This is a genomic window from Streptomyces sp. NPDC001617 (genome assembly GCF_053596855.1).
Window position 1 is genome coordinate 1 of the sequence record NZ_JBSFHA010000097.1, and the last position, 40,485, is coordinate 40,485.

At 70.3% G+C, this 40,485-nt stretch carries 28 protein-coding genes, 1 pseudogene and 1 riboswitch; of the genes and pseudogenes, 13 read left to right on the plus strand and 16 right to left on the minus strand.

Annotated features, from left to right (window positions below):
* From ACWC09_RS44045 to ACWC09_RS44060, 4 genes are all read right to left on the minus strand, one after another.
* Positions 1 to 269 (minus strand): phosphoadenosine phosphosulfate reductase domain-containing protein (locus ACWC09_RS44045; protein ID WP_450856893.1); only part of this gene is annotated, 269 nt, incomplete at its 3' end.
* On the minus strand, positions 266 to 841 hold the full coding sequence (cysC, locus tag ACWC09_RS44050) for an adenylyl-sulfate kinase (protein WP_450856895.1): 576 nt from the start codon (positions 839 to 841) through the stop codon (positions 266 to 268). The genes ACWC09_RS44045 and cysC, both read right to left, overlap by 4 nt.
* A 68-nt stretch (positions 842 to 909) precedes the next feature.
* Positions 910 to 1,734: a PaaX family transcriptional regulator gene (locus ACWC09_RS44055; protein ID WP_450856897.1), complete on the minus strand. Its 825-nt coding sequence runs from the start codon at positions 1,732 to 1,734 to the stop codon at positions 910 to 912.
* 15 nt (positions 1,735 to 1,749) lie between these two features.
* Positions 1,750 to 3,342: an AMP-binding protein gene (locus ACWC09_RS44060; RefSeq protein ID WP_450856899.1), complete on the minus strand. Its 1,593-nt coding sequence runs from the start codon at positions 3,340 to 3,342 to the stop codon at positions 1,750 to 1,752.
* Between the two features lie 126 nt (positions 3,343 to 3,468).
* Here ACWC09_RS44060 and ACWC09_RS44065 point away from each other — a divergent pair, with 126 nt between their 5' ends.
* Together ACWC09_RS44065 and ACWC09_RS44070 are read left to right on the plus strand one after the other, a co-directional pair.
* Entirely contained in the window at positions 3,469 to 4,821 is a 1,353-nt protein-coding gene (locus ACWC09_RS44065) for an acyl-CoA dehydrogenase family protein (RefSeq protein ID WP_450856901.1), read from the plus strand.
* Positions 4,818 to 5,216 carry a RidA family protein gene (locus ACWC09_RS44070; protein WP_450856903.1) on the plus strand — a complete coding sequence of 133 codons (399 nt, stop codon included), beginning with the start codon at positions 4,818 to 4,820 and terminating at the stop codon, positions 5,214 to 5,216. Before ACWC09_RS44065 ends, ACWC09_RS44070 begins: the two co-directional genes overlap by 4 nt.
* A gap of 220 nt (positions 5,217 to 5,436) precedes the next feature.
* On the opposite strand, the gene ACWC09_RS44075 is transcribed toward ACWC09_RS44070, so the two are convergent.
* Positions 5,437 to 5,631: a DUF5999 family protein gene (locus tag ACWC09_RS44075; RefSeq protein ID WP_450856905.1), complete on the minus strand. Its 195-nt coding sequence runs from the start codon at positions 5,629 to 5,631 to the stop codon at positions 5,437 to 5,439.
* Between the two features lie 228 nt (positions 5,632 to 5,859).
* On the opposite strand from ACWC09_RS44075, the gene ACWC09_RS44080 reads away from it, so the two are divergent.
* Entirely contained in the window at positions 5,860 to 6,297 is a 438-nt protein-coding gene (locus tag ACWC09_RS44080) for a DUF6299 family protein (RefSeq protein WP_450856907.1), read from the plus strand.
* A 77-nt stretch (positions 6,298 to 6,374) separates the two neighbouring features.
* On the opposite strand, the gene ACWC09_RS44085 is transcribed toward ACWC09_RS44080, so the two are convergent.
* Positions 6,375 to 6,716 (minus strand): hypothetical protein, encoded by a 342-nt coding sequence (locus ACWC09_RS44085; protein WP_450856909.1) that lies wholly within the window; start codon positions 6,714 to 6,716, stop codon positions 6,375 to 6,377.
* Between the two features lie 124 nt (positions 6,717 to 6,840).
* On the opposite strand from ACWC09_RS44085, the gene ACWC09_RS44090 reads away from it, so the two are divergent.
* Positions 6,841 to 7,686, plus strand: a complete 846-nt coding sequence (locus tag ACWC09_RS44090; protein WP_450856911.1) for a PaaX family transcriptional regulator — start codon at positions 6,841 to 6,843, stop codon at positions 7,684 to 7,686.
* A gap of 18 nt (positions 7,687 to 7,704) precedes the next feature.
* On the opposite strand, the gene ACWC09_RS44095 is transcribed toward ACWC09_RS44090, so the two are convergent.
* The 5 genes from ACWC09_RS44095 to ACWC09_RS44115 form a co-directional block, all read right to left on the minus strand.
* Entirely contained in the window at positions 7,705 to 8,562 is an 858-nt protein-coding gene (locus tag ACWC09_RS44095; RefSeq protein ID WP_450856913.1) for an amidohydrolase family protein, read from the minus strand.
* A complete protein-coding gene (locus ACWC09_RS44100) occupies positions 8,559 to 10,085 on the minus strand; it encodes a benzoate-CoA ligase family protein (RefSeq protein ID WP_450856915.1) in 1,527 nt (508 codons plus the stop codon). The genes ACWC09_RS44095 and ACWC09_RS44100 overlap by 4 nt, the downstream gene beginning before the upstream one ends.
* Positions 10,086 to 10,095: 10 nt before the next feature.
* A complete protein-coding gene (boxB, locus tag ACWC09_RS44105) occupies positions 10,096 to 11,517 on the minus strand; it encodes a benzoyl-CoA 2,3-epoxidase subunit BoxB (protein WP_450856917.1) in 1,422 nt (473 codons plus the stop codon).
* A gap of 4 nt (positions 11,518 to 11,521) precedes the next feature.
* Entirely contained in the window at positions 11,522 to 13,150 is a 1,629-nt protein-coding gene (gene boxC, locus ACWC09_RS44110; protein WP_450856919.1) for a 2,3-epoxybenzoyl-CoA dihydrolase, read from the minus strand.
* 182 nt (positions 13,151 to 13,332) lie between these two features.
* Positions 13,333 to 19,464, minus strand: a complete 6,132-nt coding sequence (locus tag ACWC09_RS44115; protein WP_450856921.1) for a LamG-like jellyroll fold domain-containing protein — start codon at positions 19,462 to 19,464, stop codon at positions 13,333 to 13,335.
* A gap of 363 nt (positions 19,465 to 19,827) precedes the next feature.
* Here ACWC09_RS44115 and ACWC09_RS44120 point away from each other — a divergent pair, with 363 nt between their 5' ends.
* The 3 genes from ACWC09_RS44120 to ACWC09_RS44130 all read left to right on the plus strand — a co-directional run bounded on the left by ACWC09_RS44120 (position 19,828) and on the right by ACWC09_RS44130 (position 27,997).
* A complete protein-coding gene (locus tag ACWC09_RS44120; RefSeq protein ID WP_450856922.1) occupies positions 19,828 to 26,943 on the plus strand; it encodes a polymorphic toxin-type HINT domain-containing protein in 7,116 nt (2,371 codons plus the stop codon).
* A gap of 6 nt (positions 26,944 to 26,949) precedes the next feature.
* Positions 26,950 to 27,258, plus strand: a complete 309-nt coding sequence (locus ACWC09_RS44125; RefSeq protein ID WP_450856923.1) for a hypothetical protein — start codon at positions 26,950 to 26,952, stop codon at positions 27,256 to 27,258.
* Between the two features lie 82 nt (positions 27,259 to 27,340).
* Positions 27,341 to 27,997 (plus strand): TOPRIM nucleotidyl transferase/hydrolase domain-containing protein, encoded by a 657-nt coding sequence (locus ACWC09_RS44130; RefSeq protein WP_450856925.1) that lies wholly within the window; start codon positions 27,341 to 27,343, stop codon positions 27,995 to 27,997.
* 81 nt (positions 27,998 to 28,078) lie between these two features.
* Here ACWC09_RS44130 and ACWC09_RS44135 read toward each other — a convergent pair whose 3' ends face one another.
* Positions 28,079 to 28,438 (minus strand): ArsR/SmtB family transcription factor, encoded by a 360-nt coding sequence (locus ACWC09_RS44135; protein ID WP_450856926.1) that lies wholly within the window; start codon positions 28,436 to 28,438, stop codon positions 28,079 to 28,081.
* Between the two features lie 78 nt (positions 28,439 to 28,516).
* A riboswitch (cobalamin riboswitch) is annotated at positions 28,517 to 28,699 on the plus strand.
* 28 nt (positions 28,700 to 28,727) lie between these two features.
* Here ACWC09_RS44135 and ACWC09_RS44140 point away from each other — a divergent pair.
* The 5 genes from ACWC09_RS44140 to ACWC09_RS44160 all read left to right on the plus strand — a co-directional run bounded on the left by ACWC09_RS44140 (position 28,728) and on the right by ACWC09_RS44160 (position 34,949).
* Positions 28,728 to 29,816, plus strand: coding sequence for a HoxN/HupN/NixA family nickel/cobalt transporter (locus tag ACWC09_RS44140; RefSeq protein WP_450856928.1), 1,089 nt, complete (start codon positions 28,728 to 28,730; stop codon positions 29,814 to 29,816).
* A 331-nt stretch (positions 29,817 to 30,147) separates the two neighbouring features.
* A complete protein-coding gene (locus ACWC09_RS44145) occupies positions 30,148 to 30,987 on the plus strand; it encodes an SDR family oxidoreductase (protein ID WP_450856929.1) in 840 nt (279 codons plus the stop codon).
* Positions 30,988 to 30,993: 6 nt separating this feature from the next.
* Complete coding sequence (locus ACWC09_RS44150; protein WP_450856930.1) at positions 30,994 to 32,331, plus strand: NAD(P)/FAD-dependent oxidoreductase; 1,338 nt, start codon at positions 30,994 to 30,996, stop codon at positions 32,329 to 32,331.
* A 90-nt stretch (positions 32,332 to 32,421) separates the two neighbouring features.
* Positions 32,422 to 33,909: a cytochrome ubiquinol oxidase subunit I gene (locus ACWC09_RS44155; RefSeq protein WP_450856931.1), complete on the plus strand. Its 1,488-nt coding sequence runs from the start codon at positions 32,422 to 32,424 to the stop codon at positions 33,907 to 33,909.
* Positions 33,909 to 34,949, plus strand: coding sequence for a cytochrome d ubiquinol oxidase subunit II (locus ACWC09_RS44160; RefSeq protein WP_450856932.1), 1,041 nt, complete (start codon positions 33,909 to 33,911; stop codon positions 34,947 to 34,949). The genes ACWC09_RS44155 and ACWC09_RS44160 overlap by 1 nt, the downstream gene beginning before the upstream one ends.
* Before the next feature lie 37 nt (positions 34,950 to 34,986).
* On the opposite strand, the gene ACWC09_RS44165 is transcribed toward ACWC09_RS44160, so the two are convergent.
* From ACWC09_RS44165 to ACWC09_RS44180, 4 genes are all read right to left on the minus strand, one after another.
* Positions 34,987 to 36,567 carry a GMC oxidoreductase gene (locus ACWC09_RS44165; protein ID WP_450856933.1) on the minus strand — a complete coding sequence of 527 codons (1,581 nt, stop codon included), beginning with the start codon at positions 36,565 to 36,567 and terminating at the stop codon, positions 34,987 to 34,989.
* A gap of 173 nt (positions 36,568 to 36,740) precedes the next feature.
* A complete protein-coding gene (locus ACWC09_RS44170; RefSeq protein WP_450856934.1) occupies positions 36,741 to 37,256 on the minus strand; it encodes a gluconokinase in 516 nt (171 codons plus the stop codon).
* Positions 37,253 to 38,197 carry a cyclase family protein gene (locus ACWC09_RS44175; protein WP_450856935.1) on the minus strand — a complete coding sequence of 315 codons (945 nt, stop codon included), beginning with the start codon at positions 38,195 to 38,197 and terminating at the stop codon, positions 37,253 to 37,255. The genes ACWC09_RS44170 and ACWC09_RS44175 overlap by 4 nt, the downstream gene beginning before the upstream one ends.
* Positions 38,198 to 38,200: 3 nt before the next feature.
* Positions 38,201 to 40,027 (minus strand): glycoside hydrolase family 15 protein, encoded by a 1,827-nt coding sequence (locus tag ACWC09_RS44180; protein ID WP_450856937.1) that lies wholly within the window; start codon positions 40,025 to 40,027, stop codon positions 38,201 to 38,203.
* Positions 40,028 to 40,267: 240 nt separating this feature from the next.
* Here ACWC09_RS44180 and ACWC09_RS44185 point away from each other — a divergent pair.
* Positions 40,268 to 40,485, plus strand: a pseudogene (locus tag ACWC09_RS44185) (DUF389 domain-containing protein); the annotation flags it as partial.

A 40,485-nucleotide genomic window follows, 5' to 3' on the forward strand; every position in this document is an offset into this window, starting at 1 on the left:
CGCAGCCCATGCTTGGCCACCGCGCGGTCCCGGTACTCCAGGACCTCGGGGAAGTTGTGCCCGGTGTCCACGTGGAGCAGCGAGAACGGCACCGCCGCCGGGGCGAAGGCCTTCAGCGCCAGGTGCAGCATGACGATGGAGTCCTTGCCGCCGGAGAAGAGGATCACCGGCCGCTCGAACTCACCCGCCACCTCGCGGACGATGTGGACGGCCTCGGACTCCAGCGCGTCCAGGTGGGAGAGGGAGAATCCCTTGCCGGTCGTGTTCACACCAGCCCCCGCTCCGCCAGCACCGCGTACACCGCGTCCGCCGACTCCTCGGGCGTCTGCACCTGTGTCGGCAGCACCAGATCCGGGTCGACCGGCGGCTCGTACGGGTCGTCGATCCCGGTCAGCCCCTTGAGCTGACCCGCGGCCTGGCGGGCGTACAGCCCCTTCACGTCGCGCTCGCTGCACACCTCGACCGGCGTGGCGACATGCACCTCGATGTACGGCGTCGAGCTGGCCGCATGCCGCCCCCGGACGGCCTCGCGGCTGTCGGCGTAGGGGGCGATCACGGGGACGACGGACAGCACGCCGTTGCGGGCGAGGACCTCGGAGACCAGGCCGATGCGCTGCACGTTCGTGTTGCGGTCCGCGCGGGAGAAGCCGAGGCCCGCGGAGAGGAAGCGGCGTATCTCGTCGCCGTCCAGAACCTCCACGCGGTGACCCTCGGCCCTGAGCCGGTCGCCGAGACGGCGGGCGATGGTCGTCTTCCCCGCGCTCGGCAGGCCCGTCAGCCAGACCGTGGCCCCTTGGCTTCTCGGCGTGCTGGTCATGCGCAACAGTCCTCTTTCCTCCACCCGGCGTACGACCCGCTGAACAGTAGGTAAGAAGTCTGAGAGGAGGTGTTAAGGAACCTGAGGTTTGGCTAAGTGACTGCAGGTACTCCTGCGAACACGGCCCCCGCGTCCCTGAGCCGGTCGTGCAGCTCCCGGAACACCCCGGCCGACCGCACCCCTGGCCAGTCCTCCGGGAGGAGCCGCGCCGGGAGCCCCGGGTCGACGTAGGGGAGGTGGCGCCATCCGTCGAGGGCGAGGAGGTAGTCGCGGTAGGCCTCCTCGGGAGGGGTGTCCGCCCTGTTGCGCCAGTCGTGCAGCACGGGCGCGTGGCGGTCGAGGAAGGCCTCGTACTCCTTGGCGATCGCGGCCAGGTCCCACCAGCGGGCGACCGCCTCGACGGTGGCGGCGAAGCCGAGGTGCTCGCCGCGGAACAGGTCGACGTACGGGTCGAGGTGCAGGCGTCGCAGGACGTGGCGCGTCTCCTCGTAGAGCCGCGCGGGCGCGATCCACACGCCGGGTGCCGCCGTCCCGAAGCCCAGCCCGGCCAGCCGGGAGCGCAGCACGTGCCGCTTCTGCCGCTCCGACTCCGGCACGGAGAAGACCGCGAGCACCCAGCCCTCCTCCTCGGGAGCGGCGGTGGCGTAGATGCGCCGGTCGCCGTCGTCGAGCAACTGGCGGGCGTCCGGCGACAGTTCGTACCCGGCGGCGCCCTGCGCGGTGCGGGCCGGCAGCAGCAGGCCGCGGCGTTTGAGGCGGGACACCGAGGAGCGTACGGACGGCGCGTCCACGCCGACCGCGGCGAGGAGCCGGATCAGTTCCGCGACCGGGACCGGGCCCGGTACGAAACGGCCGTAGGCGCCGTAGAGCGTGACGATGAGAGACCGCGGTGCATGCTGGTCGGACACGTTGATCATCTTAGGTCGTTGTCATCACTGCTGGTCACCATCGGTGCGTAGTTTGAATCTCTGAAGCTTTCCGGTCGCCGTGCGCGGCAGTGCGTCCGCGAAGTGGATCTCGCGCGGACATTTGTAGGGCGCCAGTTCGGACTTGACGAAGGTGCGCAGGGCTTCCGGGTCCCGGACCGTGCCCTCCTTCACCACCACATGGGCCACGACCACATGTCCGCGGGCCTCGTCGGGCCGGCCCACGACCGCCGCCTCGACCACGTCCGGGTGGCGCAGCAGCGCGTCCTCGACCTCCGGTCCCGCGATGTTGTACCCGGCCGAGATGATCATGTCGTCGGCGCGGGCGACGTAACGGAAGTAGCCGTCGCTCTCGCGGACGTAGGTGTCGCCCGTGATGTTCCAGCCGCCGCGGACGTACGTGCGCTGCCGTGGGTCGGCGAGATAACGGCAGCCGACCGGCCCGCGCACCGCGAGCAGCCCCGGCTCCCCGTCGGGCACCGGCTCCCCGTTCTCGTCCTGCACGCGCGCGTGCCAGCCGGGTACGGGCAGTCCGGTCGTCCCGGGCCGGATGTGCTCGTCGGCCGCGGAGATGAAGATGTGCAGCAGCTCGGTCGCACCGATGCCGTTGATGATGCGCAGCCCGGTGCGCTCCCGCCAGGTCTGCCAGGTGGCGGCGGGCAGGTTCTCGCCGGCGGAGACGCAGCGGCGCAGGGAGGAGATGTCGTGGGCGTCGATCTCGTCGAGCAGGGCGCGGTAGGCGGTCGGGGCGGTGAACAGGACCGAGACGCGGTGTTCGGGGACGGCCGCCAACAGCTGCTGGGGATGGGCCTGTTCGAGGAGGAGCGAGCTGGCGCCGGCGCGCATCGGGAAGACCACGAGGCCGCCGAGGCCGAAGGTGAAGCCGAGAGGAGGGCTGCCGGCGAAGACATCGTCCCCATGGGGGCGCAGCACATGCTTGGAGAAGGTGTCCGCTGTGGCGAGCACATCCCGGTGGAAATGCATGCACCCTTTCGGGCGACCGGTGGTGCCCGAGGTGAACGCGATCAGGGCGACGTCGTCGGCGGCGGTGGCGACGGGCGGGTACGGGGTGTCGGGCGCCGGGCGGCGGAGAAGGTCGTCGGAGGCGTCGCCGCCGAAGGTGCTGATCCGCAGGCCCGGTATCTCGGCCTTGACGAGGTCGTCGACGGACCGTACGTCGCAGAGGGCGTGTCGGACCTGTGCTATGTCACATATCACTGCCAGCTCGTGCGGCCGCTGCTGCGCCAGCACGGTCACCGCGACCCCGCCCGCCTTCAGTACCGCCAGCCAGCACGCGGCCAGCCACGGCGTGGTCGGGCCGCGCAGCAGGACTCGGTTGCCCGGGACCACGCCGAGGTCGGCGGTGAGGACGTGCGCGAGCCGGTCGACGCGGGCGCGCAGGTCGCCGTACGTCCACGAGGGGCCGGCGGGAGTGTGGAAGACCGGGCGGTCGGGGGCGGGGCCGGTCAGCAGCTCGGCGGCACAGTTCAGCCGATCGGGGTACTGGAGCTCCGGCAGGTCGAAGCGGAGCTCGGGCCATTCCTCGCGCGGCGGGAGGTGGTCGCGGGCGAAGGTGTCGACGTGGGCCGAGACGTTCATGGCGGTGCGCCCCCTTTGCCGTGTGGGCGTCCTGGTGGGCTCGCGCAACGAGCGTATCGTGTTGGTGACGACAGTCAACGGTACGCGATACGGTCGACGGGAGACGCAGCGGAGAGGGGACCGGCGATGCCCGTATTCTCGCTCGAACCGGTACAGATCGCCTGGTGTGGCGAGCTGCGCACCACGGCGGCGGAACGACTGCGCCCGCTGGCCGAGAAGGGCGAACCGGGCCATGTGAACCGCCCGCTCGTCGCCGAACTCGGTCAACTGGGGCTGCTGCGAAGGCTGTTCACGTCAGGGGCCCTCGATCTCTGCCTGATGCGGGAGTCCCTCGCCTACGCCTGTACGGAGGCGGAGACGGCCCTCGCCCTCCAGGGCCTGGGCGCCCATCCGGTTCACGCCCATGGCACCCCCGCCCAGCGGGACCGCTGGCTGCCCGCGGTGACCGAGGGCGCGGCGGTGGCGGCGTTCGCACTGAGCGAGCCGGGGGCGGGGTCGGACGCGGCGGCGCTGGCGCTGCGGGCGGAGCGGGAGGGAGCGGAGGAGCCGGGGGAGGGCGGCTCGGGGGCCGCGCCGGCTGCCGCCCCTGCCGGAGCGGGCCTCGCCGCACCGTCCGTGGGCGTCGGGCGCGAGCCCTCGCAGGTCGGCGCCGCGCCGGATGCCGGGAGCGAGGCTCCGCAACCCGCCGCTCCCCTCACCGCAACCCTCGACGGTCACGCCGGCTGGCGTCTGACCGGCGAGAAGTGCTGGATCTCCAACGCCCCCGAGGCCGACTTCTACACCGTCTTCGCGCGGACCACCCCCGGCGCCGGTGCCCGCGGAGTGACCGCCTTCCTGGTCCCCGCCGACCGGCCCGGTCTCACCGGCACGCCCCTCGACATGCTCTCGCCGCATCCGATCGGCGCCCTCGACTTCGACGCCGTGCCCGTCACCGCGGACGACGTGCTGGGCGAGGTCGGCCAGGGCTTCCGGGTCGCCATGGGCACCCTCAACCTCTTCCGGCCCAGCGTCGGTGCCTTCGCCGTCGGCATGGCGCAGGCCGCACTGGACGCCACGCTCGCCCACACGTCCCGACGGGACGCCTTCGGCGGCAAGTTGAGGGACCTGCAGGCCGTCGGTCACCAGGTCGCCGAGATGGCCCTGCGCACCGAGGCGGCCCGTCTCCTGGTGTACGCGGCGGCGACGGCGTACGACGAAGGCGCCCCGGACGTGCCCAAGCGTGCGGCGATGGCGAAGCTGCTCGCCACCGAGACCGCGCAGTATGTCGTCGACAGCGCCGTCCAGTTGCACGGCGCCCGTGCCCTGCGCCGCGGGCACCTCCTCGAACACCTCTACCGCGAGGTCCGCGCCCCGCGTATCTACGAGGGCGCGAGCGAGGTCCAACGGGGCATCATCGCCAAGGAGTTGTACAAGGAGTTGTACAAGGAGTTGGACAACGAGCGGCGCGTGGATCCGTCTTCCGGCCGGGAGGTCCAGTGAGCACCGAGCGTGTCAACCCGCCCGCCCTCTCCCCGCCGACCGGCTTCTCCCACGCGGTCGTCGCCACCGGCACCCGCGTCGTCTTCCTGGCCGGCCAGACCGCCCTCGACACCGACGGCAAGGTCACCGGCGACACGCTTCCCGCCCAGTTCGAGAAGGCCCTGACTAACCTGCTCACCGCGCTGACGGCGGCGGGAGGTACCGCGGCGGACCTGGCCCGCGTCACCGTCTACACCACGGACGTCGCCGCGTACCGGACGCACGCCCCCGAACTGGGCCGCATCTGGCGGCAGTCGGCAGGCCGCGACTACCCGGCGATGGCGGTCCTGGAAGTCGTCCGCCTCTGGGACGAACAGGCACTCGTGGAGATCGACGGCTTCGCGGTGCTGCCCTAGGAGGGCCTCAGGCCGCCCTGGAAGGGAATCAGGGCCGCCCTGGAAGGGTCTTGGGGCCGCCCTGGAAGTGGGGGACCGCTCCGTCCGGCGGTCGCAGGAAGCGGCGCTCGTCACTGCGGACGCACTTGGTCCGCCGGGCCGGCTCCCGCGCCTCCTGGCGCTCGGGGTCCCGCATGCTGTCCGCGCGGTGCCGCTGCCCGAGGGCGGCAACGCCCGCTAGTCAGGCGGCGATCGCCAGTTGCTCGGCCGGTACCCGGAGCGGAGCGACCACGCGGCCGTCAGCGGTCAGTTCGCCCGTGTCGTCGAAGACGATCGCGCCGTCGCACCGCAGGCTCCAACCCTGCTCGGGGTGGGCCGCGACGGTGTGCGGGGCGAGGCTGTCGGAGGAAGGGCACGAGGCCTGGCAGGAACACATGGCGCACCTCCACGTCGGGTCGGGACCGTCCGTCCGGTCCCGATGGACAGACCATCCTCCCGGCGCGAACTCATCGGAACGGCCCGGCGGGAAACGTGACAACTTGCGGACAACACCCGGACGGTTCCACGACCGTCGGTGCGGACTCGCCACCGAAGGAGTGACGATCACGGTCCTGGGCCCGCCCGCCCGGTACCCAGTGGAAGCCCCACCTTCAGGAGGTTTCCGATGTCCATCCGCCCCGCTCCGGGCCTCGCGGCCGGTGCCGCGCTGTTCCTGCTCGCCGCCCCCGCCACCCCCGCCGCGTCGGCCACCGCGGACCCGTACGAGACCGTGACCGTCGACCCGACCGGGCACATCGCGTCGGACGGCACCGTGACCCTCTCCGGCACCTACCGCTGCCTCGGCAACACCGGCCCGGCCGTCGTCAGCTCCTCCGTCGGCCAGGACGACCCGAACGTCCGCCAGGGCATCGGCGGCACCAGCGCGCTCTGCGACGGCCAGGAGCACCGCTGGGAGAACTCGGGCAAGCCGTCGACGAAGGCCCTGGACGCAGGCACCGCGAGCGCCGAGGCCACGGTCGTGGAGCTGCACCCCCAGGGCGGCCTGCCCCTGCCCCGCTTCCACGCGGTCGACCGCCGGGACATCACCCTGACCCGGGGCTGAGCCCGGCCGACGGCCGCATCGAGGCCACCGGGCGTTCCGCGCGGACCCGGTGGCGTCGCACCGCCGCTCCCGACCTCCTAGGTCCCCGGCCGGCGCACCACGATCTGGAAGCCGCGCCCGGCCAGCGGAGGCGCCGCCATCGCGGCCGTCGGGCCCCGGCGGCCGTACGGCGTCCGGATCAGCGCGGTCGGCAGGGCGGGGTCGGCGTCGCGCGGTGCCCAGCGGTCGGCCAGCAGTACGGTCCCGTCGGGCATCGGGACTTGTATGTTCCGCTGGACCACGATGTCCCGGGTGGCCGGCGGCTGGAGGTGCAGCATCCGCTGGATCAGGCGGCCGCTCCAGCGGGGCGCCCGCCTGGCCGTCGGCAGCGGCGCCACCAACTCCTGCGCGTCTTGGCCGGGTTCGTCGAGGTCGGCCATGCTGTTCGCTCCTCACGAGGGCCGTCGCCGTGCGACCGGGGATGACACTCTACTGATATGTCGCGCGACGACAAGATATTGTGTAAGTAAAGGAAGGCCGCTGACCACGAGGGAAGTGACGGGCATGGCGAACGACGCGTCCACGCGGCCGGTGGTCAGCCGGCGCCGGGAGGTCGGCGACACCAGCGCGCGGTCGCTGCTGATGACCATGCTCGGCGAGTACGTCCTGCCGCGCGGCCGCCCGGTGTGGACGTCGGCGCTGGTCGAGGCGCTGGCGCTGTTCGGCGTCGAGGAGAAGTCGGCCCGCCAGTCGCTGGCCCGGACCGCGGCGGAGGGCTGGCTCGCCTCCGAGCGGGTGGGCCGCCGCACGCGCTGGGCGCTCACCCCGCCCGGCCGGCGGCTGCTGACCGAGGGCGCACAGCGCATCTACGACTTCGGCAGCGGTGAGCGCACCTGGGACGGCACCTGGCTGGTCGTCCTGGTCTCGGTGCCGGAGTCCAAGCGCGAGCTGCGCCACCGCGTCCGCACCCGCCTCAGCTGGGCCGGCTTCGGCTCCCCGGAACCCGGCGTTTGGATCACCCCGCACGCCGACCGCGAGCCCGAGGCGCTCGGTGTCCTCAAGGAGCTCCAACTCGCCGACGGGGCAATGTCGTTCACCGCCACCTACGGCGCCCTCGGCAGCGAGGCGGCCATGGTGGCCCGCGCCTGGGACCTCAGCGAGGTGGAGGACCGCTACGAGGCGTTCATCGACGAGTTCACCGGCCTGCACCCGGCCGACGGCGACGGCGGCCTGCACGCCCTCACCCTCCTCGTCCACGAGTGGCGCCGCTTCCCCTTCCTCGACCCCCGCCTCCCGACCGAACTCCTCCCGCCCGGCTGGAGCGGCGCCAAGGCCACCGCCCTCTTCCACGGCAAACACGCCGAGTGGAGTACGGCGGCACAGCGGCGGTGGGAGGAGCTGAACGGCTAGGTCCTGGTGGGCCGTGCTTCAGACGTCCAGCCCGGGAAACACCTTGGCCGCGTTCCCCGACAGCACACCCCTCAACGTCTCCTCGGGCAGGCCCAGTTCGCGCAGCGCCCGCACATTGCGGTCCGTCCCCGGCACGCCCGGCCAGTCCGTCCCGAAGATCCATCGTCCGGCCAGCCTCGCGAGGTCGAACCGGGCGTAGTACTCGGGCAGTCTGCGCGGCGGCAGCCCCGCGAGGTCCAGCCAGACCTTCGGCTTCGCGAGCGCCAGGAAGGCGGCGGTGTCGTACCACCACCCCCGCCCGCCGTGCGCGAACACGAACTGCACGTCAGGGAAGTCCTCCACGGCGTCCAGCAGCAACTGCGGATCCCCGAACCGCGCCCGCGCACCCGGGAAACTCGACGTCCCCGAGTGCACGACCACCGGGACTCCGCGCTCGGCGCAGAGGGCGTACAGCGGATACAGCTCCTTGTCGGCCGGGTCGAAACCGCCGTGCACGGGATGGAGTTTGACGGCGACCGCCCCCAACTCCAGCTGGCGTTCGGCCTCCGCCGCGACCGGGTGGTGGAGGTGCGGGTTGACGTTGGCGACCAGCCGGAAGCGGACCGGGTTGTGCGCGACGATCGGCAGCAGGTCCTCGATCGGCTGGATGCCGGTGGCGCGCGGGCTGTACTCGCAGAACAGCAGCGCGCGGTCCACGCCCTCCAACTCCAGGAGCGCGTCGAGGCGGTCGGGCACGGGGTCGCCCCGTTCGTCGTAGGCGTCCCGCCACGGATGGCCGCGGCCGAAGGTCTGCGCCCACTCGAACCAGGCCGGCTTCAGCGTGGACAGCCTCGGCACATGGACATGCGCGTCGACCACGGTCTCGCCGTCGATCACGGCTGCTCCTCCTCGCCGCGGACCAGGTCACGCAGCACATTGCGCCGTATCTTCCCGGTCGGCGTACGCGGCAGCTCAGTCAGCCCGATGACCGCCCGCGGCCGCTTGAACGCGGCCAGCCCCTCCCGGCACCAGGCCACCAGCGCCTCCGCGTCCACCGCACTCCCGGCTCTCGGCACCACGCACGCCACGGGCTTGTCGAGCCCGTCCGCGTCCCGCGCCCCGACCACCGCCACCTCGGCCACGTCCGGATGCGCCAGCAGCCGTTCCTCCACCTCGGCCGGGGAGACGTAGATCCCGCCCGCCTTCAGCAGGTCGTTGGTACGCCCCATACAGGTGTAAGTCCCGTCGGCATTACGGACATACGTGTCCCCGGTCCGCACCCAGTCCCCGAGGAACACCTGCCGACTCGTCTCCGCCCGGCACCAGTACCCGACGGCCGCCGACTCCCCGCGCACATACAACTCGCCGGGCACGCCCGCGCCGTCCACCGTCCGTCCGGCCGCGTCCCGCAGCTCCACGGCGTACCCCGGAACCGGCTCGCCGGACGAGCCCGGATGCACCCGCCCCTGCCGGTTGGACATGAAGATGTGCAGCAGCTCGGTCGATCCGATCCCGTCGAGCACCGCCACCCCGAACCGTTCGAGCACCCCTTGATATATTCGCGCCGGAAGCGCCTCACCAGCGGAGACACCGAGGCGTACGGTCGCGAAGGCGTCGTCGGGAATGTCGAGACCCGCGAGCAGCGCGCCGAGGAACCCGGGCACGCCGAAGAGGATCGTGGCCCGGTCGGCGGCTGCCCGCTTGGCGAAGAGCGCGGGCGTGGGCCGGGCGGGCTCCAGCAGGGCGGTGCCGCCCACGGCCAGCGGGAAGAACATCGAGTTGCCGAGCCCGTACGCGAAGAACAGCTTGGCGACGGACAGACAGCGGTCCTCCGGCCCGACCCCGAGTACCTGCCGACCGTATGTCTCCGCCACGAACCGGATGTCGGTGTGCCGGTGCATCGCCGCCTTGGGCGTGCCCGTGGTGCCGGAGGTGTAGAGCCAGAGGGCGGGGGAGTCGGGCCAGGTGGGGTACGGCGTCCCGTCGGCACCGGCGGCCGTCGACTGCCGCCAGTCGTCGCCCAGTACGAGGTGCTCGACCTCGGGTGCCTGCGCCGCGGCAGCCCGCACCACCGGGGCGAACTCCTCCGAACCCAGCACCACGCGGCTACGGCAGTCGGCCACCAGCCTGCCCAGTTCACCGCCGGTGAGCATGGTCGAGGCGGGCACCGCCACCGCGCCGATGCGGAACGCGGCGAGGATGCCGGTGAACAGCTCGATGTCGTCGGCCATGCAGAACAGGACGCGTTCCTCGGGTCGTACGCCGAGGGACCGCAACCAGGCGGCCACCGTGCGGACTTCGTCGGCCAGCTCCTCGTAGGTCAGGGACCGGGTGGGCGTCACGACGGCCGTACGACCGCCGTCGCCCTCTCTCACATGCCGGTCGACCAGCCAGTCCGCCGCGTTGAACAGCTCGGGCATCGAGGCCGCCTCACACCAGTCGGACGTACTCGTAGTCGAACGGCTTGCCGTTGATCCCGTTGACCGGCGGCGCGACCCAGCTCGCGATCTTCCCGCGCTCGTACACCGGCTGCATCAACGACCGTACGAACACCAGGTCTTCGGCCGTCGGCAGCCAGCGCCGGCGGCTCGCCTCCCAGGTCTCCTCGTCGACGATCGTGCCGTCCGGGGTGACCCGGTGACCGGCGGCGAGACCGACCTGGCGGTTGAAGGCGGGGTGGGGGAGCGCGAGGCGGAAGTCGATGCCGTACTCGTCGAGGATGCGGTTCCAGCGCTTGACGCCGGTCTGGCAGTCGGCGATGTACTCGTCGCGCAGGTCGAGGTTGAGGGCGAGCAGGGCGGGGACCTCCTCCTCGGACCAACTGCCGTCCTGCACCGGCTTGTTGAGCAGTACGCCGTCCTCGGTGAGCTGGTGGTCGTCGCTCCGCCGTTCCTCCTGCCAGCGGCCCTTGAGCCCGGCGGTGTAGTAGTTGGCCGCGTTGGTCGAGGTCTCGCTGCCGAACAGGTCCAGGGAGACCGTGTAGTGGAAGTTGATGTACTTCTGGATGATGTCGAGCGGGATGCCACCGCAGGCGGCGATGTCCAACGTGTCGTGCTCACGGACGAGTTGGGCGCTGCGCGTCACCACGCGGTCGACGCCGGTCGTCCCGACCATCATGTGGTGGGCCTCCTCCTTCAGCATGAAGGTGCAGGTCCGCGACAGCGGGTCGAAGGCGCTCTCCTTCAGCGAGCCGAGCTGGTACTTGCCGTCCCGGTCGGTGAAGTAGGTGAACATGTAGAAGGCCAGCCAGTCGGCGGTCTCCTCGTTGAACGCGCCCAGGATGCGCGGCGAGTCCGGGCTGCCGGAGTTGCGGTACAGCAGCGCCTCGGCCTCCTCGCGGCCCTCCCGCCCGAAGTAGGCGTGCAGCAGATACACCATCGCCCACAGGTGGCGCCCCTCCTCGACGTTGACCTGGAAGAGGTTGCGCAGGTCGTAGAGGCTGGGTGCGGTCAGCCCGAGCAGCCGTTGCTGCTCCACCGACGCCGGCTCGGTGTCGCCCTGGATGACGATCAGCCGTTGCAGATCGGCGCGGTACTCGCCCGGGATCTGCTGCCACACCGGCTCGCCCCGGTGCTCGCCGAAGGCGATACGCCGGTCGGGAGTGGGCTCGGCCAGGAAGATGCCCCAGCGGTAGTCGGGCACGTTGACATGGCCGAAGTGGGCCCAGCCGTCCCGGCCGACCGAGACCGCGGTGCGCAGATAGACGCCGTGGTTCTCCAGCGCCGGGCCCATCTCGCCCCACCAGCCGAGGAACTTGGGCTGCCAGCCCTCCAGCGCGCGCTGCAGCCGGCGGTCGTCGGCGAGACCGACGTTGTTGGGGATCTTGGCGTCGTAGTCGATGGCCGTGGGCATCGGGTCACACTCGCTTCCGGTCGTAGACCGCCCGCTGCCCGGTGCCGTAACGGCGCAACGCGCCTTCCGGACCTGCGGCGTTGGGCCGTACGAAGATCCAGTTCTGCCAGGCGCTGAGCCGACCGAAGATCTTGGTCTCCATGGTCTCCGGGCCGACGAACCGGTGGTTGGCCTCCATGCCGGTCAGTGCGTCGGGGCTGAGCGCCGCCCGGTTCTCCAGGACGAGACGGACCTCGTCCTCCCAGTCGATGTCGTCCGGCGCGTCGGTGACCAGACCGAGCTCGCGGGCCTGGGCGGGGGTCAGGGGGTGCCCGGTCTCTCGGTGCAGCCAGTCGAGGTGGTCGTCGTGACCGTAGAAGCGGGACTGGAGCCGGGACAGGCCGTTGCCCATCGGGAAGAGTCCGAAGTTGGCCTCGGAGAGGGCGAGTCGGGCCCGCTCCTCGCTGTCCGGGTCCTCGATGGGCGGCCCGTCGAGCATGTACTGCACATCGCAGGCCAGGGCGAGCTCCAGGAGCAGCCCGGCGAAGCAACTGCCCGGCTCGATCAGCGCGACGAGGCTGCGGCTGGTGACGTCCAGGCGCTTCAGGGTGCGCTTGTAGTAGTGCAGGACCTCGTTCGACAGCCAGTCGTCCTGCGTGTCGACCAGCCGCTGCTCCTGGGCGAGTACGAGCGCGGGGTCGCCCTCGGTGCGCAGCACCCAGGTGCCCAGCTCGGGCTCGTTGGTCCTCAACCGCAGGATCAGGTCGTCGAGTTCACGGGTGAGCGCGAGCAGCCAGCCGTCCTCGCCGGCGTCCTCGGGCCCTCGTACGGTGATGCGGACGAGCCCCAGCGGACGGTCGAACTCGGCCCGCACATGGGGGTAGAAGAGCCCGGCGTCGCTGATCTCCCTTTGCAGTAGCGCGAGTTGGATGCCCTGGACGTCCGGCGGGCGCGGACTACGGGCCGCCGCGTCCCGCGCCCGCTGCTCGACCACCGTACGGAAGTCGCGCCGCGGCACCACCTCGTCCACCAGCCGCCAGTCGACGGCGGTCTTGCCCCGTACGCCATCACTGCGCGTGGCGAAGACGTCGGCCAGGTCCTTGCGCACCCGGCGCTTGTCCGTCAGCCGGGTCAGCCCGCCGGTGCCGGGCAGCACGCCCAGGAGCGGCACCTCGGGCAGGGCGACGGCTGAGGAGTTGTCGTCGATCAGCAGGATCTGGTCGCAGGCCAGCGCCAGCTCGTAACCGCCGCCCGCACAGGAGCCGTTGACGGCCGCGATGAAGGTGATCCCCGAGTGCTCGGAGGCGTCCTCCATGCCGTTGCGGGTCTCGTTGGTGAACTTGCAGAAGTTCACCTTCCACTCGTGCGCGGAGGCCGCGAGCATGCGGATGTTGGCCCCCGCGCAGAACACCTTCTCCTTGGCGCTGGTGACGATCACGGACCGCACCTCGGGGTGCTCGAACCGCAGCCGCTGGAGTGCGTCGTACAGCTCGATGTCCACGCCGAGGTCGTAGGAGTTGAGCTTCAGTTCGTATCCCGGGACCAGTCCGCCCTGCTCGTCGACGTCCAGCTCCAGCCAGGCGACCGGCCCGTCCGTACGCAGCCTCCAGTGCCGGTACGTGTCCGGGCTCCGGTCGAAGGACACCTCCACCATGCCGAGCGCCTCCTCGCGCTGATACCGATGACTCGATGGTCTACAGAAGAGCGGCAGGACGTCAAGGTTCTGTAGAACAAAAAGATCCAGGAGGCGCGGGTCCCAGGACCGTACGAGCCGCTCCACGCGAGTGTGCCCCGCCACTCTTTGGGGAGTGGCGGGGCACAGGGGGTGCGGTGGGGTCAGTGGAGGGCCGTCACCTCCGTCGACGACAGCGTCCGCGGGTACACATGGACGTCGGCGACGGAGCCGGGGAACGCCATGTAGGGGGTCGTGGCGGAGGCGCTGTTGACGCAGCCGCCGATGGTCAGGGGCAGTGAGGAGTCGTACTGCGGGCTGAGGTTCTTGGCCGTGCCCATCAGCGTGCCGTTCTGGTACAGGGCCATGGTGCCGGTACTTGAGTCCCCCGCCACCGGTGCCCGGTAGGTGGCGACCAGATGGGTCCAGGTGCCGACCGGGCCGGTGTTGTTGTCCCCTTCCGCGGTCGGGAAGTCGGCGTTGTCGTCGTTGGTGGTCGTGGTCTGGAACATCCAGGCGGCGCTGGGTCTGTCGTAGGCGAGATAGAAGGACTGGTGCTGGGTGGTGCCCTGGCAGACGGCCGTGGTGCCCAGCGCCGAGTTGATCTTCACCCAGGCGGAGACGGTGTAGTCGCCGAGGGTGTTGACCGCGCTCTGCTTGCTCTTGAGGAAGCCCGTGCTGCCGTCGAAGGCGACACTGCCGGACAGGCCGCTCGGCGCGTCGCTGCCGTAGGTGGCGCTGCCGGTGCTGGTGACCGGGTTGAGGGAGGCGGTGTCGGTGCCGTCCGAGCCGAGCTTCCACTCGTCCTCGGGCATGCCCTTGTCCCAGCCGGCCGGCACGATCACACTGGCCGCGCCGGCCTGGCTCGCCGGCATCGCGTACGGATACACCTGTACGTCCGAGACGGAACCGGGGAACGCGTTGTACGGCGAGGTTTCGTCGGGGCTGTTGATGCAACCGCCGACGGTCAGGGGCATCGAGGAGTCGTACTGCGGGGTGAGGTTGGTGGCGGTCCCCATCAGGGTGCCGTTCTGGTAGATCGACATCAGACCCGTGCCGGAGTCACCGTCCACGGGTGCCGTGTAGGTGACCAGGAGGTGGGTCCAGGTGCCCAGGGCTCCCGTGCCGGTGTCTCCCTCCGCGGTGGGGAAGTCGGCGTTGTCGTCGTTGGTGGTCGTGGTCTGGAACATCCAGCCCTTGTTGCCCCGGTCGTAGCCGATGTAGAAGGCCTGGTGCTGACTGGTCCCCTCGCAGATGGCGGTGGCCGGGTTGTCCGCCGAGTCGAGTTTCACCCACGCGGAGACGGTGTAGTCGGCGAGGGCGTTGACGGCGGTGTGGTCGCTCTCCAGGAAGCCGGTGCCGCCGTCGAAGGAGGTGGCGGTGGCCGGGGCGTTGACCGCGTCGGGTCCGGTCGAGCCGAAGGTCGCCCCGCCGACCGCGGTGAACGGGTTGTCCCCGCGGGCGTCGGTGCCGTCGGAGGCCAGCTCCCACTCGTCGTCGGGCGTGTCGCCGTCGGTCGAGACCGGGACGATCAGGTTCGGCGCGATGCTGACCACACCGGTGTTCGTGGCGTTGAGGTACTGGCCGGCCAGGTCCGTGTAGAACGCGTCGGACGGGTTGCCGCTCGAGAGGTCCGCCGCCTTCACGGTCGACGAGGTGGCCGTGCCGTCCGTGGAGACCGCCGCGGCGAAGTCGATGACCTGGCTGGGGAAGTTGTCGAGCAGGTACTGGTTCACCTGCTCACGTGCGGACTCCTGGGTCGCCGTGCCCGGATGCGCGGCGGTGAACGGCGGGATGGTGGTGAGATAGACGGTGATGTCGGAGTTCTGTGTGACCGGCTGCCCGTTGACGTAGGACTGCCCGTCGTCGGTCGCGTACGAGCTCAACTCGCTGTTGAGCGCGGCCAGTCCGGTCTCGACGCCGGTGGCGCAGGTGTCGGCGGTGCCGGTGCAGTTGAGCAGGTCGGTGGCCCCGGTGGAGACGAGGACGGTACGTACGTTGCCCTGCGCCAGCACATTGCGGTCCAGCGGGTTGAGCGCGCCCGCCGGGTTGTCGCCCGCGGCCTGCGGCAGCAGGTTGTTGCTCAGACTGCCGCTGTTGGTGCCGGCGTTGAGCACGCCGTAGTCGACCGAGGAGTCCCCGTTCGGGTCGTCCACGAGGGCGCCGGTGATGGCGTCGCTCAGGTGGTGCCGGCCGTCGCCGCTCGCCGTGTCGCCGTTGACGCTCTGGTCGCCGTAGAGGACCAGTGAGCCGGTGGGGGCGGAGACGGGCGTGGTGACGTCGAGGCCGGCCAGATACGGCAGACCGGTGTACGTGGTCTGCGTGAACTTGCCGGCCGCGGTGTCGCCGGTGCGGTTGGCCGCGTCGCTGACCCAGACCGGTGTCTGAGCCGTGGCATGGCCCGGCAGCGCGGACACCGAGCCGTGCACCTGCACGCTGACCAGGACCGTCGCCTGCTGATCGACGTGCAGGGTCACCGGGTCGCTGGTGACGTCGCCGCCCGCCGGGATCGTGACCGTGGTGGCGCCCCCGAAAGCCAGCGGTACCGGTGCCGCGGCTGCCGTGGCACCGCCCGCCGTGCCGTCCTGCACGGCCACGGAGGCCGCGTCGAAGGTCACCGGACCGGTGCCCATCGCGTTGGACAGGTGGACGCGCACGCCGTTGCCGTCGTCGTTGCCGATGCTGACATGGGCCGGGATGCGCAGCGTCTGTCCGTTGACGGTGGCGGCGCTGCCGCCGGACTGCTGCACCTTGGCGGTGTCCTCGGCGGAGGACCAGGTACCGACCCAGTGCCGGGCGCTCGTCCCGCTGCCGGTGACGGTCAGCGGCCGCAGGCCCATGCCCAGGATGTGCAGCGTGGGCTGGCCGGCCTGGACGCCGTTGGTGAACAGTGGCAGGGAGACGCTGCTGATGACCGAGCCGGGGCATTGCAGCGGGACGCTGACGGCGTAGATCTTCGGGCCCGGGCTGGGGCTGGTCTGGGTGTTGTTGCTGTGGTTCTGGTGGACGAGGGTCAACGTGGCCGCGGAGGCGGGGCCGCTCAGCCAGTCGGGCACCGTGTCGAGGGTGTACGACTGGTCGGCGGGGTCGCCGTTCGGGTCCAGGCAGTTGTTCTTGGCGTAGGTGATGGTGCCGGTCGCGCCCTTGGCCGCGCCGCCGGTGGCGAAGGCCAGGAAGACCACGGCGTCACCGGTGTTCACCGCACCGCTGCCCGGCACGGTGACGGTCTGCCCGGAGGCCAGCATGTTGTCGTAGGTGCCGGTGCCGAACTTCGGCAGCGCGATGCTCGTACCGTCGACGGTCACCGTCTTGCCGCTCTGCCAGCCCGAAGTGCTCGTCAGATCCGCGGAGTTGATGCTGTTGCCGGAGCCGTCGGCGTCGGCCGTGCTGGTCGTGGTGGTGAAGGTGCTGGTCGCGGTGTTGTTCAGGCAGCTGCTCGTGCTGTTGATCGCGCAGCTGAGCGCGGGTCCGAGGCGCAGGACGTCGAGGCCGGCCTGGTACCCCGTCGAGCCGGGGTTCTTGCCGGTCAGGGTGAGGGTCAGGGTGTGCACGCCCTGCTTGAGGGTGAGCAGTTGGCCGTTCGCGTCCTTGGGCATGCCCAGGTTCACGAACCGGGTGGTCGTGTAGGAGTTGTAGGCGTCGAAGCCGCTGAGCAGGGTGGCCTGGGTGGGCTTGCCCGCGTCCAGGACCAGGTTGTAGATGCCGTAGTCCTTGGCCTTGGTCAGATTGACCCCGAAGCTCCAGGGACCGTCCTTGGGGATGTCGAAGCCGAACGTCGCGCTGTCACCGCTGACGACCTTCGAGGTGGTGGACTGGTTGGCGAGGAAGGCCTGGTAGCCGTCGGCGAACTCGTAGCCGCTGCCGGCGGCCTGGGTGACCAGCTTGCCGCCCTTGGTGGTGGTGGTCGCCGGGGGCACGGCGGTGGTCGTGCCGTCGGTGTTGGTCGCCGTCCAGCCGGTGATCATCTTGTCGCCGTAGGCGTACGTGGGCGTACTGGTGCCGGCGTAGAAGGCGTAGGCCGTCTGGGAGACGGACGTCGAGCCGGCCTGGTCCACCGCCTTGGCGTACAGCGTGTGCGGGCCCGCCTGGCCGGGGGCGAAGGCGGGGGAGGCGCTGCCGTTGACGACGGATGTGCCGGTGCCGGGGCCGTTGTCGGAGGTGACGTAGTACACCTTGCCCGCGGTGATCTTCGTGCTGGTGGTCCAGTGGGTGACGCTGCTGCTGTAGACCGTGTTGCCGAGCGTGGCGTCCAGGGCGAACAGATAGCCGGTGATGTTGTTGGTGCGGTTGTTGCTGAGCGTGAAGGTGCCCTTGTCGCCGAAGGCGGCACCGATCTGTTTGGCCGGGAACTGACTGGAGGTCACGGTCGGTGCGGGTGGGGCGCTGGTGTCCACGGTGAAGGTCTGGGCTTTGGTCCAGATGCCCGAGCCGGGGCCCACCCAGTAGCCGGCCGCGTTCTGCGCGGTGGCCTTCCAGGTGTAGGTGCCGTCCGGCAGGCTCGACGTGGTCCAGTCGCTGCCGTTGGTGTTGTACCGGGCGCGCTTCCTGGAGTCCAGGTTGGGGCCGAAGCCCTGGTGGATCAGGGTGCCGGAGGAGTTGTACACGTTGTACTCGATGCGCACCAGTTCGCTGCCGCCGGCCAGATCGGGGTCGACCGCGCGCGCCGAGAGCGTCGGGGTGTGTGTGGTGGTCATCGTCTTGCCCATGCTCACGATGGACGGCTTGATGGCGGGGGTGCCGGTGCCGTTCTTCAGCTTGGGCCGGTAGCTGTAGGTGACCGACATGGTCGCGCCGCCGCCGTAGGCGAGCTGCTTCCACTGGGTGGCGTCGTTCATGTCCGGCGACTGGACCATCAGCGTCATGCTCTTCCAGCCACCGGCCGCCGCACTCTGCGCCCGGGAGGTCACGTCGAACTCCAGCGACGGCGGGCTCACCCAGGAGTTGGCACCGTCGGTGACCGGGCAGGTGCCGGCCTCGTGGCTCTTGGGGTTGGTGCCCAGTGAGCCGGTGCGTCCCCCGGGCTCATGGCCCCAGTACAGCGACGAGGAGCCCCACCCGGCGGGGCGGTCGGTGCCGTAGACGGCGGCCGGGGTGTCCGCGCAAGAGGCGGCGGAGAGCTGCTTCACGTACAGCGAGGCATGGGAGACCACGGCGCCTTTGATGCCGCTCGTGTTCATCTGGTAGTAGGTGCGGGCCCGTTCGCCGTTTCCGGGGTAGGAGTTGTCCCATCCCTCGCGGGCGTTGGTGGAACCCGAGGTGGACGTCGAGTTGTAGACGTTCCACCCGTTGTCGGAGATCCGAGCCCAGTCCAGCTGGGAGGGCCGGCCGCTCCACTCCGGGTCCACGTAGACCGGGTAGGCGGTGCTCTTGGCGGAGAGCAACTCCTTGTCCAGACCGAGCAATTGCCTGCCGTGCTTCAGACTCACCCGGACCTGGGCACGGTGCTTGCCGACCTTGGCCGCCGCCTTGTGCTCGGCGCGGGCCGAGGAGGCGGTCTTGGTTCTGGCGGGGGACGCGGTGGCGGACGTGTGTCCCGCGCTGTCCCACATCAGGGCGGTGTCGCTGTGGAAGACGGTCTCACCCGTGCGCTTGTCCGTGGCCCGGGCGCCACCGTCGCGGGTGGAGGTCAGTGCGAGATGGGCCGACGTGGTGCCGAGGGAGAGCCGGCGCAGCCGTGGATCGGCCGCCGCCTTGGGGGACTTGACCACGAGGATCGACGAGTAGCCGGAGGCATCCGCGGTCAGCTGCAGGTCCACCTGGGGCAGTACGTCGGGGTAGGTGGCGGTGTCACCGGAGATCACCGGCCTGGGCAGGGTGCCGGGCCAGGAGAAGCCCAGTCGGTCCGTGCCGCTGCGCATCGTGACCAGCGTGTCGGAACCGCCGCCCGAGAAGGCGACATCGGTGACGGCGGCCCTGGGCGCCCAGCTCCCGTCCGCCCGCCTCTCCAGCGTGGTGTCGATCGGCACCCACTTGCCGTGCAGCAGGGTGCGCTGCGGCATGGAGGAGTCGGTGCGGGTGAAGGTGCCGTTCGGGTTGGCCACCACCACCGTTCCGGTGTCGGTGAGTTGGTCGATCGGCACCGGCTTGCCGGTCCTCTTCGCCCGGGCGGATGCCGCCTCCGTCGGGTTGAGACGCCGGGCGGCGGACGGCGAGCCGCCGCTCTTCGACGTGGCCCGGCGCGAGGTGGCCGGCGCGTCCGGCGCGGCGTTCGCGGGTGCCGCGGCGGCCAGCGAAGCGGCGGTCAGGGCCGTGACGACGGCGGTGGCGATCGGTCTCGACAACCGGCGTCTGGACATGCGCAAGGGTCTGCGATGGACGGACATGAAGGTTGGGGTCCTTCGCTTTTCAGGCGGTTCCCCCCGTGGGCCCCGCGCCGCTGTGCATTCTGTGGGGCTGGTGTGAGCCGGGTCCATCACGAACCGGGCACCGTGTGGCGCTGAGTGGTCCGCTTTTGACGCATTGTGGTCAACATGTGTACTCGACTGTGCATTTCCTTTGCATTTCCTCGGAACTTGCTTTGCCTGCCGAGTCATTGGCAGGCCCTAGCGTGATCTCCCGCGGGGGGACCGACCGAGGTGTGCCTCCGTTTTGACGTGCACTCAAATCGCCTATTCCAAAAGAGACTTGGGCGATTTGGGACGGGGGAGGGGACGCACATCATGGGGCGGAACACGGGGTGGAGACGCGGCTGGGCGGCCTGGGGTGCCCGGACCGTTCGCCGTACGGCGGTGGTGACGGTCGGCGTCCTGGTGGCGGGGCTGCTGCCCGCGACGGCCGCCACCGCGGTCGCTTCGGAACAGCGGCACGTGTCGTTCCCCGCCCCTCCGCACGACAAGCGGATCCCCTTCACCCGCGTGAAGCCGAAGCGGCACTCCGCCCCCAAGCGGTTCAAGCACTTCGATCCCACGGGACACGCGAAGCTGCCCGCAGCCGCCCGAGCCGTGGTGACGCTCCCCGACGCCGTCGCCCCCGTGGGGGTCAGGGCGCCCCAGGTGCGGGCGGGAGCCACACCCGTCCTGCTCGGCGCCGCCGCGGGCGCACGGCCGGTTTCGGCCGCCGTCGTCGGCTCGCAGCGGGTGCGGGTCACGGTGCTGGACCAGAAGACGGCGCGCGCCGCCGGGGTCCACGGCGTGCTCTTCGCCCTGCGGCGCACCAGCCCCGGCAGCGGCCGGATCGCTGTCAAGGTGGATGACTCGTCGTTCCGCTACGCCTTCGGCGGCGACTTCGCCGCCCGCCTGCACCTGGTCCGGCTGCCCGCCTGCGCGCTGACCACGCCGGAGCTGGCCAGGTGCCAGACCCAGACCGCCGTACGCACCGCCCCCGGCACGCCACTGTCCGCGCAGGTCGCCGTGGACAGTCCGGGAGCCGTGCCGCCGGGTGCCGCCGGCTTCTCCCCGTCGGCGACCGCGTCGTCCGGCGCGACGCTGGTCATGGCGGCGACCGCGGGCTCGTCGGGCTCGTCGGGTGACTACTCGGCGACCACCCTGTCGCCGGGCGGCTCCTGGTCGACCTCCGGGAACACGGGCGCGTTCACCTACAGCTACCCCATCTCGGTGCCGCCGGCGATCGGCGGCGCCGTCCCCAACGTCGACCTCTCCTACAGCTCCTCCACCCAGGACGCGCGCACCGAGGGCACCAACAACCAGTCCTCGTGGCTGGGCGACGGCTGGGCCTCGACCGAGAACTACATCGAGCGCACCTACAAGTCCTGCAAGGACGACTCGTCGTCGGGGGCGCCGAAGAACGACGGCGACCAGTGCTGGGCGGGCCAGATCCTGACCCTGTCACTGAACGGCAAGTCCACCGACATCGTCTACGACGACGCCACCAAGACCTTCCGCCCCGCCGCCGACGATGCCACCACGAAGATCGAGGATCTGACCGACGCCACCAACGGCACGAAGAACGGGGAGTACTTCAAGGTCACCGAAGGCGGTGTGCAGTACTTCTTCGGCCGCAACCGGCTGCCGGGCTGGAGCAGCGGCAAGGACGAGACGAAGTCCGTGTGGACCGAGCCCGTCTACCACGCCCACAGCGGTGTGTCCGACTGCCCCGACAGCACCGACTTCGCCGCCACCTCCTGCACCCTCGGCTACCGGTTCAACCTCGACTACGTCGTCGACACTCACGGCAACGCCACCGCCTGGTACTACTCGCCGGAGACGGGCTACTACGGCGCGGACGCGAAGGACACCGCGGTCTCCTACGTCCGTGGCGGCACCCTGTCCCGGATCGACTACGGCATGACGTCCTCGACGGTCTACTCCGGCACCGCCCCGGAGCAGGTCCTCTTCGAGACCGCCGAGCGCTGCATCCCCGGCACCCCGTCCGGGAACACCTGCGCGGACAGCCAGTTCACCACCGCCAACGCCGCGTACTGGCCGGACGTGCCGGTGGACCTGAACTGCACCTCGGGCTCGACGAACTGCACCAACCACGGCCCCAGCTTCTGGTCGCGCAAGCGCCTGACCTCCATCACCACCCAGATCCAGACGGGCGGTGCGACCAAACAGGTCGACAGGTACAGCTTCACCCAGTCCTTCCCCGACGGCGGCGACCACGCCCCCACCCTCTGGCTGGACTCCGTCCAGCACACCGGACTGGACACCCTGGGCGGTGCCTCGGGCAGCACCTCGACGCCGGCGGTGAGCTTCGACCCACCGCTGCAACTGCCCAACCGGGTCGGCACGATCCCGCAGATGCCGCTGATGTACCACGACCGCATCCAGACGGTCACCACCGAGACCGGCGCGCAGACGACCGTCACCTACGACCGCCCCGACTGCTCCAGCGCACCAGCGAGCGACCCGGACGACCCCAACGACGCGGCCGCCAAGACCTTCGCCTCCACCAACACCCTGTCCTGCTTCCCGGTCTACTGGACCCCGGACGGGCAGCCCGCGCCCTGGATGGACTGGTTCTACAAGTACAAGGTCGGCTCGGTCGTCACCATCGACCCGAACAACAACTACCAGGACGGCACCGAGCCGACGCTGGAGACGGACTACGCCTACAAGGGCAACCCGGGCTGGCGCTACGACGACAACGAGCTGGTCAAGGCCAAGAACCGGACCTGGGGGCAGTTCCGCGGCTACCCGGAGGTGGACGTCACCACCGGCGACCCCGACGTCTTCCACCTCACCGACGGCGCCAAGGTCCATGACCAGAAGACGCTCACGAAGACCTACTACTTCCTGGGCATGAACGGCGACACCCTGCCCGGCGGCAAGACCCGCTCGGTGCCGGCGTTGACCAGCCAGGACGGAGCCACCTCGGTCGCCGACGACGACGTCTTCGCGGGCCAGACGTTCGAGACCGACACCTACACGAGCGCCACGGGCAGCCTGGACAAGGCCGTCGTCAACGTGCCCACGGTCATCGGCCCCACCGCCACCCGCAGCCGCAGCGGTGTGCCGGACCTGACGGCACTCATGGTGCGGCCCGCCAAGACGCTGACCCGGCAGGCGGTGTCGTACGGCTGGCGCAAGACCGAAAGCGACACCTTCTACAACACCACGCTGGGCAAGTCGACGACCGGCATGCCCGTCCAGGTCGACGACCGGGGTGAGACCGCCGACAGCGACAACGTCGCCAAGTGCACCTACACCCGCTACCTCACCGGCACCCCGGCCACCCTGGTGCTCCCCGCCGAGACCATCACCACGGCCCAGGACTGCTCGAGCGCCGGCGCCACCCCGAGCGGCACCCTGATCTCCGACTCCCGCACCTCCTACGACACCAACGCCTTCGCCTACGACGGCGACGGGCAGCAGAGTCCCGCCCTGCCCAAGGCCGGTGACGCCACCCTCGTCCAGCAGGCGTCCGCCGCGAGCGGCGCCACCGCGACCGCCTTCGTCGACGCGGCCGCCACCAGGTACGACTCCTACGGCCGCCCCACCAAGGTCACCCGGACCCCCAAGTCCACGTCCCCCGACGGAAAGAGCCTCGCCCAGACCGTCTTCACCTCCTACACCCCCGCGAGCGGTGAGCTGCCCACGGGCAGCACGGCCATCACCCAGGTCACACCCGGCGTGGACTGCTCCACGGTCACCGTCTCCTCCAAGGACTGCCAACTCGCCGGCAGCACCCTGGACCCGGCACGGGCCCTGACCGTCGCCTCGACCGACGCGGCCGGCCTGCTCACCTCAGCGACGTACGACGCGCTCGGCCGTACGACCGGGGTGTGGCTGCCCAACGAGATCAAGGCCAACAGCGCGCCGGCGAACATGACCTACAGCTACACCCTGTCCCCGTCGGCGCCCTCCGTGGTCGCGTCCAAGACACTTCTGGACGACGGGAGTTACAAGACCAGCGAGACGCTCTACGACGCGATGCTGCGCCCGCTGCAGACACAGGACACGGCGGAGAACTCCAGCACCACCGTTTCGGACACGCAGTACGACTCGCACGGCTGGAAGGTCTCCACCAACAACAGCTACAACGTGGGCGGCAACCCCGGCACCACGCTGGTCTCGGTCTCCCAGGTCTCCCTTCCCGACACCACCGTCACCGACTACGACGGGCAGGGCCGCGCCGACCTGGTGACCGAGGAGCACGACGGTCACCGGACCTGGACCACGACCACCGCCTACACCGGCGACAAGACCACCGTCGTGCCTCCCAAGGGCGGAGTGGCCACCACCACGGTGGTCAACGCCCGCGGCCAGACCGGCGAACTCGACCAGTACACCGCGCCGCCCACCCTGACCGGCTCCGCGGCGGCGGGCTTCACCACGACCGGCGGCACCACCTCGGCCACCACCTACGGCTACAACGCCGCCGGACAACAGACCCGGGTCACCGGCCCCGACAAGACGGTGTGGAAGTTCGACTACGACCTGCTCGGCCGCAAGAAGTCCCAGACCGATCCGGACGCGGGCGCCAGCAGCTACGGCTACGACGACGCCGGGAACCTGATCTCCACCACCGACGCCAAGCAGGTCGAACTCGACTACACCTACGACCTGTTGGGCCGCAAGCTCACCGCCACCGACCACGCGAAGTCCGACTTCGAGTTCGCCTCGTGGACCTACGACACCCTGCGCATCGGCCTGCCGACCTCGTCCACGCGCTACGTCCAGGGCGTGACCGGCGGCTACACCGTCGCCACCACCGGCTACACCACCCTCGGCAAGCCGACCGGCACCAAGATCACCCTGCCCGACTCGGAGGCACCCCTCCCGTCGACGTACACCACGAGCTACACGTACACCGTCCGGGACCAGCTGCCGGCCACGCAGGTCGACCCGCGCACCCAGGGGCTGAACAGCGAGACCATCACTTACGCCCATGACACGCTGGGCAGCCCGGTCAAGACCAGCAGCAGCATCAACACCTACGTCGCCGGGACCGTGTACACGAACTACGGTGAACCGTCCCAGGTCACGCTCGGCGCCTCCACCAACTCAGCCGCGGCCACTTTCAGTTATGACGACCAGACGCGTCGCCTGACCGACCGCGTGATCTCCCGGACCCAGGCGCCGGGACCGACCGTCGACGACACCACGTACACCTACGACGCCTTCGGCAACCCGACCTCCACCACCGACCAGCAGTCGGAGACCGGCAACACCGTCACCGACCAGCAGTGCTACGGCTACGATGCGCTGGACCGGCTCACCGACGCGTGGACCGCCAACGACAACTGCACCGCCACCCCGCCGACAGCCAACAGCCTTACGACGGGAGCCGGTTCCTACTGGCAGTCCTTCGGCTACGACGCCATCGGCAACCGCCACCAGAGCGTCGAACACGCCATCGGCAGCTCCGGTTCCACCGTCACCACCACCTACGCGGACGGCTGCACCGCCAACTGCAACCGCACCGGCGCCCAGCCCCACACCCTCACCGCCACCACCGGCGGCGCGAACCCGACCGGCTTCACCTACGACGAAGACGGCAACCTGCACACCCGCACCCCGGCGTCCGGCCCCGGCCAGACCCTGACCTGGGATGACGAGGGCCATCTGGCCCAGGTGGACACCAGCGGCTCCAGCCCGACGACCACCAAGTACCTCTACGACGCCGACGGCAACCAGCTCCTCCGCCGCGACCCCGGCCAGACCACGCTCTTCGCCGGCGACACCGAGATCGTCGTCAACACGAGCGTGACCCCCAATGTGCTGCTCGGCGCGGTCCGCACCTACAGTCACGGCGGCAGCGGGATGCCCATGGCCGTACGCTCCAGCCTCCCCGGCGGTGGGCTGAAGTACCTCTTCAGCGACGCACACGGCACGGCGACCCTCGCCATGGACGCCACCACCCAACAGGTCGCCCGCCAGCAGTACACCCCCTACGGCCAGCCCAGAGCCGCCGCCAACACCACCGCCTGGCCCGACCCCACCCACTCCTACCTCGGCAAACCACAGGACAAGAACACCGGATACACCGACGTCGGAGCCCGCAAGTACGACCCCTCACTCGGCAGCTTCATCAGCGTCGACCCGGTGTTCGAGGCCGCCAACCCCCAGGAACTGGGCGGCTACACCTACAGCGCCGACAACCCCATCGGCTCCGCCGACCCGACCGGCCTCGAGTCGTGCTACCCGCACTTCTGCTCCGGCAGTAACGGCACGTACGGCACGTACAAGTCGCACAACGACCCCGCGTCCAAGGACTACGACGGGACGAGCTACGACGCACCGGGCGACGAAGGCACGCTCCCGCCGATGAAGCTCCTGAAGTCCTGGAACTCGGCGCATCCGGTGCCCACCGTCAGAATGATGGTGAACTACGGGACATACCGGCCGGACCTCTCCCCGCTGCGGAACGTCGAGCTCTATTTCCGTGAGCGCTGCTCCGGCGAGGATCTGCTGTGGACCAGTTCCTGCCAGGGATTCCAGAAGTTCTACAACAACTGGTCCGACATCAAGAAGGTCCCGAGCAACCCCTGCGAGGCCGTGAGCCTGTGCCAGTCCCTTGGTGACCTCGCCATGGGAATGTTCGCCGCAGGAGGTCTGGCGGAGGAGAGCATGGCGGAGGGTGTGCCCTTCTGCAGCTTCGATCCGCAGACACCGGTCCTGATGGCGGGCGGGAAGACGAAGACCCTCGGTCGGATCAAACCGGGTGACCGCGTGGAGAGCGCGGACCAGGTCACCGGCGAGCATCGCGGTCCACGCAAGGTCACAGCGCGTCTGGTCCACCACGACGACGACCTCGTCGACGTCACGATCCGCGGCGCCGACGGTCGGGAGGCGACCCTCCACACGACCTCACGCCACCCGTTCTGGGACGACACCCGCCACACCTGGATCCCCGCCGGCAAGCTCACGCCCGGTCACGACCTCAACACCGCCACCGGCGCGCACGTCCGCATCGACGCGGTCACCGCCCGCCCCGGTGCCGCGGACATGTACAACCTCACGGTCGATCAGCTCCACACGTACTATGTGCTGGCCGGCGGGACACCGGTTCTGGTGCACAACGCCTGCGGGATTCCGTGGTCGAGCAGCCGGGTCGCACAGGCCGCGCGCGCCATCGATCAGGGGCGCACGAGTATCACGGTGGGATCGCGTTCGGAGGCGGAGGAACTCTTCCTGGGGAAGTTCCAGGGCGAGGGATACAGAAACGCGGCGGGCTTCGACGGCAAGGGAACGCGACAGTACTTCGGCTCGAAGAGCGGCACGTATCACTGGGACGACCAGCTCGGCGCGGACGGTCGCGTTCTCGGCCACGGCGAGGACAACAGGGATGGAGACCTGCCGCATCTCCAGATCCACACGTTCGAGGATTCGCAATACGGTGGATCCATCATCCGCATCTTCTGGGGAGGGTAGGGCCGCGTGCGCACGGAAGTCGCCAACCGCCTGACCATGGTGAGGTCCTTGGTCTCGGCGCGCAGCAAGTCCGATTCCGAGGACGCCTACGCCTGGGTGTGGGTGTTTCCGCTGAAGGACAGGACCTTCAGGATCTCGACCGTGGAAGTCCCCAAGCGGCTGGTCGACGACGACGTCTGCTTCGCCGAGGAGGACATCGAGCGTGTCCAGGTGGCCACCGTGGCCACGCTGGAGGAAGTCGACGACGTGGTGAGGGAGCTGGGAGTCGACCCGGACTCCCTCGACGCACCCTGGAAGAACGACTTTCCGCTCTAGGCGAGGGCTGAACACGCCCCGGAAAACCTGCGTGCGTACGGGATCTCGGCAATGCCAGGATGGCGTGGGGAAGCGAGGTCTCGTGGATGAATTGGGGCGATTTCGCCGGGTGTTGGCGGTGTGGGCGGCCGGCGGAGCGGCAGCGGGCGCGGCCGCCGTGGAGGCGCGGACACTGGCCGACGGCCGGTTGCGGACCATCGTCCTCGTCGAGGGGAGCAGCGATCAGGTCGCGCTCGAAGTGCTGGCCGCGCGCCACGGCCGCGACCTCGGCACGGAGGGAGCCGCGGTGGTGCCGCTCGGCGGCGCGACGAACATCGGGCGCTTCCTGGACGTGTGCGGTCCTCCGGGACTCGGCCTCCCGCTGGCCGGTCTCTGCGACATCGGCGAGGAGCGGCACTTCCGGCGTCATCTGGAGCGGGTCGGGCTCGGATCGGGCCTCACCCACGCGGGACTGGAGGCGCTCGGGTTCCACGTGTGCGTCGCCGACCTGGAGGACGAGCTGATCCGCGCGCTCGGCGCCGAGGAAGTGCGGCAGGTGATCGAGGCCCAGGGCGAGACGCGCCCCTTCCGCACCTTCCAGAGCCAGCCCGCCCAGCGGGAACGCCCCGTGGAGCACCAACTCCGGCGCTTCATGGGCACGCACAGCGGCCGCAAGGCGCTCTACGCGCAGGCACTGGTCGCACGCCTGGACCTCCAGCGTGTTCCCCGACCACTGGAGCGTCTCCTCGCACACGTCTGAACGGCGGCCGGGTCTCCGGGTCGCGTACCGAACGCCGAGAACCACGAAGGGCCGTACAGGACCTGCCGCCCGTCGCCCCGCTCAGTCGCTGTCCGCCATGCAGTGCTTCAGCAGGTCGGCGGCGACCGGGTCGATCACCCGGTAGCGCACCACACGCCCTGCCTTCTCGCCCACCACGATCCCGGCGGCACGCAGCAGGCGCAGCGCCTGGGACACGGCCGGGTCGTTCATCCCGGTCGCGACCGCGAGGTCGGAGACGGCGAGGGGGCCCGCCTGATGCAGGGCGAGCAGAAGGGCGAGGCGGCCGGGGTCGGAGAGCAGGGCGAAGCGCTCGGCCCAGGCGCGGACATGGGCGGGTTCGCCGATGGCGGCGATGGCGTCGCAGACCCGGTGTCCGTCGATGGTGCGGCGGTCGGCGCGCTCGGCGGGGACGCGGTGCATGGGGCCATCCTCTCAGCCCCGGATGTGATCTTGCATACCTGCGTGGCTGCGCAGCTATGCAGTGGCGGCAGGACACCTCTACGGTGAGCAGGCCGTGGTGCTCGGGAAGTCGGTGCGAAGCCGACGCGGCCCTCGCCACTGTGATCGGGGAGTCTCCGTCCCAGTCGGGTACGGCCACTGTTCGCCGGGGGCGGATGGGAAGGCCGGGACGGACGCGTACGACCCGTCAGCCAGGAGACCGGCCGCGGCACTTCACGAGTTGATCCACGAGGTGCTGGAGCGTGACCGCATGACCGAGCCTGTCCCTGCCTCCTTCCGCTGGCGGCGCGAGGACACCGTCAAGACCGTCGGGCTGATGGCGGTGATCGCCGCCCTGCACGTCGTCGCCTTCGGGATCCTCTTCCTTCTGGTCGTCCCGGGGCACTACGAGGTCGGCTCCAAGGCGTTCGGCATCGGCCTCGGCATCACCGCGTACACGCTCGGCATGCGGCACGCCTTCGACGCGGACCACATCGCCGCGATCGACAACACCACCCGCAAGCTGATGGCGGACGGCAAACGGCCGGTGTCGGTGGGGTTCTGGTTCGCGCTCGGCCACTCCAGCGTGGTCGTCGTCCTCGCCGCGCTCATCGCGGGCGGCACCCAGCTGGCGGGCCGGATCATGAACGAGGGCTCCAGCACCCACCAGGTCCTCGGGGTGCTGGGGACCACGATCTCCGGCTCGTTCCTCTACGTCATCGCCGCCCTCAACCTGGTGGCTCTCCTGGGCATCCTGAAGGTGTTCCGGGCGATGCGGGCAGGCACGTACGACGAGAAGGAGCTCGAACAGCACCTGGACTCCCGGGGCTTCATGAACCGCATCCTCGGCCGCCTGACCAAGTCCATCACCCGCCCCGGCCAGATGTTCCCGCTGGGCTTCCTCTTCGGCCTCGGCTTCGACACGGCGACCGAGGTCACGCTGATGGTGATGGCGGGCTCCGGCGCGGCAGCCGGTCTGCCCTGGTACGCGATCCTCTGCCTGCCGCTCCTCTTCGCCGCCGGCATGAGCCTGTTCGACACGCTCGACGGCACCTTCATGAACTTCGCCTACCAGTGGGCCTTCTCCAACCCGGTCCGCAAGGTCTTCTACAACCTCACCATCACCGGCCTGTCCATCGCCGTCGCCTTCTTCATCGGCACGATCGAACTCGTCGGCGTCCTGCACGACAAACTCGACCTGACCGACGCGGTCACCGGCTGGATCGCCGGCCTCGACCTGGACAACGTCGGCTACATCATCGTCGGCCTCTTCGTGGTCGTGTGGGCGGCAGCGCTGACGTACTGGCGCCTGGCCAAGGTCGAACAGCGATGGGCGACCCGCCTGGCCGAGGGCGGCTGACACCGTGCGGACGCGGCCTGCCGGTTGACGACGGCCCTCATGACCGCGCTCCCGTTGCCCGGAAGAAGAACCTGGAGCCGGGGCGCCGGGAGATCTGCGCTCGCCGTACGCCCTGCGTGAGCGTAGCCCGACCGTGTGACGTGCCCGGCCGAAGTGCGACTGCTTTGCGCGCCGGTGAGGCCCACCCGCGACGCGGGGTGCTTTCGTCGGGGGGCCGGGTGTGCGACGGCTCCCGTGTCGGTCCTGACAGGTCGGCCGACGTCCAGCCATTCTCCTGCGCGTCGTCCGGTTGCCGAGGGCGTCCGTCCGTAACGCAGAAGGAGAGACAGTGATGGCAGGAATCGTCAGCGAGAGCCGCAGGGCGGTGTCCGCGCAGCTTCTCAGGGGCCAGAAGGCGCTGGTGACCGGTGCCAACTCGGGCATCGGCCTGGCCACCGCCGTCGCCCTGGGCCGGGCCGGAGCGGACGTGGTGGTGAACTACGTCGTCGGTGAGCACGAGGCGGACAACGTCGTGAAGGAGATCGAGGGCTTCGGGGTGCGCGCCTACGCCCACGAGGCCGACGTGTCCGACGAGGACCAGGTGGCGGCCATGGTCGCGCGGATGGTCGAAGAGTTCGGCACCATCGACATCATGGTGGCCAACGCGGGCCTCCAGCGGGACGCGGCGCTGACGGAGATGACGCTCGCCCAGTGGCAGAAGGTCATCGACGTCAACCTGACCGGCCAGTTCCTGTGCGCGCGGGAGGCCGCCAAGGAGTTCATGCGGCGCGGCGTGGTGGAGGAGGTCTCCCGGTCGGCGGGAAAGATCATCTGCATGAGCTCGGTCCACCAGATCGTCCCGTGGTCGGGGCATGTGAACTACGCCTCCTCCAAGGGCGGTGTGGGCATGCTGATGCAGACCCTCGCCCAGGAGCTGGCCCCGCATCGCATCAGGGTCAACGCGGTCGCACCCGGCGCCATCCGAACGCCGATCAACCGCGACGCCTGGTCCACTCCCGAGGCCGAGGCCGAGCTGCTGCGCCTGATCCCGTACCGCCGCGTGGGCGACCCGGACGACATCGCCAACGCCGTCGTCGCCATGGCTTCCGACCTGCTCGACTACGTCGTCGGCGCCACCCTCTACGTCGACGGCGGAATGACGCTCTTTCCCGGCTTCGCCACCGGAGGCTGATCTCCGGTGCAGGATCACGTCACGCCCCGCCGGGTGGTGATCCTCGGCGGAGGGTTCGCGGGGCTGTTCGCCGCCCGCGCACTGCGGAGGTCACCGGTGGCGGTAACCGTGGTCGACCGCCGAGCCCACCACCTCTTCCAGCCGCTGCTGTACCAGTGCGCCTCCGGGATCCTGTCCGAGGGGCAGATCGCACAGCCGCTGCGCGGGGTCCTGCGGCGCCACCACAACGTGCGCTGCGTGCTCGCCGAGGCCACCGACGTGGACGCCGGCGCCCGGCTGGTTCACGCCCGGCGACCCGAGGGCGGGGCCGTCGTGTTGCCGTATGACGATCTGATCGTCGCCGTGGGTATGCGTCAGTCCTACTTCGGGCACGACGAGTTCGCCGCGCACGCCCCCGGCATGAAGACCCTGAACGACGCGCTCGACATCCGCCGACGGATCTACCGGGCGTTCGAGATGGCCGAAACGGCCGCAGACGACCGGGAACGGCAGCAATGGCTCACCTTCGCGCTCGTCGGCGCCGGGCCGACCGGTGTCGAACTCGCGGGGCAGATCCGGGAGATCGCCGGCCACACGCTTGAGCGGGAGTTCCAGAAGTTTGATTCCGCCAAGGCCAGGGTGCTGCTTTTCGAGGGGTCCGACGCGGTGCTGGGTGCGTTCGGTCCTCGACTGGCCCACCGTGCGGCCCGAACCCTGCGGGGTCTCGGTGTGGAGCTCCACCTCGGCACGATGGTCACCGACATCGATGCTCACGGCCTGACCGTGCAGGACCATGACGGCAAGTCGACCCGGTTCGAGGCACGCACCGTCCTGTGGACGGCGGGAGTCGAGGCGCCGCCCATCGCGGCCGCGCTGGCCCGGGCGACCGGCGCCAAGCAGGACCGGGCCGGACGCATCCTCGTCGAACCCGACCTCACCGTCCCCGGCCATCCGGAGATCCGCGTCACGGGCGACGTGATGAGCCTGAACAAGCTGCCGGGCCTGGCCGAGGTCGCCATACAGTCGGGTGCGTACGCGGGCCGGAGTCTGCGACACCAGGTCGAAGGCAGGACGAAGAAGCCGAAACCCTTCACGTACGTGGATCTCGGCAGCGCCGCCTACATCGCCCGTGGCCGGGCCGTCGTCAAGGCCGGCCCGCTGCATCTGTCGGGCTTCACCGGCTGGCTGGCCTGGCTCTTCATCCACATCGCCTTCCTCACCGGCTTCCGCAGCAGGCTGGGAGCGGTCCTCAGCTGGTCCGTCGCCTTCGCCACCGGCTCGCGCCGTGAACGCGCCTTCACCATGCCCGACACCGACGTGTCGGCGGCCCGGGCGGGCGGCCCGGAGGCACCTCCGCCTCCCTGACGGGCTCCGGTCGATCCTCCACGGGAGCCCCTTCGCATCCTGTCCCTCCTCAGCCCTGCCACCCCCACAGGGCAGACCATCGAGGCGCTCATGCTCAGCACCGTCGGCTTTCTGGCGAACAGCACCCCGGACCAACTCCTGCCGGCACGGGAGTTGATGGCCTTCACCCTGGCCTCGCACATCCTGCTGGTCCCGTTCGGCGTCGCACTGCCGTTGATCACGTTGCTCATGCACCACCGGGCGCTCCGCCGCAACGATCCGGTCGCCCTCACACTCGCTCGGCGCTGGTCGGCGGTGATGGCCGTCCAGTTCGCCATCGGCATCATCACCGGCACCGTGCTGTCCTTCGAGTTCGGCTTGCTGTGGCCCGGCATGATGGGTCGCTGGGGAGACGTCTTCGGCCTCGGGTTCGGCGTCGAGGCGTGGGCGTTCTTCCTGGAGGCCGTCCTGATCGCGATCTACCTCTACGGCTGGCGCCGGCTCAAGCCCTGGACCCACTTCTGGCTGGCCGTGCCGCTGCCGCCGGCCGCCCTGATGGGGGCGTTCGGCATCATCGCGGCCAACTCCTGGATGAACACCCCGCAGGGGTTCCGCCTGGACGCCCAGGGCAAGCCGATCGACGTCGACGTGCGGCAGGCGGTCTTCACACCGATCTTCGGCCCGGAGTACTGGCATTTCGTGGTCGCGATGCTCATGACCGCCGGCTACGTGGTCGCCGGTGTGTACGCGGTCGGCCGGCTGCGCGGGCGCCGCGACCGCTACCACCGGCTCGGCTTCACCGTGCCGTTCACCGTCGCCGCGATCCTCACCCCGATCCAGTTCATGCTCGGCGACTCCGCGGCTCGCGCCGTCTTCCACAAGCAGCCGGTCAAGTTCGCCGCCACGGAGCTCGTCTGGAAGACCGACACCCACGTACCCGAGTACCTGTTCGGACGGCTGAACAGCGACGGCACGATCTCCGGCGGAATCAAGATCCCCCAGCTGGACTCGATCCTCGCCGGTTTCAAACCCAGCACCCAGGTGACCGGGCTGACCTCGGTGCCGGCCGCCGACCGCCCCACCGCCGTCCAGGCCACCATCGCCCACTGGGCCTTCGACATCATGGTCACCATCGGCAGTGTGCTGATCCTGCTCGCGCTCTGGTACGCGTGGTCCTGGTGGCGGCATCGGGACAACCCCGGTAACCGCTGGTTCTACCGCTGTGCCGCGCTCGCGGGAGTCGCCTGCCTGGTCACCGTGGAGTGCGGCTGGATCACCACGGAGGTCGGCCGTCAGCCCTGGATCGTCTACCAGCACATGCGGGTCTCGGAGGCGGTGACCAGCACCCGCGCCGGATCACTGTGGGCGATGCTCGGCATCGTCATGGTCGTGTACGTGGCCGTCTTCGGCTCGTTCCTCGCGGTCGTCCTGAAGATGCGCACCCGCTGGCGCATCGCCGACGAGGGCTCGGCCGCCGCGCGCGCCGAACTGCCGCCGGAGACCGACACCCCCTACGGGCCCCGAAGCGAGCCCGAGCCCACAACCGTCGGCACCGCGCCTGGTGGCGGATCCGGCCACACTCCCGGCGGTGCGTCGTAATGGCCGAATTCATCGCATGGGTGCTGGTGATCGCGATCGCCGCCTACGCCTGTGCCGGAGGCACCGACTACGGCGCCGGCTTCTGGGACCTGCTGGCCGGCGGCGCGGAGCGCGGCAAGCGGCCCCGGTGGCTCATCGACCACGCCATGGCCCCGGTCTGGGAGGCCAACAACGTCTGGTTGATCTTCGTTCTGGTCATCATGTGGACCGGCTTCCCGACGATGTTCCAGGCCGTCTTCTCCGCGATGTGGCTGCCGCTCGCCCTCGCCGCCGTCGGCCTGGTCCTGCGCGGCGCCGGGTTCGCCCTGCGCAAGCCGACCCGCCGCCTGGCCCAACAACGGATCTACGGTGCCGCGTTCGCCGTCTCGTCGCTGGTGACGCCGTTCTTCCTCGGGGCGGTGCTCGGCGGCATCGCCTCCGGCCGGGTCGAGGTCGGCACGACCGCCTCCGCGGACGCCTGGGCCAACGGAACGTCCGTCCTCACGGGTCTGCTGGCCATCGCCGCCACCGCCTTCCTCGGAGCGGTCTTCCTCTGCTCCGACGCCCTGCGGTTCGGCGCGCCCGATCTCGTCGACTACTTCCGCCTGCGGGCGCTGTGTGCCTTCGGCGTCATTGTGGTCCTCGCGCTCATCGCCCTGCCCGTCACGCACCATGACGCCCGCTACGTCTGGGACGGCCTCACCGGGGGCATGGGCCTGCTGCTGATCATTCTGGCCGCGGTCTGCGGTCTGGCCACGGTGGGGCTTCTGCTGCGCCGATCCCACGGCTGGTCCCGCTACACCTCGGTGGCGAGCGTGGCCCTGGTCGTCGGCGCCTGGGGCTTCGCGCAGCGGCCCTACCTGCTGCCCACCTCGCTGACGGTGACCGAGGCGGCCGGGGCCACCCACACCCTGCGCTGGCTGGTGATCGTCACGGGCATCGCGATCGTGCTGGTCGGTCCGGCGCTGGTACTGCTCTACCGGCTCGACACGATGGGTGAACTGGAGGAGCTCACCGACGCCGACACCCGGGCCGCCAGAACGTCCGGCGACAACCTTTAGCGACGCTCAGTCGGTTCACGCGGCGACGGCGTCCCCGTCACCTCAGCCGGGCGGCGATGTGGTCGCCGACCCGCAGGGCGTTGGCGATGGCGGTCAGGGACGGGTTCACCGCGCCGATGCTGGGGAAGAAACTGGTGTCCACGACGTAGAGGTTGTCGAGGTCGTGGGCCTTGCAGTTGACGTCCAGGGCCGAACTCCGTGGGTCGTCGCCGAACCGCACGGTGCCCGCCTGGTGTGCGGTGGCGCCGATCGGCATGCCCTTGTGCAGGTAGATGCTGTGATCCAGCAGATGGTGCTCGTGCATGCCCAGGTGCCCGAGCATCCCCCGCAGCTTGTGCTGGAGGCGCTTGAGCCCGGCGATGTTGTTCTTCTCGTCGAGGGCCAGGTGGATGGCGTCGTCCTTGTCGAGGGTGACCCGGCTCTCGGGCAGCGGAAGGTCCTCTCCGCACAGCCAGAAGTCGACGGCGTGGTGCGCGAGTACCTCGAAGGGCATGTCGGGCAGGACGGCACCGGCCCAGCGTGGCGCCTCGCCGTGGATCTGGTCGGCGTCCGACTTGCCGAGCATCTGGATGCCACCGAGCGGAAACTCCCAGTCGTCCGCGCCCAGGTACCAGTCGTTCAGCGCGAGGGTCTTCTGGAAACTGGTGGGGTTCGGTTCCTTCGACACCGCCATCAGCGCGAGGTTGTTGTGCCGCATGTAGTGGCGACCCACCACGCCCGAGCTGTTGGCCAGGCCGGCGGGGTGCTTGTCGCCCGCCGAACGCAGCAGCAGGACCGCGGAGTTGACCGCGCCGGCGGCGACCACCACGATGTCGGCGCTGAATTCCTCGGTCGCCCCGTTCCCGAGTTCGGCGACGACCCTGGTGACGGTGCGTCCGGTCGGGTCGGTCTCCAGGCGCCGCACGTCGGCGCTGGTCACCATCGTGACGTTGTCGTACTTCAGTGCCGGGTCGACGCAGATCACCTGCGCGTCGGACTTGGCGCCCATCAGGCAGGGGAAGCCGTCGACGCGGTCGCAGCGGATGCAGACGCTGTCGTGGGTGGCCCGGCCGTGCTCGTCCTGAGTGAGGTTCACGCCGATCGGCAGGTGGAAGGGGTGCAGGCCGGCCTTCCCCAGATCGTCGCTGAGCTGCTGGATGCGTGCCTCGTGCTCGACCGGCGGGTAGGCGTACTGCGCGCTGGTCGGCCCTCCGGTGGGGTCCTCGCCGTGCCGGCCGTGCACCAGGTAGAGGTGCTCGGCCTGGGTGTAGTACGGCTCCAGGTCCTCGTAGCTGATCGGCCAGGCCGGAGAGATGCCGTCGTGGTGGCGCAGTTCGCCGAAGTCCTCGGGCCGGAGCCGGAAGAGCGCGGCGCCGTAGAACTTGGTGTTGCCGCCGACGTAGTAGTTGACCTCCGGCGGGAACTGCTTGCCGTGCCTGTCGTACCAGAACTCGGGGGCACGGTACTTGCCCTTGACGAAGACGGCGTCGGAGTCCCAGTTGTCCCGCTCCCGCGGCAGGTAGCCGCCGCGTTCCAGCATCAGGATCCGCTTGCCGGAGGGGGCCAGCCGGTGGGCGAGCGTGCCGCCGCCCGCTCCCGTACCGATGACGATGACGTCGTAGTGCTGATCGTCGGCCATGAGAGGGTCCCGTCCTAGGAGTCGTCGGCTGTCCGGGCCGAAGCGCCCGTCCGGGGGGCTCCGGCTGTGCTGTTTCGCACGGACATTCACGTATTCGGGACATTCAGCGCCAATTCCCAAACTATCGGGTGGGTCGGCGGGCGGCGACCCGGCGGAGTCGATCAGGCGCCCGGTCACTTCACGGCCCGGACGGCGCGCACCGCCTGGTCGACGAGGGTCTGCGGGGCGGCCCGCGCGTCGACGGTCAGGCCGGGCTCGTCCGGCCGCAGCGGTTCCAGGGCGGCGTACTGGGAGGCGACCAGCCGGGCGGGCATGAAATGGCCCGCACGGCCTGCGACCCGTTGGTCGGCGATCGCGCGGTCCAGCGCCAGATACAGGAACCACACGCCTGTGCCTGCCCTGCGCAACTCGTCCCGGTACCCGTGCTTGAGGGCCGAGCACGCCACCACCCCGCCCTGTCCGGCGTCGCGCGCCTCGCGGATCCATGCGGCGACCGACCGCAGCCACGGGCGGCGATCCTCGTCGTCGAGCGGGCGACCCGCGGCCATCTTGGCGCGGTTCGCGGCCGGGTGGAGGTCGTCCGCCTCCAGGAACGGCACCATGAGCCGCTGCGCGAGCAGCAGTCCCACGGTGGACTTGCCCGATCCCGAGACACCCATGACCACCACGACCGAGGGCGCCGGGGTCACAGGACGGCAATCGGATTGACCGGCGAGCCGGTGGCGTCCGGCAGCCTCAGCGGGGCGATCACGCAGAGGAAGGACCAGCGTCCCTCCGCCTCGCAGACCGGTGCCAGGTCCTCGAACTGCAGGTAGTCCAGCAGGTGCAGGCCCATGGCGTGGACCGCCAGCACATGCACGGGAAAGTCGACGCCCTCGGTGGAACTCGGGGCCGTGTCGTTGTTGCCGTCGCCGCCGAGCACGGCGACCCGCCGGTCGGCGAGGAACTCCAGTGCCGACGGGTGGAGTCCGGCGCGCTCACGCGCCGCGTGCCACGGCCCGAGTTCGGCACGGCGTCGGCGGTGGCCGACGCGCACGAAGAGGAGGTCGCCCTCTTCCACGCGGAGGTGCTGGGCGGTCTCGGCCGCGGCGAGGTCGCCGGCGGTCACGTGATCGCCCGGTTCGAGCCAGGGCACGCCGCGCAGCCGCGGAATGTCCAACAGCACACCGCGACCCACGATCCCGTCGCGAGCCGCCTCGACGGAGAGCGCCGTGGCCCCGTCCGCCGTGACGCTGCTCGCGGCGACGCCGCCGTGCAGGGTGCCGTCGTAGATCACATGGCAGAGGGCATCGATGTGGCTGTCGGCGTCGCCGTGCACGTTCATCGCGAAGCTGTCCCTCGCGAAGTGGAGCCCGCTGGACGTGTCTTCGTCCGGCCGGCCGATCATCCGGTGCTTCGCGGGCTCCGGATTGTCCGGGCCGCGCAGCGTCTCCACCGGCGCGGCGAGCGTCACCGTCCGGCCCGTCCGCACCTCGCGGGTGGCGGCCACCACCCGGGCGGGAGTGAGCGCTTCCAGGGCGCCCCGCTCGCCGGAGGCCCAGGCGGCGCGGGAGAGCAGGTGCCGGCGGAGCACACCGAACTCGTCCTCGGTCAGCCGTGGCGGTTCTGCCGGACGGGCACGGGTGGCCATGGGTCAGCGCCCTTGCTCCGCGTCGAGCGCCCGGTCGAGGGTGGTGGCCGCCATGATGAGCGACAGATGGGTGAACGCCTGCGGGAAGTTGCCCAGTTGCTCCCCGGTCGGGCCGACCTCCTCGGCGAAGAGGCCGACGTGGTTGGCGTAGGTCTGCATCTTCTCGAAGGTGTAGCGGGCCTGGGGCAGTCGTCCCGCCCGGGCCAGCGCGTCGACGTAGAGGAAGGTGCACAGACTGAAGGTGCCCTCCGAGCCGCGCAGCCCGTCGGGTGATGCCGCTGGGTCGTAGCGGTAGACGAGGCTGTCGGAGACGAGCTTGCGGTCCATGGCGGCGAGGGTGGAGAGCCAGGCCGGGTCCTTCGGGGCGATGAACGAGACCCTCGGCATGAGCAGGAGGGACGCGTCCAGGACGTCGCCGCCGTAGTGCTGGACGAAGGCGCCCTCCCGCTCGCTCCAGCCGCGTTCCATGACCTGTTCGAGGATGGTGTCCCTGGCGCTGCGCCACTTGTCCAGGTCGGCGGGCCTGCGGTAGTGCTCGGCCAGGCTGAGCCCCTGGTCGAAGGCGACCCAGGACATCACCCGGCTGTAGGTGAAGTCCTGGCGGCCGCCGCGGGTCTCCCAGATGCCCTCGTCCGGCCGGTCCCAGTGGTCGGCGAGCCAGTCCAGCGTCCTGGCCATCGTCTTCCATGCCCGGTAGGTGGCCTGCGGCCCGATCTCGCGGCCCTGGGACAGCGCGTAGAGGGCCTCGCCATAGATGTCCAGCTGGAGCTGGTCGGCGGCGCCGTTGCCGATGCGGACGGGGTAGGAGCCCCGGTAGCCCTCGAAGTGGGCGAGTGTCTCCTCCGGCAGGTCGGGGTTGCCGTCGATCCGGTACATCGTCTGGAGCGGCTCCTCCTCCTTGCCCTCGCGCTCGTGCAGTCTGGCGACGAGCCAGTGGACGAAGGCGGTGGCCTCCTCGACGAAACCCAGGTCCAGCATGGCCCGCACGGACAGCGCGCCGTCGCGTACCCAGGTGAACCGGTAGTCCCAGTTGCGCTCGCCGCCGACCTGCTCGGGCAGGCCCATGGTGGCCGCCGCGACGAGGGCGCCGGTGGGGGCGTAGGTGAGGAGCTTGAGGGTGATGACCGAACGGTGCACCAGCTCGGGCCAGCGGCCCCGGTAGCGGGACTGGTGCAGCCAGTCCTGCCAGAAGAGGCCGGTGTCCTCGACCTGTGCGGTGAGCCCGTCGACGGTGAGGGGCGCGGGTGCCTCGCCGCCGGACGCGCAGACGGTGAACACGGCGCCACCGTACTCGCCGGCGCTCAGTGTCACCCGGCCGCGTACGTCCTGGCCGTCCCGCTCGAGCGGGAAGGAGGTCTGCAGGTGCGCGTCCATCCCAGGCGACCGGAACAGGCAGCGCTTCTCGCCCTCGCCGAGCTCCAGCTGGTGCTCGGCCCGGCCGTAGTCGAAGCGCGGCCGGCACTCGAGTGTGAAGTCGACGGTCCCCCGCACGGCACGCACGACGCGTATCAGGGTGTGCCGGTCGGTGGCGGCGCCGGTTCGGTCCGGAGGCATGAAGTCGACCACCTCGCCCACCCCGTCCGGTGACATGAACCGGGTCACCAGAATGGCCGTGTCGGGATAGTAGAGCTGCTTGCAGCTCTGGTCCGGGTGCTCGGGGGCCAGCCGCAGGTACCCGCCGCCGTCATGGTCGAGGAGGGCGGCGAAAATGCTCGGCGAGTCGAACCGCGGAGCGGCGAACCAGTCCACGACACCCTGCGACGACACGAGCGCGGCGGTCTGCAGGTCGCCCACCAGGCCGTGTTCGGCGATGGGAGGGTAGCGATCCATGGTTGCTCCGAAATGTCGGAAAGATCCCTTGAGTCCACTATGGGCCACTCGGGTGGTCCTTGCGCGTCGGAAGCGACCGAAGTGACCGGGGGCGCCGGGGCGCGAGCAGGCACCCCGGCTTGCCGACCCCCGCCCACCGGGCGTTACTTGCTGGAGTCGGCCGGTCACCAGCGGGAGAGCTCCGGCGCTCGGGCAACGTGGCGCCGCGGTGGCGCCGTCGGCGAGCGAAGGAGGTGGTGCATGGAGATGATCCACATCCGGCTGGTGAGCCCCACCGATCTCACCCCGCGGGCGGTCGGGCTGCTGACCGACGACCGCTATGTCTTCAACCTGGTCGTCCTTGCCGAACTGGCGCACAACCCCGACGGCGACGCGATCGAGTGCGACATCCTGGCGGGTGCGGCCAACGCCGTGCTGCGCGGTCTGCGCGAGCTGGAACTCGACCGCCGCGGATCCAT

Coding starts and splice junctions, on each gene's coding strand:
- ACWC09_RS44055 (WP_450856897.1), bottom strand. CDS start 1,734: ATGATCAACGTGTCCGACCAGCATGCACCGCGGTCTCTCATCGTCACG.
- ACWC09_RS44060 (WP_450856899.1), bottom strand. CDS start 3,342: ATGAACGTCTCGGCCCACGTCGACACCTTCGCCCGCGACCACCTCCCG.
- ACWC09_RS44065 (WP_450856901.1), top strand. CDS start 3,469: ATGCCCGTATTCTCGCTCGAACCGGTACAGATCGCCTGGTGTGGCGAG.
- ACWC09_RS44075 (WP_450856905.1), bottom strand. CDS start 5,631: ATGTGTTCCTGCCAGGCCTCGTGCCCTTCCTCCGACAGCCTCGCCCCG.
- ACWC09_RS44080 (WP_450856907.1), top strand. CDS start 5,860: ATGTCCATCCGCCCCGCTCCGGGCCTCGCGGCCGGTGCCGCGCTGTTC.
- ACWC09_RS44085 (WP_450856909.1), bottom strand. CDS start 6,716: ATGGCCGACCTCGACGAACCCGGCCAAGACGCGCAGGAGTTGGTGGCG.
- ACWC09_RS44090 (WP_450856911.1), top strand. CDS start 6,841: ATGGCGAACGACGCGTCCACGCGGCCGGTGGTCAGCCGGCGCCGGGAG.
- ACWC09_RS44100 (WP_450856915.1), bottom strand. CDS start 10,085: ATGCCCGAGCTGTTCAACGCGGCGGACTGGCTGGTCGACCGGCATGTG.
- boxB (WP_450856917.1), bottom strand. CDS start 11,517: ATGCCCACGGCCATCGACTACGACGCCAAGATCCCCAACAACGTCGGT.
- boxC (WP_450856919.1), bottom strand. CDS start 13,150: ATGGTGGAGGTGTCCTTCGACCGGAGCCCGGACACGTACCGGCACTGG.
- ACWC09_RS44115 (WP_450856921.1), bottom strand. CDS start 19,464: ATGTCCAGACGCCGGTTGTCGAGACCGATCGCCACCGCCGTCGTCACG.
- ACWC09_RS44120 (WP_450856922.1), top strand. CDS start 19,828: ATGGGGCGGAACACGGGGTGGAGACGCGGCTGGGCGGCCTGGGGTGCC.
- ACWC09_RS44135 (WP_450856926.1), bottom strand. CDS start 28,438: ATGCACCGCGTCCCCGCCGAGCGCGCCGACCGCCGCACCATCGACGGA.
- ACWC09_RS44140 (WP_450856928.1), top strand. CDS start 28,728: ATGACCGAGCCTGTCCCTGCCTCCTTCCGCTGGCGGCGCGAGGACACC.
- ACWC09_RS44145 (WP_450856929.1), top strand. CDS start 30,148: ATGGCAGGAATCGTCAGCGAGAGCCGCAGGGCGGTGTCCGCGCAGCTT.
- ACWC09_RS44155 (WP_450856931.1), top strand. CDS start 32,422: ATGCTCAGCACCGTCGGCTTTCTGGCGAACAGCACCCCGGACCAACTC.
- ACWC09_RS44160 (WP_450856932.1), top strand. CDS start 33,909: ATGGCCGAATTCATCGCATGGGTGCTGGTGATCGCGATCGCCGCCTAC.
- ACWC09_RS44165 (WP_450856933.1), bottom strand. CDS start 36,567: ATGGCCGACGATCAGCACTACGACGTCATCGTCATCGGTACGGGAGCG.
- ACWC09_RS44175 (WP_450856935.1), bottom strand. CDS start 38,197: ATGGCCACCCGTGCCCGTCCGGCAGAACCGCCACGGCTGACCGAGGAC.
- ACWC09_RS44180 (WP_450856937.1), bottom strand. CDS start 40,027: ATGGATCGCTACCCTCCCATCGCCGAACACGGCCTGGTGGGCGACCTG.